Origin of the sequence: Streptomyces sp. NPDC048254 (genome assembly GCF_043201895.1) — a bacterium.
Lineage (GTDB): Bacteria > Actinomycetota > Actinomycetes > Streptomycetales > Streptomycetaceae > Streptomyces.
On record NZ_JBICZJ010000013.1, the window covers coordinates 115343 to 173013 of the forward strand.

The 57671-nt window shown below is 70.1% G+C and carries 46 protein-coding genes and 5 pseudogenes (1 of these 51 cut by a window edge); 25 read left to right on the plus strand and 26 right to left on the minus strand.

Annotation, left to right across the window (positions count from 1 at the left end; genetic code table 11):
• Positions 1-334, plus strand: partial view of an RICIN domain-containing protein gene (locus ACGFZQ_RS32585; RefSeq protein ID WP_393843339.1) — the 3' portion only. Its footprint begins 1853 nt before the window's first position; the window shows 334 of its 2187 coding nt (coding positions 1854-2187); its start codon lies beyond the left edge, outside the window; the stop codon is at positions 332-334.
• Positions 335-396: 62 nt separating this feature from the next.
• Here ACGFZQ_RS32585 and ACGFZQ_RS32590 read toward each other — a convergent pair whose 3' ends face one another.
• The 4 genes from ACGFZQ_RS32590 to ACGFZQ_RS32605 all read right to left on the minus strand — a co-directional run bounded on the left by ACGFZQ_RS32590 (position 397) and on the right by ACGFZQ_RS32605 (position 4574).
• Complete coding sequence (locus ACGFZQ_RS32590) at positions 397-2064, minus strand: MFS transporter (protein WP_393843449.1); 1668 nt, start codon at positions 2062-2064, stop codon at positions 397-399.
• A gap of 116 nt (positions 2065-2180) precedes the next feature.
• Positions 2181-2636: a MarR family winged helix-turn-helix transcriptional regulator gene (locus tag ACGFZQ_RS32595; protein WP_393843340.1), complete on the minus strand. Its 456-nt coding sequence runs from the start codon at positions 2634-2636 to the stop codon at positions 2181-2183.
• 91 nt (positions 2637-2727) lie between these two features.
• A complete protein-coding gene (locus tag ACGFZQ_RS32600) occupies positions 2728-3918 on the minus strand; it encodes a glycoside hydrolase family 3 N-terminal domain-containing protein (protein WP_393843341.1) in 1191 nt (396 codons plus the stop codon).
• Positions 3919-4103: 185 nt separating this feature from the next.
• Complete coding sequence (locus ACGFZQ_RS32605) at positions 4104-4574, minus strand: ATP-binding protein (protein ID WP_351745724.1); 471 nt, start codon at positions 4572-4574, stop codon at positions 4104-4106.
• A gap of 145 nt (positions 4575-4719) precedes the next feature.
• Between ACGFZQ_RS32605 and ACGFZQ_RS32610 the strand changes: the two genes are divergently transcribed.
• From ACGFZQ_RS32610 to ACGFZQ_RS32630, 5 genes are all read left to right on the plus strand, one after another.
• Complete coding sequence (locus ACGFZQ_RS32610; protein ID WP_393843342.1) at positions 4720-5085, plus strand: STAS domain-containing protein; 366 nt, start codon at positions 4720-4722, stop codon at positions 5083-5085.
• Between the two features lie 167 nt (positions 5086-5252).
• Positions 5253-9527 (plus strand): HAMP domain-containing protein, encoded by a 4275-nt coding sequence (locus ACGFZQ_RS32615; protein WP_393843343.1) that lies wholly within the window; start codon positions 5253-5255, stop codon positions 9525-9527.
• A gap of 131 nt (positions 9528-9658) precedes the next feature.
• Entirely contained in the window at positions 9659-12121 is a 2463-nt protein-coding gene (locus ACGFZQ_RS32620) for a SpoIIE family protein phosphatase (protein WP_393843450.1), read from the plus strand.
• An 83-nt stretch (positions 12122-12204) separates the two neighbouring features.
• On the plus strand, positions 12205-12561 hold the full coding sequence (locus ACGFZQ_RS32625) for a PRC-barrel domain-containing protein (RefSeq protein WP_351745716.1): 357 nt from the start codon (positions 12205-12207) through the stop codon (positions 12559-12561).
• 32 nt (positions 12562-12593) lie between these two features.
• The gene (locus ACGFZQ_RS32630; RefSeq protein ID WP_351745713.1) at positions 12594-12764 is read left to right on the plus strand and encodes a hypothetical protein; all 171 of its coding nucleotides are present in this window, start codon (positions 12594-12596) and stop codon (positions 12762-12764) included.
• A 3-nt stretch (positions 12765-12767) separates the two neighbouring features.
• On the opposite strand, the gene ACGFZQ_RS32635 is transcribed toward ACGFZQ_RS32630, so the two are convergent.
• The gene (locus tag ACGFZQ_RS32635; protein ID WP_393843344.1) at positions 12768-13103 is read right to left on the minus strand and encodes an STAS domain-containing protein; all 336 of its coding nucleotides are present in this window, start codon (positions 13101-13103) and stop codon (positions 12768-12770) included.
• 279 nt (positions 13104-13382) lie between these two features.
• Entirely contained in the window at positions 13383-13817 is a 435-nt protein-coding gene (locus ACGFZQ_RS32640; RefSeq protein ID WP_351703529.1) for a MarR family transcriptional regulator, read from the minus strand.
• A 202-nt stretch (positions 13818-14019) separates the two neighbouring features.
• Here ACGFZQ_RS32640 and ACGFZQ_RS32645 point away from each other — a divergent pair, with 202 nt between their 5' ends.
• Positions 14020-15195, plus strand: a complete 1176-nt coding sequence (locus tag ACGFZQ_RS32645; protein ID WP_393843345.1) for a PP2C family protein-serine/threonine phosphatase — start codon at positions 14020-14022, stop codon at positions 15193-15195.
• 351 nt (positions 15196-15546) lie between these two features.
• Here the strand turns inward: ACGFZQ_RS32645 and ACGFZQ_RS32650 are convergent, their stop codons facing one another.
• Entirely contained in the window at positions 15547-16053 is a 507-nt protein-coding gene (locus ACGFZQ_RS32650) for a MarR family winged helix-turn-helix transcriptional regulator (protein ID WP_393843346.1), read from the minus strand.
• Positions 16054-16476: 423 nt separating this feature from the next.
• On the opposite strand from ACGFZQ_RS32650, the gene ACGFZQ_RS32655 reads away from it, so the two are divergent.
• Positions 16477-16860, plus strand: a complete 384-nt coding sequence (locus tag ACGFZQ_RS32655) for a transposase (RefSeq protein WP_393843451.1) — start codon at positions 16477-16479, stop codon at positions 16858-16860.
• Here the strand turns inward: ACGFZQ_RS32655 and ACGFZQ_RS32660 are convergent.
• From ACGFZQ_RS32660 to ACGFZQ_RS32675, 4 genes are all read right to left on the minus strand, one after another.
• Positions 16851-17375, minus strand: a complete 525-nt coding sequence (locus ACGFZQ_RS32660; RefSeq protein ID WP_393843347.1) for a DUF6884 domain-containing protein — start codon at positions 17373-17375, stop codon at positions 16851-16853. The two genes, ACGFZQ_RS32655 and ACGFZQ_RS32660, sit on opposite strands and share 10 nt — an antisense overlap.
• A 632-nt stretch (positions 17376-18007) precedes the next feature.
• A complete protein-coding gene (locus ACGFZQ_RS32665) occupies positions 18008-18757 on the minus strand; it encodes a sulfite exporter TauE/SafE family protein (RefSeq protein WP_393843348.1) in 750 nt (249 codons plus the stop codon).
• Between the two features lie 146 nt (positions 18758-18903).
• Positions 18904-20268 carry a rhodanese-like domain-containing protein gene (locus tag ACGFZQ_RS32670; RefSeq protein WP_393843349.1) on the minus strand — a complete coding sequence of 455 codons (1365 nt, stop codon included), beginning with the start codon at positions 20266-20268 and terminating at the stop codon, positions 18904-18906.
• A gap of 261 nt (positions 20269-20529) precedes the next feature.
• Positions 20530-21168: a rhodanese-like domain-containing protein gene (locus ACGFZQ_RS32675; protein WP_393843350.1), complete on the minus strand. Its 639-nt coding sequence runs from the start codon at positions 21166-21168 to the stop codon at positions 20530-20532.
• 304 nt (positions 21169-21472) lie between these two features.
• Here ACGFZQ_RS32675 and ACGFZQ_RS32680 point away from each other — a divergent pair, with 304 nt between their 5' ends.
• Positions 21473-22525: an NAD(P)/FAD-dependent oxidoreductase gene (locus ACGFZQ_RS32680; RefSeq protein ID WP_393843351.1), complete on the plus strand. Its 1053-nt coding sequence runs from the start codon at positions 21473-21475 to the stop codon at positions 22523-22525.
• 25 nt (positions 22526-22550) lie between these two features.
• On the opposite strand, the gene ACGFZQ_RS32685 is transcribed toward ACGFZQ_RS32680, so the two are convergent.
• A complete protein-coding gene (locus ACGFZQ_RS32685) occupies positions 22551-23123 on the minus strand; it encodes a helix-turn-helix domain-containing protein (protein WP_393843352.1) in 573 nt (190 codons plus the stop codon).
• Between the two features lie 60 nt (positions 23124-23183).
• Here ACGFZQ_RS32685 and ACGFZQ_RS32690 point away from each other — a divergent pair.
• Positions 23184-23330 (plus strand): annotated as a pseudogene (locus tag ACGFZQ_RS32690) (NAD-dependent deacetylase); the annotation flags it as partial.
• Between the two features lie 184 nt (positions 23331-23514).
• Here ACGFZQ_RS32690 and ACGFZQ_RS32695 read toward each other — a convergent pair.
• Both ACGFZQ_RS32695 and ACGFZQ_RS32700 read right to left on the minus strand, forming a co-directional pair.
• Complete coding sequence (locus ACGFZQ_RS32695) at positions 23515-24537, minus strand: hypothetical protein (RefSeq protein WP_393843353.1); 1023 nt, start codon at positions 24535-24537, stop codon at positions 23515-23517.
• 595 nt (positions 24538-25132) lie between these two features.
• Positions 25133-25861: a DNA-3-methyladenine glycosylase gene (locus ACGFZQ_RS32700; RefSeq protein WP_351749249.1), complete on the minus strand. Its 729-nt coding sequence runs from the start codon at positions 25859-25861 to the stop codon at positions 25133-25135.
• 250 nt (positions 25862-26111) lie between these two features.
• Here ACGFZQ_RS32700 and ACGFZQ_RS32705 point away from each other — a divergent pair, with 250 nt between their 5' ends.
• Positions 26112-26459 (plus strand): hypothetical protein, encoded by a 348-nt coding sequence (locus ACGFZQ_RS32705; protein WP_393843354.1) that lies wholly within the window; start codon positions 26112-26114, stop codon positions 26457-26459.
• 163 nt (positions 26460-26622) lie between these two features.
• Here ACGFZQ_RS32705 and ACGFZQ_RS32710 read toward each other — a convergent pair whose 3' ends face one another.
• Positions 26623-26895 (minus strand): hypothetical protein, encoded by a 273-nt coding sequence (locus ACGFZQ_RS32710; protein ID WP_393843355.1) that lies wholly within the window; start codon positions 26893-26895, stop codon positions 26623-26625.
• Between the two features lie 201 nt (positions 26896-27096).
• Here ACGFZQ_RS32710 and ACGFZQ_RS32715 point away from each other — a divergent pair, with 201 nt between their 5' ends.
• Positions 27097-27501, plus strand: a complete 405-nt coding sequence (locus ACGFZQ_RS32715) for a nuclear transport factor 2 family protein (RefSeq protein WP_393843356.1) — start codon at positions 27097-27099, stop codon at positions 27499-27501.
• A 72-nt stretch (positions 27502-27573) separates the two neighbouring features.
• Here the strand turns inward: ACGFZQ_RS32715 and ACGFZQ_RS32720 are convergent, their stop codons facing one another.
• Positions 27574-28578, minus strand: a complete 1005-nt coding sequence (locus ACGFZQ_RS32720; protein WP_393843357.1) for a GlxA family transcriptional regulator — start codon at positions 28576-28578, stop codon at positions 27574-27576.
• A 565-nt stretch (positions 28579-29143) separates the two neighbouring features.
• Here ACGFZQ_RS32720 and ACGFZQ_RS32725 point away from each other — a divergent pair.
• Positions 29144-29620, plus strand: a pseudogene (locus ACGFZQ_RS32725) (C4-dicarboxylate ABC transporter); the annotation flags it as partial.
• A gap of 12 nt (positions 29621-29632) precedes the next feature.
• Here the strand turns inward: ACGFZQ_RS32725 and ACGFZQ_RS32730 are convergent.
• Positions 29633-32437, minus strand: coding sequence for a multifunctional oxoglutarate decarboxylase/oxoglutarate dehydrogenase thiamine pyrophosphate-binding subunit/dihydrolipoyllysine-residue succinyltransferase subunit (locus tag ACGFZQ_RS32730; RefSeq protein WP_393843358.1), 2805 nt, complete (start codon positions 32435-32437; stop codon positions 29633-29635).
• 381 nt (positions 32438-32818) lie between these two features.
• Here ACGFZQ_RS32730 and ACGFZQ_RS32735 point away from each other — a divergent pair, with 381 nt between their 5' ends.
• The 4 genes and pseudogenes from ACGFZQ_RS32735 to ACGFZQ_RS32750 all read left to right on the plus strand — a co-directional run bounded on the left by ACGFZQ_RS32735 (position 32819) and on the right by ACGFZQ_RS32750 (position 36020).
• Positions 32819-33187 carry a winged helix DNA-binding protein gene (locus ACGFZQ_RS32735; protein WP_393843359.1) on the plus strand — a complete coding sequence of 123 codons (369 nt, stop codon included), beginning with the start codon at positions 32819-32821 and terminating at the stop codon, positions 33185-33187.
• A gap of 874 nt (positions 33188-34061) precedes the next feature.
• A pseudogene (locus ACGFZQ_RS32740) lies at positions 34062-34424 on the plus strand (sigma factor); the annotation flags it as partial.
• A gap of 321 nt (positions 34425-34745) precedes the next feature.
• Positions 34746-35117, plus strand: a complete 372-nt coding sequence (locus ACGFZQ_RS32745; RefSeq protein WP_393843360.1) for an SsgA family sporulation/cell division regulator — start codon at positions 34746-34748, stop codon at positions 35115-35117.
• A gap of 54 nt (positions 35118-35171) precedes the next feature.
• The gene (locus tag ACGFZQ_RS32750; RefSeq protein ID WP_393843452.1) at positions 35172-36020 is read left to right on the plus strand and encodes a DMT family transporter; all 849 of its coding nucleotides are present in this window, start codon (positions 35172-35174) and stop codon (positions 36018-36020) included.
• Between the two features lie 168 nt (positions 36021-36188).
• Here the strand turns inward: ACGFZQ_RS32750 and ACGFZQ_RS32755 are convergent, their stop codons facing one another.
• The 5 genes and pseudogenes from ACGFZQ_RS32755 to ACGFZQ_RS32775 form a co-directional block, all read right to left on the minus strand.
• Complete coding sequence (locus ACGFZQ_RS32755; protein WP_393843361.1) at positions 36189-37067, minus strand: ABC transporter substrate-binding protein; 879 nt, start codon at positions 37065-37067, stop codon at positions 36189-36191.
• A 160-nt stretch (positions 37068-37227) separates the two neighbouring features.
• A complete protein-coding gene (locus tag ACGFZQ_RS32760; protein ID WP_393843362.1) occupies positions 37228-37983 on the minus strand; it encodes an SDR family NAD(P)-dependent oxidoreductase in 756 nt (251 codons plus the stop codon).
• Complete coding sequence (locus ACGFZQ_RS32765; protein ID WP_393843363.1) at positions 37980-38666, minus strand: TetR/AcrR family transcriptional regulator; 687 nt, start codon at positions 38664-38666, stop codon at positions 37980-37982. Before ACGFZQ_RS32765 ends, ACGFZQ_RS32760 begins: the two co-directional genes overlap by 4 nt.
• A gap of 48 nt (positions 38667-38714) precedes the next feature.
• Positions 38715-38960 (minus strand): annotated as a pseudogene (locus ACGFZQ_RS32770) (3-oxoadipyl-CoA thiolase); the annotation flags it as partial.
• 62 nt (positions 38961-39022) lie between these two features.
• Positions 39023-39802, minus strand: coding sequence for a CoA transferase subunit A (locus tag ACGFZQ_RS32775; protein ID WP_393843364.1), 780 nt, complete (start codon positions 39800-39802; stop codon positions 39023-39025).
• 355 nt (positions 39803-40157) lie between these two features.
• Between ACGFZQ_RS32775 and ACGFZQ_RS32780 the strand changes: the two genes are divergently transcribed.
• The 4 genes from ACGFZQ_RS32780 (at position 40158) to ACGFZQ_RS32795 (ending at position 45337) form a co-directional block, all read left to right on the plus strand.
• Positions 40158-41213 carry a maleylacetate reductase gene (locus tag ACGFZQ_RS32780; RefSeq protein WP_393843365.1) on the plus strand — a complete coding sequence of 352 codons (1056 nt, stop codon included), beginning with the start codon at positions 40158-40160 and terminating at the stop codon, positions 41211-41213.
• A gap of 70 nt (positions 41214-41283) precedes the next feature.
• The gene (locus ACGFZQ_RS32785) at positions 41284-42153 is read left to right on the plus strand and encodes a dioxygenase (RefSeq protein ID WP_393843366.1); all 870 of its coding nucleotides are present in this window, start codon (positions 41284-41286) and stop codon (positions 42151-42153) included.
• Between the two features lie 343 nt (positions 42154-42496).
• The gene (locus ACGFZQ_RS32790; protein WP_393843367.1) at positions 42497-42985 is read left to right on the plus strand and encodes a flavin reductase family protein; all 489 of its coding nucleotides are present in this window, start codon (positions 42497-42499) and stop codon (positions 42983-42985) included.
• A 132-nt stretch (positions 42986-43117) separates the two neighbouring features.
• Positions 43118-45337, plus strand: a complete 2220-nt coding sequence (locus tag ACGFZQ_RS32795) for a LuxR C-terminal-related transcriptional regulator (RefSeq protein WP_393843368.1) — start codon at positions 43118-43120, stop codon at positions 45335-45337.
• A gap of 37 nt (positions 45338-45374) precedes the next feature.
• Here the strand turns inward: ACGFZQ_RS32795 and ACGFZQ_RS32800 are convergent, their stop codons facing one another.
• On the minus strand, positions 45375-46898 hold the full coding sequence (locus ACGFZQ_RS32800; protein WP_393843369.1) for a 4-hydroxyphenylacetate 3-hydroxylase family protein: 1524 nt from the start codon (positions 46896-46898) through the stop codon (positions 45375-45377).
• 159 nt (positions 46899-47057) lie between these two features.
• On the opposite strand from ACGFZQ_RS32800, the gene ACGFZQ_RS32805 reads away from it, so the two are divergent.
• Entirely contained in the window at positions 47058-49910 is a 2853-nt protein-coding gene (locus ACGFZQ_RS32805) for a helix-turn-helix transcriptional regulator (protein ID WP_393843370.1), read from the plus strand.
• Positions 49911-51059: 1149 nt separating this feature from the next.
• Positions 51060-51464 (plus strand): annotated as a pseudogene (locus ACGFZQ_RS32810) (glutamate synthase-related protein); the annotation flags it as partial.
• Between the two features lie 18 nt (positions 51465-51482).
• On the opposite strand, the gene ACGFZQ_RS32815 reads toward ACGFZQ_RS32810, so the two are convergent.
• The 3 genes from ACGFZQ_RS32815 to ACGFZQ_RS32825 form a co-directional block, all read right to left on the minus strand.
• Positions 51483-52388: an NAD(P)H-binding protein gene (locus ACGFZQ_RS32815; RefSeq protein WP_393843371.1), complete on the minus strand. Its 906-nt coding sequence runs from the start codon at positions 52386-52388 to the stop codon at positions 51483-51485.
• A gap of 233 nt (positions 52389-52621) precedes the next feature.
• A complete protein-coding gene (locus tag ACGFZQ_RS32820) occupies positions 52622-54130 on the minus strand; it encodes a CoA-acylating methylmalonate-semialdehyde dehydrogenase (protein ID WP_393843372.1) in 1509 nt (502 codons plus the stop codon).
• 271 nt (positions 54131-54401) lie between these two features.
• Positions 54402-55817 carry a carboxypeptidase regulatory-like domain-containing protein gene (locus ACGFZQ_RS32825; RefSeq protein WP_393843373.1) on the minus strand — a complete coding sequence of 472 codons (1416 nt, stop codon included), beginning with the start codon at positions 55815-55817 and terminating at the stop codon, positions 54402-54404.
• Positions 55818-56064: 247 nt separating this feature from the next.
• On the opposite strand from ACGFZQ_RS32825, the gene ACGFZQ_RS32830 reads away from it, so the two are divergent.
• Together ACGFZQ_RS32830 and panD are read left to right on the plus strand one after the other, a co-directional pair.
• The gene (locus ACGFZQ_RS32830) at positions 56065-56634 is read left to right on the plus strand and encodes a TetR family transcriptional regulator (RefSeq protein WP_351742732.1); all 570 of its coding nucleotides are present in this window, start codon (positions 56065-56067) and stop codon (positions 56632-56634) included.
• 608 nt (positions 56635-57242) lie between these two features.
• Positions 57243-57662 carry an aspartate 1-decarboxylase gene (panD, locus tag ACGFZQ_RS32835; RefSeq protein WP_393843374.1) on the plus strand — a complete coding sequence of 140 codons (420 nt, stop codon included), beginning with the start codon at positions 57243-57245 and terminating at the stop codon, positions 57660-57662.
• Positions 57663-57671 lie beyond the last annotated feature (9 nt).

A 57671-nucleotide genomic window follows, 5' to 3' on the forward strand; every position in this document is an offset into this window, starting at 1 on the left:
CCGGACGTACTTCTACCAGAACGAGATGCCGTACGACCCGCCCAACCAGGCGGCCTGGATGAACGGCTCGACCCAGGGCTACGCGGCCTACAAGGTCGCCGACTCGGTCACCAGCCACCAGGTGTACGGCCTCGGCAGCTACTGCTACTTCAACGTCAACCCCGCTGTGGTCGCGGCGCACGCCGTCGAGGCACCGAACAACTCGGGCGTCCGCTTCACCAGCATGGTGACGGTCTCCCTCGGTGGCACCGGCACCATCAGCCACGTCATCAACAACACGGGAGGCCCGTCGAACTCCTCGACCAACGTGGCGAACCTCGCCTCGTACCCGTGACCGTCGCTCTCTGAGCGGATCGCGGGTGCCCCGGCGGATCTCCGCCGGGGCACCCGTGTCTTTCAGGACGGAGCGTTGTGCCGGGGCTGTGCCGTCCGCGCCGGGGGCTGGTCCTTCGGCTCCTGAGGGTCCTGGAGGTCCTGGTCGGGCCGGTGGCTGCCGCGCAGGGCGGAGGCCACGGCGGAGACCAGGGCCATGCCCGCGGCCACCCCGAACACGATGGCCAGGCCGTGGTGGAACGGACCGGAGACCAGCTGCGGGAAGAAGGTGTGGCCGGTCAGGGCGGACCGCTGGGCGCTGGTCACATGGTCCAGGACGCCCTCGGAGGAGAGCAGGTGCTCGATCGGGTTGTTGCCGAGGAACGTCGCGAACAGGGTGCTCACCGGCGGCAGTGAGGCGGCGTGCGCGGCGGAGGCGGCCGGCACGCCGTGTGCCATGAGCCCGCTCTTCAGCGTGTCCGGGAGCGAGGAGGCGAGGCCGGAGACCATCAGCGAGAAGAAGACGCCGATGGACAGCGCCGTACCGGAGTTCTGGAAGGTCGAGCGCATGCCCGAGGCGACACCCCGGTACTCGGCCGGGACGCTGCCCATGATGGAGGACGTGTTGGGCGCCGAGAACATGCCCTGGCCCAGCCCGTTGAGCAGCAGCAGCGCCGCGAAGAGCCCGTAGTCGAAGTCGACGGGCAGCGCGAGCAGCCCCAGGAACGACAGCATGACGACGACCAGGCCGGCGGTGGAGAAGAACCGGGCGCCGAACCGGTCCGACAGATAGCCGGAGACCGGGCCCGCGACGAGGAACCCGAGCGTGAGCGGGAGCATGAAGATGCCGGCCCACAGCGGGGTGTCCTCGAAGTCGTAGCCGTGCAGCGGCAGCCAGATGCCCTGGAGCCAGATGATGAGCATGAACTGCAGGCCGCCGCGCGCGATCGCGGTCAGCAGGGCGGCCACGTTGCCCGCCGCGAACGCCCTGTTCTTGAAGAGCGTCAGGTTGAACATGGGCTCGGCGACCCGCGTCTCGATGACGCAGAAGGCCAGCAGCAGACCGACGCCGCCGATCAGGCCGGTCAGCACCCACGGGTTCCCCCAGCCGGTGGCGCTGTCACCGTACGGCTGGATCCCGTACGTGATCCCGGCCAGCAGGATGCCGGCGCCCGTCGCGAAGGTGATGTTGCCCAGCCAGTCGATCCGGCCGGGCCGGCCCGCGGAGGTCTCGCGCAGGCTCAGGTACGACCAGATGGTGCCGGTGATGCTGACCGGGACGCTCACCCAGAACACGGCACGCCAGTCGACGACGGCGAGCAGACCGCCCGCGAGCAGCCCGAGGAACTGGCCCGCCAGCGCGGTGATCTGGTTGATGCCGAGCGCCGTACCGCGCTGCCGGGCGGGGAAGGCGTCGGTGAGGATGGCGGCCGAGTTGGCGGTGAGCATGGACCCGCCGAAGGCCTGCACGATCCGCCACAGGATCAGCCACATCGCGCCCGCCCCCGCACGGAACGGATCGAGCGACAGCGCGACCGAGGCACAGGCGAAGATCAGGAAGCCGAGGTTGTAGATCTTCACCCGCCCGAACATGTCGCCGAGCCGCCCGAGCACGACCACCAGGACCGCGGAGACCAGCAGGTACCCCAGGATCATCCAGAGCAGATAGCCGATGTTGCCCGGCGCGAGCGGGTCGAGGCCGATGCCGCGGAAGATCGCCGGCAGCGAGATGATCACGATCGACGCGTCCATCGTGGCGATCAGCACGCCGAGGGTGGTGTTCGAGAGCGCGACCCATTTGTAGCCGGGCCCCGGAGGGGTGTCCTTGTGGCGGGCCGAGCGCAGGGAGCCGGGCCGCACGCGCGCGCTCACAGGTGTTCCGCCAGCCGGCCGAGGAGCGGTACGGCCGCCCCGAGGGTCGCGCGCTCCTCGGTGGAGAACGTGTCGAGGACGTTCGCGAGCCGCTGCACCGATTCGGAGCGCCGCTCGGCGAGCATGGCCCGCCCCTCCTCGGTGACGGCCGCGATGCTCCGCCGCCCGTCCGCGGCATCGGGGGTGCGGCGGACCAGGCCGCGCTGTTCGAGCTGGGCGAGGGTGGTCGCCATGGCCTGCGGCCGCACCCGCTCCATCTCGGCGAGCGCCGTGGGGGAGTCGGGTCCGTCGGCGGCCAGCCGGGCGAGCACGGACACGCCCGAGAGCGATACGTCGCCCACCGCGTGGGCCTGCCGCAGCCGCCGCGTCATACGGCCCACCGCGAGCCGGAGCTCGTAGGCGAGCTGGGAGGCGTCGCTCGGATCGTGTGTTCCGCCGGCATCGGAGGCCATGTCTGTCTTCACATGTACTAATACTAGGTTTATCAGTCTGGACTGCTCAACCAGCCATAAGTAAATATGTCTGGCCGTGTGGGGGCGGGTCTCAGCTGCAGGTGAGCCGGCCTGCCGTGGCCTTGGCCGTGAGGATGCGGTGCACGGAGGCCGCGACCGTGGCGCGGAAGGAGGCGCTCGTCGCCATCCGGGCCTGCACGCCCTGCACCATCGCCGGCACCGTCGACGCCTTGACCGTGAGGATCATGTCGCCGCCGGCGGTCAGGAAGTTCACCGCCCGCTGGGCCGGGGTGTAGGCGCGTACCGCGACCGCCTGGCCGATGTCGTCGGAGATGACGACTCCCTTGAAGCCGAACTTGGTGCGCAGCAGCGAGTTGATGACGGTCGGGGAGAACACGGCCAGATGCTTCGAGTCGATCTTGGTGTACTTCGCCGAGGAGACCATCACGAACGGCGTGCCGGCCGCGATCCCGCTGCGGAACGGCTGGAGGCTCGCGCTGGAGGCGGTGGTCACCGAGTCGACGACGTTCGCGGTGGTGTCGGTGTTGCCGGTGACCTGGCCCAGCCCGGGGAAGTGCTTGAAGGTGGTCATGACCCCGGCCGCGCGGAAGCCCGCGGCGAAGGCGCCGGTGCCCGAGGTCACCACGGCAGGAGTGTGGCCGTACTCGCGGTAGTAGCGCCCGATGGGAGCGTTGCGGGTGCCGAGGCTCGCGGGCACCACGTCGGCGACCGGGGCGAGATTGAGGTCGAGGCCCGCCGCCTTGAGCTGCTTGGCCCAGGTCCCGGCGCGGGAGCGCAGGGTCGCCGTGCTCCACGAGCCCTGGGTCAGGGCGTTGGGAATCACCGAGAAGCCCGGGCCGCTGAGGACCTGGACCTGTCCGCCTTCCTGGTCGGTGGAGACGAGCAGCCCGACCCGGTGGCCGGCGACCGTGTCCGCCTGTGCCCGCGCCCCGTCGACGACCTTCTTCGTCGCCGTGGTGCCGGCGGTGCTGCGGCCGGTCAGCATGACGGACCCGACATGGTACGTACGCAGGGTACGCAGGTCCGTGGTGCTGGGGCGGGCGGCGGCGATCCCGCCCATGAACAGCTGGCCGACCCGCTGCGCCTGGGTCATTCCCGTGTAGACCTTGTCGGCGCAGGTGGTGGCGGACACGCGGTGGGCTTCCTCCCCCGCGGCCGGGGCGCTGCACGCGCCGACGGCGAGCAGGGTGGTGGCGAGCCCGACGGCGGTGCGCCGGGCAGCGGGGCCGCGGCCCGCGGGCCGGCGGACAGGTGTCGCCATGATGCGCTCCTGACTCGTGAGAGGTGCAGGCCACGGGACCGGCGGGCCGACGCACGGCATCACACCCTGCGTGGCCGGAAGCCGCCCCAGCCGTTCACGTTACGCCGAACGGGTGCGGTGCGCGCTGTGGCCCGTCCGATGGCCGACGACTCCGCCGCCGGGACGATGACAGCGGCCGGTGGCCGTCAGCCGAACAACGCCAGCCGGGCGGTGACGCGCTTGCCCACGGGCTCCCGTCGTGCCTCGAAGCCCACCACCACCGCCAGCACGATCTCCAGGCCGTGCTGGCCCACCCGTCCGGCGTCGGTCGCCCGGGCCAGCGGAAGTGTCGGATCGGTGTCCCACACCTCGATCTCGATCGTGTCGTCGGCGACCCCCAGGCGCAGCAGCACCGGTCCCGGCGCGTACTTCAGCGCGTTGGTGACGAGTTCGCTGACCACCAGTTGCGCCAGCTCCAGGGTGCGGGCCGGCACCGGCAGACCCTGCCCGGACCCGGCGCGCGTCAGGAACCGCGATGTCTGGTTCCGCGCGTCGGCGATACAGCCGTCCGCCCCGTCCAGCGCGATGGCGGCATCGGCGGGTGCGGCGTCCGCCGTCCGGGAACACTCCTCGGGCGGGACGGACTCCCCGCCGGCGAACCGCGATACCCCGTTCATGGGCGCGCGTCTACCCGGCGATCCGCCGGGTTACTCCCGCGCCGCCCGGATTCGGATGCCCGTCCCGTGCATCGCACTCCGCATCCCTGGGCACGTTGGCTGCAGACAGGTGACGCGGCCCGGACCGAGGGTGCGGAGGACGCACGTGGCAGACGAGCGAAGCGCAAGGGATCACGGCGAGCTGTCGGTCACCCGGACCGACGTCGACGGCATCACCGTGCCCGGCCTCCGCGGCGAGATCGACTACGAGAGTGCGGGCGCCCTGACCCGGGCCATGCCGCCGACGGACCCCACCGCCGGCTCCCGGGTCGTCGTCGACCTGAGCGGAGTCACGTTCATGGATTCCAGCGGGATCAACGCCCTGATCGCCGCCCACCAGGCGACTCGGGCCGCGCAGGGATGGCCGCGTCTCGCGGGGGCCCGGGACTCCGTGCTGCGCACCGTACAGCTGGTGGGACTCGACACCCTCGCCACCTGCCACCCGACCGTGCGGGACGCCCTCGCGGCGTGATCGCGCCAGACTTTGGTTGTCGGCCGACAACTGAGTTAATCTGCGACCGATTTCCCATCGGGCGAGGCCGCCGAACGCGGAATCGCCGCTGCTGGGCGGAGCTCCACGGCTCCGGCGAGGTTCCGGGTCCTCGGGCGGGGACCCTGGGGAGCGGAACGAGGGTGTGCATGAGCGGCATGTCGATGGACGCCCAGGTCCAGGGGCCGGGCGAGCAGGAGTTGCGGCAGCTGCTGGCCGGCCTGACGGCCGTACGGGACGGTGACTTCGGCACCCGGCTGCCGTCCGACGGACAGGGCCTGCTCGGCGACATCGCCACGGTCTTCAACGGCATGGTCGACCAGCTGTCCCTGTTCACCTCCGAAGTGACGCGAGTGGCACGCGAGGTGGGCACCGAGGGCACGCTGGGCGGCCAGGCGCAGGTCCCCGGGGTCTCCGGCACCTGGGCGGACCTGACCGATTCGGTCAACGCCATGGCGGGCAACCTGACCACGCAGGTCCGCGACATCGCCCAGGTGGCCACGGCGGTGGCGAGAGGCGATCTGTCCCAGAAGATCGACGTGCCCGCGCGCGGGGAGATCCTTCAGCTGAAGGAGACCGTCAACACCATGGTCGACCAGCTCTCCGCTTTCGCCGACGAGGTCACCCGCGTCGCCCGCGAGGTGGGCAGCGAGGGCCGGCTGGGCGGCCAGGCGCAGGTTCCCGGAGTCGGCGGTGTCTGGCGGGACCTCACCGATTCGGTCAACTTCATGGCCGGCAACCTCACCTCCCAGGTCCGCAACGTCGCCCAGGTGACGACCGCGGTGGCGCAGGGCGATCTTTCACAGAAGATCACCGTCGATGCCCGCGGTGAGATCCTGGAGCTCAAGAACACCATCAACACGATGGTCGACCAGCTCTCCGCCTTCGCCGACGAAGTCACCCGCGTCGCCCGTGAAGTGGGCACCGAAGGCCGTCTCGGCGGCCAGGCGGACGTCAAGGGAGTCAAGGGCACCTGGCGCGACCTGACGGACTCCGTGAACTTCATGGGCGGCAACCTCACCTCCCAGGTCCGCAATGTCGCCCAGGTGGCCACCGCGGTGGCGCAGGGCGATCTTTCGCAGAAGATCACCGTCGATGCCCGCGGTGAGATCCTGGAGCTCAAGAACACCATCAACACGATGGTCGACCAGCTCTCCGCTTTCGCCGACGAAGTCACCCGCGTCGCCCGCGAGGTCGGCACCGAGGGCAACCTCGGCGGGCAGGCGATCGTGCCGGGCGTGTCCGGGACGTGGAAGGACCTCACGGACAACGTCAACGTGATGGCGTCCAATCTGACCGGGCAGGTCCGGTCGATCGCCCAGGTCGCCACGGCCGTCGCGCGCGGCGACCTCTCGCAGAAGATCACCGTGGAGGCCAAGGGCGAGGTCGCCGCGCTGGCGGACGTCATCAACACCATGGTCGACACGCTGTCGGCGTTCGCCGACGAGGTCACCCGGGTGGCGCGCGAGGTGGGCACCGAGGGGCGCCTCGGCGGTCAGGCCCATGTGCCGAACGTGGCCGGGACCTGGAAGGACCTGACGGACAACGTCAACTCCATGGCCAACAACCTCACCGGGCAGGTGCGCAACATCGCCCTGGTGACGACCGCGGTGGCGGGCGGCGACCTGTCGAAGAAGATCGACGTGGACGCCCGGGGCGAGATCCTGGAGCTGAAGACCACCATCAACACGATGGTCGACCAGCTGTCGTCGTTCGCCGCCGAGGTCACCCGCGTCGCCCGCGAGGTCGGCAGCGAGGGCCGGCTGGGCGGCCAGGCCGAGGTGGAGGGCGTCGAGGGCACCTGGAAGCGGCTGACGGAGAACGTCAACGAGCTGGCCGGGAACCTCACCCGGCAGGTGCGGGCGATCGCCGAGGTCACGAGCGCCGTCGCGGAGGGCGACCTGACCCGCTCCATCACCGTGGTGGCGTCGGGCGAGGTCGCCGACCTCAAGGACAACATCAACTCCATGGTGGAGTCCCTGCGCGAGACCACCCGGGCCAACCAGGAACAGGACTGGCTCAAGACCAACCTCGCCCGTATCTCCGGCCTGATGCAGGGCCACCGCGACCTGCCCGTGGTCGCCGAGCTGATCATGGACGAGCTCACCCCGCTGGCGGCCGCCCAGTACGGCGCCTTCTACCTGGCCGAGGACACCGAGCGCGGCCATGAACTGCGCCTGGTGGGCTCGTACGGCTATCCGGACGACACGGAGCGGCCCACCCGGATCCCGGTCGGCCGTTCCCTGGTCGGGCAGGCCGCACGCAACCGGCGTGTCATCACCGTCGAGGAACTGCCCGAGGGCTACGTCACCATCTCCTCCGGACTCGGGCAGGCGGTGCCCACTGCCCTGGTCGTGCTGCCCATCGTGGTCGAGGAGCAGGTCCTCGGCGTGATCGAACTGGCCTCGCTGACCCGCTTCACCCAGATCCACCAGGACTTCCTCACCCAGCTGATGCCGACCATCGGCGTCAACCTCAACACCATCGTGGCCAACGCCCGCACCGACGAGCTGCTCGGAGAGTCCCAGCGGCTGACCTCCGAACTGCAGGCCAGGTCGGAGGAGTTGCAGGTGCAGCAGGACGAACTGCAGCGCTCCAACGCCGAGCTGGAGGAGAAGGCGTCCCTGCTGGCCTCCCAGAACCGTGACATCGAGGCGAAGAACCTCCAGATCGAGCAGGCGCGGCAGGAACTGGAGACCCGGGCGCAGCAGCTGGCGCTGGCCTCCAAGTACAAGTCGGAGTTCCTGGCCAACATGAGCCACGAACTGCGCACCCCGCTCAACAGCCTCCTGATCCTGGCCCAGTTGCTGGCACAGAACCCCTCGCGCAACCTCACCCCGAAGCAGGTCGAGTACGCGGGCATCATCCACTCGGCGGGCTCGGACCTGCTGCAGCTGATCAACGACATCCTCGACCTCTCCAAGGTGGAGGCCGGCAAGATGGACGTGGCTCCCGAGCGGGTCCCGCTGCGCCAGCTCCTGGAGTACGTCGAGGCGACCTTCCGGCCGATGACGACCCAGAAGAGCCTCGAGTTCACGGTGGCCACCGCGCCCGGCACGCCCGCCGATCTGCTCACCGACGACTCCCGGCTGCGCCAGATCCTGCGCAACCTGCTGTCCAACGCGGTGAAGTTCACCGAGCAGGGCGGCGTCCAGCTGCGGATCGAACCGGCCGCCGACCGGGAGGTGCCGCCGGGTGTCCTGCGCGGTGGTCCGGTGGTGGCCTTCCGGGTCGTCGACACCGGCATCGGCATCCCTCACCAGCAGCTGGAGACGATCTTCGGCGCCTTCCAGCAGGCCGACGGGACCACCAGCCGCAAGTACGGCGGCACCGGTCTCGGCCTGTCCATCACCCGGGAGATCGCCCATCTGCTCGGCGGCGCCGTCACCGTCGACAGCACCCCCGGCCAGGGCAGCACGTTCACGCTGTACCTGCCCGTCGCGCGCGCCGACTTCGAGGAGCTGCTGGAAACCGGCGGCCGGCCGGCGGAGCAGCCCCGCGCCGTCGCTCCCTCGGAGCCGGCACCGGCGCCCCGGCCGCCCTCCGCTCCCGTGCCGGTCCCCGAGCACCGCAGGCGCCGTCTCCTGGTGATCGAGGAACGCCCGCGCGGTCTGCTCACCCTGGTCGCCGAGCGGGCCGTGGCGGACCTCGCGCACGACCCAGGCGATCCGCACGGCGCGATCGACCTCATCACCGCTGTAGGGGCGCAGGAGGCGGCCAGCACGCTGGCGGCCGAACCCTGCCACTGCGTCGTCCTGGAACTGGGCATGCCCGGCAAGGAGGGCGCGGACTTCCTGGAGGCCATGCGCGGCGACTCCGCGCTGGCCAGCGTGCCCGTCCTGGTGCACACCGGGCATCGGGTGGATCTGGCGCAGGAGCAGGCGCTGCGTGCCCTCGCGGGCGGCCGGCCGCTCGACTTCCTGTCCAGTCTGGACGAGTTGCGCGAGCGCATCACCCTGCACCTGTCCGCCGAACAGCCCGGTGACGTGCTGCCGCTGGTGCGCGCCGAGGAGCCGCACCGCCCGGCCGCGCAGGTGGTGGACGACTCCTTCCTCGGCCGGACGGTCCTGGTGGTCGACGACGACGCACGCAACCTCTTCGCCCTCAGCGGAGTGCTGGAACTGCACGGCTTCCAGGTCCTGCACGCCGACAACGGCCGCAAGGGCATCGAGATGCTGCTCGCCCACCCGGACGTCTGCCTGGTGCTGATGGACGTGATGATGCCGGAGATGGACGGCTACTCCGCCACCGCGGAGATCCGCGCCATGCCCCAGTACGCGGAGCTGCCCATCATCGCCGTCACCGCCAAGGCGATGCCGGGCGACCAGGAGAAAAGCCTCGCCTCGGGGGCCAACGACTACATCACCAAGCCCGTCGACACGAACGACCTCATCGCCCGCGTCCGTCGCCGGCTGGCCGTGTGACAAACCGCCACCGCCACTGCGTCCACCCGCCGGCCGCGTAGCGCCCCGGGGCGTCCCAGCCGAGAAACAGGCCCACCGTGAGTGATCTCCGTCCATCGCCCGAACCTCCCCGACCCCCCGGATCCGACGACCTGGGGGGCGGACCACGCACGCCGGAAGGCATCGGCCCGGCGGGCATCGAGCCGCCCGGTGCCGTCGGCAGCACACGGGGAGCCGGCACCGGTGAACCGGACGAGCCCGGCCGGCCGTCCCCCCTCGGCAGGCTGGCGGCGACCGTGGAGCGGCTGCGCCGCGAGGTGCGGGCGGCGCATGCCGAGGCCGACGGGCGTGCCCTGATCGAGCTGGCCAAGGGCATCCTGGTCGAACGGCTGGGCTGTGGCCCGGCGCAGGCGGCCCGGCAGCTGGCCCAGCTCGCCGAGCAGGCAGCGGTGACACCGCTGGAGTTCGCGGTCGATGTCATCAACCAGGCCGCACGGGACCGGTTGTCGGAGGTGACCGCCGCCTTCTTCGCGGCCACCGCGGCCCGTACCGAGGACGCCGACTCGGCGGACAGCCACTCCTCCGCCGTACGGCTGCGGGCCGCCGAGAGCGGTGCGCTGGCCGCCCATGACACCCAGGCCGTGGCCGAGTCCCTGCTGGAGCATGCGCTGACTCCCCTGGGCGCGGAGGCGGTCGCCATCTGGGCACTGGGCGCCGACGGCTCGCTCACCCTGGCGGGCCACGCCGGATTCTCCGCCGCCGAGGCCGGGCGCTGGCGGCATGTGCCGCCGGGGGTGGCGACGGTGGGCCGCCGCGGCCTCGCCGAACGCTCGGGGCACTGGATCCGCAGCCTGGCCGAGACCGGGCTGCCCTCCATCGGCCAGCACCACCATTCCGAGGGCGGCCGGGTCGCCGTGGCGGCCGGTACCGGCGGGCGTATCCACGGCGTACTGGAGATCGTCTGGCCCGCGCCGCTGGACACCCCTCCGGCGCCGGTCGTCCGGCAGATCGAGGCGCTGGCCGAACTGTGCGCGCACACCCTGGACACCGGATCCCCGGACCAGGCCCACGGTGACACCGGCCGGCCCGTCCTTCCCGGCGTCACCGAACTGATGGACCTGGCCGACGGACTCCACGATCCCGCCCTGGTGCTCATGCCGTATCTGGACGCCGGCGGGGGCCTCGTCGACTTCCGCATCCACCACGCCAACGCCGGCTTCCTGGACCCCGGCGGCAGGCCTCGGGCCGTCATCAACGGCGCCCTGCTGCTGGAGACCTATCCGATGGCCGCCGGCGACAGCGAGCTCTTCGAGCGGATCGAACGCGTCTACGCCACAGGTGAGCCCTACCGCGCCCACCGCATGCGGCTCACCGCCCTGGTCGACGACGTCCCCCTGGCGGCGGTCGCCGACATCAACATCAGCCGGCACGGCGGCTGCGTCCTGCTCATCTGGCGCATCGAGGACGAGGCGGCCCGCCTGGCGAGCCTGCTCCAGCACGCGCAGCGCCTGGGCCGTATCGGCGGCTTCGAGGAGAACCTCCTCACCGGCGAGATCACCTGGAACGGCCAGCTGTACCACCTCTACGGCAAGCCCGCCGCCGGCGCCGCGGTGCCGCTGGAGGACCTGCCCGCCCATGCCCACCCCGACGACGCCGTCACCATCGGCCGCTTCCTGCGCACCCTGCTGCACCACCGGCGGCCCGCCTCCACGGCCTTCCGCCTCCAGCGCCCCGACGGGGTCACCCGCCATATCCGGGTGGTGGCCGAACCGGTCCTCGACTCCGGCGGGCAGCTGTACGTCGTACGCGGCGCCTACCAGGACATCTCCGCACACCACTGGACCGAGGTCGCTCTCGCCGCGACCCGCGACCAGCTCGCCCACACCGAGCAGCAGGCCAGCGAACGCGACCGGCTCACCCTCCAGCTCCAGCACGCCATCATGCCGCCGGCCCATGCCCCGCTGGAGGTCCCGGGGCTGGACCTGGCGGTGCGGTACCGGCCCGCGGAGACCCAGCACCTGGTCGGCGGCGACTGGTACGACGCGGTCGTGCTGCCGTCCCGGCTGGTGCTGGTGTGCGTGGGCGACGTCGCCGGACACGGCATCGAGGCGGCCACCAGCATGGTCGTCCTGCGCAACGCGCTGCGCGGGCTCGCCGTGACCGGCGCCGGACCGGGGCAGTTGCTGTCCTGGCTGAACATGGTGACCCATCACCTGACCGGTTCCGTCACCGCCACCGCGGTGTGCGGTCTCTACGACCCCGACCGCCACACCCTGCGCTGGGCGCGGGCCGGCCATCTGCCGCCCGTGCTGGTCCGTGCCGGTGAGGCGGAGCCGCTGCCCCTGGTCAAGGGGCTGTTGCTGGGTGCCGTGCCCGAGGCCGAGTACCAGGAGCACGAGGTGCAACTCGCCGTCGACGACACCTTGCTGATGTACACCGACGGCTTGATCGAGCGCCGTGACCGGTCCGTGGAGGAGTCCCTGGCGCAGATGTTGAGGACCGCGCGCACGGTTCCGTCCACCCTGGAGCAGCAGTTGGACCGCCTGCTGACCCACAGCAGATCCGACACCGACGACGACACCTGCCTCGTGGGCATCCGCGTGGCGGCGGGCTGACGACCCGCCGGGCTCGCGGCGGCCAGGTCGGCCGACGGCGTCAACCGTGCGATCAGGGGTACCCGTCCCCACGGAGGTGTCCGATGTTCGAAGCAGGCGATATCCGAGAGTGGCGCGGTCACGACGTGGTCGACGCCTCCGGGCACAAGGTCGGCGTCCTGGAATCGGTCTACGTCGACACCGCGACCGACCAGCCCTGCTACGCCACCGTGACGGTCGGTCTGCCCACCCGCCGCCGTCTGGTGTTCGTTCCGCTCGCGAACGCGACCGTCGGTCCGGGCTATCTGAAGGTCGCCCACGACAAGGACACGGTCAAGAAGGCCCCCGCGATCGACACGGACGGCGAGCTGCCGGCCGCGCAGGAGCCCGCGGTCTTCGCGCACTACGCACTCGACTACGCCCCGGGCGCCGGCGGTGAGCGCCGCCTCGCCCGCCGCTGACCCACCGGAGCCGACGGCCGACAGGAGAGCCGATGAGCCTGTTCCTGCTTCTGATCCTCGTGGCCCTCGTCCTGGGCATCATCGGGTTCGCCGCTCACGGACTGTTCTACCTGCTGGTCATCGGTGCGGTGGTGCTTCTCGCCGACCTCGTCTACGCGGCGGTCAGACTGCGGCACGCGGGACGGCACCGGGTGGCCCGCTGACCGTCACCCGCCGGTCTCGGTGATGGTGAACAGCCGGATGGCGCCGGTGATCGTCAGGAGTCGGCTGACGGCCGGCCGCAGGGGGCCGATCAGCACCAGGTCGCGCCCGGTGGCCCGATGGCGGAGACGGGCCTCGACGAGGGCGTTGAGGAGCATGCTGTCGGCGAAGGTGACCTGCGTCAGGTCGACCGCCGTCACGGGCATGGCCGCACGATCGGCCGCCTCCCAGGCCTGTTCGAAGCCTTCGGCGTCGGCGTAGTCGACCTGGCCGCGCACGGTGATCACGAAGGTCTGCTCGCCGCGGTCGATATGCACTCTCAGTTCGGGAGCCGCGGGCATCGCGCCATCCTCGTGTCAACGTTCAGCCTCGGGATTCACGAGACCTGTCGCACAGTTCGCACAGTTACCGCGCATCGCATCAATACAGGGGTACTCGGACTAGGCGAGAGCGGCACCAAGGACTGTTGTCGTTTGACAATAATAGCCGTGAGGCAACAGAGTAGCCGAGTCGGACGTACACGGGGAAGGACCTGGAATGTTCCGGTGGACAGGGACCGCCCCTGGCGCCGGTCGCCATCGTCACGGAGCGGTGGTGGCCCCGGTGCCGTGAAGGGTTGTTCAGGCGGTCCGGCTGTCGGACTCGGGGGCCTCGTCGGGTATCTGCGTCGCCGCGGTGGCGCAGAACGCCTCGAGCCCCTCCAGGAGGGCGACACGCTTGGCGGCGGGCATGTCCGCCAGCACCTTCTGCAGCTCGCTCTCCCGGCGGGCACGCAGATCGGCCAGGAAGGAGCGGCCCCGCCCGCTGAGATGCAGCCGTACCTCGCGTCGGTCCTCCGCACCCACCATGCGCTCGATGAATCCCGCGGCCTGTAGCCGGTCGCACAGTCGGCTCGTGGACGGAGGGGTGGAGGCCAGGGATTCGGCGAGAGTGCGCAGGTTGATGCCGTCGTGGTGCTCCAGGATGTGCAGCACCCGCAACTGCGAGGCAGAGGTAGGCGCGGTCGAGGCACGGCCCCACACAACTTCCAGCAGCTCAACGGCCTTGGTGGTCACGCGTGCGACCTCGTCGGGCTCTGGGCGGCGGCGGAAGGCAGTCACGATCACACTCTCGCAGGCACTGGGGCACCTTTCAGCCTACTAGGAGCCCCAGCCCCCACGGACCCCCCTCGGAACGACCGACGCGGCTCTTCGCGAAGCCCCGCCCACTCGGCCGGGCCCGCACGTTGCCGGGAGAAATAATGGTGCATTCCTCATCGTGAACAGATTCCAGACCGCTGAGCGCGCCGTGCGCACAGCGGCTCCCCACGAGTTGCTCGACGCCGTCCGCGTCGTGCTGACCGAGCTGTACGGCGCGGAGGCCGTCGAGCTCTTCATGGCCGACTACGGCCTGACAGCACTGCAGCCGGTGTCGGTACGGCCGCACAACCTGGTGCCGGTGCCGGTGCACGGCAGCCCGGCCGGGCGGGCCTTCGGTTCGCAGGAGCCCTACTGCGAAGAGGGCCAGGACCGGCGGATGCGCGTCCACCTGCCGGTCAGTGTGCGCGGCGACCGGCTCGGCGTGCTGTCCGTGACGCTGCCCGGCGGTGACGCGGCCCGCGGGTGTGTGTCCGAACTGGCCGAGATCGCCGAGGTGCTGGCGCATGAGGTGCTCGTGGCCGAGCGCGACACGGACCTGTATCTCCAGGCCCGGCGCAAGGACCGGCTGACCCTGGCGGCCGAGATGCAGTGGCAGTTGCTCCCCGGTCGCTCCTGCACGCGGCCCGAGTACGACCTGGGCGGTCAGCTGGAGCCCGCCTACGCCGTCTTCGGCGACAACTTCGACTGGTCCGCCACCGCCGACCGTCTGATGCTGTACGTCACGAACGGCATGGGCGAGGGCATAGCGGCGGCTCTGCTGACCAGCCTCGCCATCAACGCCCTGCGCAACGCGCGCCGCGCCGGAATCTCCATCGCCGACCAGGCGGCCCTGGCCGACCAGGCCGTCTACGCCCATTACCGAGGACGCCGGTATCTGTCCGTCCTCATGTTCGACTTCGACCTGGACACCGGGCGGGTGAGCGTCGTGGACGCGGGCTCCCCACAGCTCCTGCGGCTGCGTGGCGGCACCGTCGAACGTGTCCCCTTCGAGGCGCAACTGCCCCTGGGCATGTTCGAGGAGACGGACTACGTGGCACAGGAGTTCGAGGTCGAGCCCGGAGACCGGCTCGTCTTCGTCAGCGACGGCGTCCACGCGGTGCACTCCCCGAAGGGCGAGGCATACGGGGATCGGGCGCTCGCCCGGGCCATCCACTCCACCCGGCTGCTGCCCGCCGCCGAGGTACCCCGCGCCATCCTGCGCGAACTGGCAGGTCACCGGGGTGAAGCCGTCATGGCCGAGGACGACGCCCTGGCCGTCTGTCTGGACTGGCGCGGACGCCCCCGCCCGTCCTGACCCGGGACGCGGGTCTCCCTCCGCTCCGCTGCCGCGCGAACGCCCAGGGGGACCGGCCGGTGGCGCACGGCCCGCTGTGCCGAGCGGGGCGGCCGCCCGGCCCTCGGCCGTGCGGTTCGGGCCCCTGGGCCGGACCGTCGCGGTAGCGCCGGCACGACACGTCGAAAAGGCGCTGCCGCGACAGGTGCCGGTGCGCTTCTGCCGACGGGGATCCGGCCGCGTGCGGGCGCGCCCTTCGACCCTCTCGGCAGCGCGCACCCGCCGCCCGACGCGGCCCGCCCGACGCGACCCGTCCGCACGGCCGACGCCACCCGTCCGCTGTCCCGGCCGGGGGCGACGCGCCGGGCCCGGTCAGGGACCGCTGCCGTGACGATCGTGCGCTCCGCGCTCCTGAGCGGCGGCCAGAAAGCCCTGGAGCCCGTGCCCGAGAGCCTCCCGCTCGGCCGGCTCCATGGCCCCGAACACGACGGCCAGGGCGCGCGCTCTGCGTACGGCGACCTCGTCCAGGATCCGGTGGCCCTGCCCTGTCAGGAGCAGCCGTACTTCGCGCCGTTTGTGCGGATGCGGCACGCGCTCCAGCAGACCGGCCGCTTCCAGCCGGTCGCACAAACGGCTGGCGGTCGGCAGCCCGATCTTCATGCCGACCGCCAAGGCGGTGAGGTTGAGGCCTGGCTCATCCTCCAGAATCCGCAGGGCCCGCAGCTGGTGCGGCGACAGGCGCAGGTTCGCGCTCTGTGCGGCCTCCGACCACAGGTGGGTCAGACGGTCCACGGCGTCGGCCAGCGTAGGGGAGAGGGAGACGGGGCCGTCGCGCGGTCCGCCTGGTCGTTCGTCCCTGGAGCCACTCAGACCGGTCACGGAGGCATCGCTTTCAGAATCCCGCTGCCATTGCAGGTATCACCTATGCAAACGCCGTACCCGAAGAGCCGCCGGGCAAGCACCCTCAGCCGGGCCAGTCGGTCCGATGCCGGCCGCTGTAGAGTGAAACCGCCCTTGACCTGCAAAAGCAGGCAGGGAGCCGACCAGCAGGAGCATCCATATGCTGCGTACTCTGTTCAAGTCCAAGATCTAGCGTTTGGGTGTTTTCGCAGGTCAGAGGCGTGATCGCCGCGCCCGGGTCAGCAAGAGGTCAGCATGGGAGCGGACGGTGTCCTGCGTGTGGTTGCTCCAGGTCGACGAGTTGCCCGCACCCGTACACGATTCGGTTCCGGGATGCTCTTGGTAAGCGGCGAGCGCCTCACGCAGATCTGCTTGGAGAAAAAGACACCGGCGCCATCCGCCATGGCACCCTTCCCCGAGAAGGTGCTGACTGGCGCTGGCGTAGGCGTCTCCGCCCCGCGGCGATTTCGACAGAGACCGGGACTCGGCCGCCGGTTACTCCGCACCACCGGCCGAGGTCTCCCGGGCCGTGGTGATCGCCGCTGGGGGAGCATCACCGAGGACGGCGGACGAGAGGTGCTGGGGGTGAGGGTCGGCGACAGCGAGACCGAGGTGTCCTGGACCCAGTTCCTGCGCTCCTCGCGTGAACGCGGCCGAGTCCAGCGACGCCTCATGGTTTTCCTCTCTCCCCGGCCGTGTCAGGAGTCCGTGCCGCGGCGTGCGGCCCGGCCGCTGCCAGGCCGGCCGGCCGAGCGGCCGCCGCACGTGGCGTCATGTCAGATGTAGTCCCGTCCTTCGCGTATTGCTGCAAGCCGGGCCATTTGCTCACCCATGCCGTGGGTTCCGGCCAACGGCGTGTGGATGTGCGGCCAGACGGAGCGCACGAGGCTGATGTGTCGTGCGCCGCCGAGGGCCACCACGGGGTCGAGGCCCACGATGTCCCGCATGGTTGCCTGCTCGAGAAGGACTCGGCCCGTTACTGCGTCGGCTGCGCCATGGGGTGTGTCGTACGGCTCGATGACGTCGTCGAGGTCGAGGAGCCCGTGGCGTGCGGAGAGGATGAGCAGCCGGTCGGGTTGCAGTGCGTCGGCCGCCTTGCGGCATGCCCGGTGGTAGGAGCCGACGTAGATGTCTGCCGCGCGTGCTGGCGAGCCCAGTTTTCGGCTGCCGCACGGGAAGGCACGCAGGTTCCAGGAATCCTGGGTGCCAAACGACAGGAACCCGCACGCGCGCCCCCGGATTGTAGGGCCCCGCGTACGGGTTGGCAGCCGCTTCCGGGACAGCAGTAGGTCACGCGTCACTGAGTCAGTCCCCGACCTCCAGGCCGTGTGCTGCGAGCCAGGCGAGGATCTCGTGCCCCGCCGACTGTGGCGCGTCACCCAGACGCTGTCCCGATGACCGCGGCATCCGTGCCGACGGCGGACATCACCGTCGACGGCACCGGCCTGCGCAGCATCAGCCTCCTGCTCCGTCTGCGCAAACAGATCCACAACGCCGAGCCGGGCGCCGTCGTCCACGTCATCGCCACGACCCGGCCGCCCCGCTCGACCTGCCCGCCTGGTGCCACATGGCCGGCCACACCTACCTCGGCCCCGCCCCCGGAACCGAACAGTCGGTGTACGCGCTACAGCTCACCGCCGGCGCCCTTCGCACGCGGTCCGACGCACCTTGGCACCCAGACGATCCGGGACACGGCCACAGCAAATAGCCTCACGAGCCCAGGCAGAAGGGCTCCCAGGGTTTCAAGATCAACCCATTGCCCCTTTGACCGTATTTCGGCCGCACACTACCGCGGTCCGAACGGCCTGTGGCGGCAAGATCCCGGTGCCGAGAAGCTCGTCACGTAGGAGGCCAACCAGAGAGGAGGGCGGGTTGGCGGCCGGGGATACCGGGCGCATGCGGGCCGTCGAAGGTGTCGCGGGCCGAGCCGCCGTCACGTCACGGCGTCGGCGAGCATGAAGGCGGCCACGGCCAGCAGGACCATTGCGAAGATGCGCTGCAGGTGGGTCGCGGGGACCTTCGCGGCTATGCGCTTGCCGTACCAGGCGCCCAGGATCGCGGTTGCGATGAACGGGCCGATCAGCGCCCAGTCGAGCGAGGCGGCGGTGCCGGAGCGAGTGGCCAGGGAGGCCAGTGAGTTGACCGTGATGACCAGCAGGCTGGTGCCGACCGCGGCGTCCATCTCGAAGGCCAGGACGGTGACCAGGGCGGGGACGGCGAGAAAGCCGCCGCCCACGCCGAGTAGTCCGGTCAGTGTGCCCAGTGCGGCGCCGGCCCCGGCTGCCTTGCCCGGCCGTACACCGCCGTCTTTGGGGCGGGCAGTGGCAGCGGGCCGGAGCATTTTGATGGCGGAGAGGGCGGCTATGGCGGCGAAGGCGACGGTGAGGACGGTTTGGGGCACGTGGGCGGCGGCGGCTCCGGCGGCAGCCGCCGGGAGAATCCCGGCGGCTGCGAACGCCGCTCCGGCCTTCCACCTCACGTGCCCGGCCCGGGCGTGCGCGTAAAGGGCGGTCAGGGATGTGGCGGTGACGATGATCAGGCTGGCGGTGGTGGCGGCGGCGGGGGTGAAGCTGAGCAGGTAGATCAGCGCGGGCACCGCCAGGACGCTGCCGCCGCCGCCGAGGGCGCCGAGCACCAGGCCGACGACGGCTCCTGCGGTCAGGGCCAGGATCAGGGCGGTCATGCTATTCGCCCACTGTGTCCGCTGTCGCCGGCCACCGGCAGCCCGGTCCCGGTGACGTGCGGGTGGCCCTGTTCGGGGCCGCGACGGCCAGGACCGTGGCATGAGAGGAACATCGTGTGCCTTCTGTGCAGGTGGAGCAAGGGGTGTCAGGGCCGGGTGATGCTCAGGCCCGTGTCGGCGGCAGCCTCGAAGCCGTCATCGATGGCGATGACCTTTCGTCCGGTCGCGTCCAGGAGGGAAGCGGCGGTCGCCGCGCGCATTCCGCCGGCGCAGTGCACCCACACCGTGCCGTCCGGCACCTCGCCGGTCCGGCCGTGCAGCTCGTGGAGCGGAATGTGCACGGAGCCCTTGATGAAGCCGTTCGCACGTTCAGAGTCGCGGCGCACATCCAGCACCACCACGTCCTCGCCGCGCTCGTGTGCGTCGGCGAGGTCGGCGAAGTTGGCGCGGGGGAAGGAGGCGAGCTGTTCTCCCTGACGGACCCAGGTGGCTGGATCCCCGGTGGCGGCGGCGGCCGGGCGGTCGATGCCGACCCGGGTCAGCTCCCGTTGCGCGTCGGCGATCTGGGCCGGGGTGTCGCCGAGCAGGGTGACCGGCTTGCCCCACGGGATCAGCCAGGCCAGGTAGGTGGCCAGCTTGCCGGTGCCCTCGAAGTTGAACGATCCGGCCACGTGGCCGTCGGCGAAGGCGACCCGGTTGCGCAGGTCCACCACCCACTCGCCCGCCTCCAGCCGCTCGGCGATCTGTGCGGCGTCGGCGGGCTCGGGCGGGGTCAGGTCGACGGGCGCGGGGCCGGCGGCGTTGGCCGGGCCCATGTGCGTGTAGTAGGCGGGCACGTTCTCCAGCCCGGCCAGGACCTGCTTGACGAAGTCGTCGACATCCAGGGTGAAAGCGTCATTGCCGGCGCGTTCCTGGCCGATCGTGCTCGCATCGCCTTCGGCCTGGGAGGAGGAGCAGAAGCTGCCGAAACCGTGCGTGGGCAGTACCGGCACCTGGTCGTCGAGTGTCGCTGCCAACCGGTGGACGGAGGCGTGCTGCGCACGGGCCAGTTGCTCGGTCAGTCGCGGGTCCACCAGGTCCGGACGTCCCACGGAGCCGATCAGCAGTGAGCCGCCTGTGAAAGCAGCCACGGCGCGTCCCTGCTCCTCCAGGACGTAGGAGGTGTGGTGCGGGGTGTGGCCCGGGGTGGCTATCGCACGCAGCACCAGGTCCTCGTCCACCTCGGACATGTCCCCGTCCGCGACAGGAGTGCGAGGGAAGGAGACCTGGGCGCCGGCCGGGACCAGGTAGCGGGCGCCGGTGAGGCGGGCCAGCTCCAGCCCGCCGGTGACGTAGTCGTTGTGCACGTGCGTCTCCGCCACGCAGACGATGCGCACCCCTCGCCGCGCGGCGAGGGCGATCACCTGATCGACGTCCCGCGGCGGATCGACCACGACCGCCGCTCTCCGCCCCCCAGCCAGATAACTACGGTTGCCCAGCCCCTCGAACTCCAGGGTGTCGACAAAAAACATGATGTGACTCCTCTCCGGGATGACGTACCCGGGTAATTCCGTCTCGGTAAACCGCCGCCACAGCTCCGGGAAATTCGCACCGGCCATTGCACAAACGATCACCGTCTGGAATGGTGGTAGCGAATTTCCCGAAGACTGCGAGCGGACGGGTACCCGGCCGGCCTCATGCCGGCGGACGTATGCGACGGTTATCTGCCGGTTCTGCTTTCGTCAGCCCTCACGCACCGCAGCTGCGACGCGATCGGCATTGTTGACCGCGCCCTATCGGCCGGGAAGGACGACCGGCAACCCGGCCGCTTCCCACGCCTCAAGGCCGCCTGCCACGCTGTAGACGGAGGACCGGCCTGCGCGGATCGCCTGCACGCCGCCCTGCGCGCTGCGGTTGCCCGTGCGGCAGACGAAGGCCAGTGGGCCGTCAGGCAGATCCGACAGCGACGCCGGCAATGTGCCGAGCGCGGCGTGGACAGCGCCGGCCGGGTGACGCGCTCCCCATTCATCGTCTTCACGGACATCGACCAGCGTGAGTTCCCCGTCCTCGGCGCGGCGACGCGCCTCGACAGGAGACAGCTCAGCGGGCATGCGAGCATCGCTGGAACTCAGGCCCTGCGCGGGCAGGACCGTCCGGATCGCCTCGTAGTTCGAGGCATGGACGACGGCTATCTGCTGTCCCATCATCGGGCAGACATTCATCGCCTCTTCCCAGTGACCGGTGGACTCCCATTCCGCCACGTTGACGAGAGAGAATTTGCTCCCCGGAACGATCGTGCGGAACATGTACGTTCGAAGGAAACCGGGCTGGGCCGCCATCACCTCCGCGGCATCCTGCCATGCGGCGAGATAAGAGGCCTCCTTCTCCTCGTCGATCTCGATCGGAATGATCACGACGTGGCGATTTTCCATCTGCTGCTTCCTCAAGTATTTCGACTACCGACATGCCGCGCGAGCCGGAGGAATTCCCAACGAATGCGGGAACATGACCGAGCCCTGGAGATACCGGCTTTCGGTGGTGAGCCAGATCCGACTGGACGCAGCCTGCACATACGTGTCATCAAGCAGCGAATCTTCTTGCTGAACCGGCAAGGTGGTCGGTGTGGTCCGATTGCCGTCGGCCGATCGAGCCACGTCGGCGGTGGGATATCGGGTCGCTCTTGCCAGGACAGCATGAACCTTTGCGGCATCCGTGGCGCCGTCGCACGCTGATGGCATGAGCGAGTTCGAGTTGATACGAGACGGTGAACAGACCTGGGACGTCGTGGTGGTCGGAGGTGGGACCGCCGGCCTGTCCGGGGCTTTGAATCTGGCCCGGGTGCGCCGGTCGGTTCTGGTGATCGATAAGGGTGAGCCCCGCAATGCTCCGGCTGCCGGCGCCCATGGTGTGCTCGGCCGCGAGGGCATCTCTCCCCTGGAGCTGCTGCGGCTCGGGCGCGAGGAGGTCGCTTCGTACGGCGGCCGTGTACTTTCGGGGCAGGTCGCGCGGATCTCCCGGGACGGCGCGGGCTTCCGGGTGGTCACCGAGGACGGGCAGCGTCTGCGGACGCGCAGAGTGCTGGTGACCACTGGTTTGGTCGATGCGCTGCCGGACGTGCCGGGGCTGGCCGAACGGTGGGGGCGGGACGTCCTGCACTGCGTGTACTGCCACGGCTGGGAAGTCCGGGACAAGGTCATCGGGGTGCTCGGCAACTTCCACCAGGCACTGATCTTCCGTCAGATGTCCAAGGACGTCACACTGTTCCTGCACACCGGAACGGAGCTGACCGACGAACAGTGGGAGCAGCTGGCCGCTCTCGGTGTCGGCGTGGTCGACGGCGAGGCAACCGGGCTCGAGGTCGACGGCCAGGACCAGCTGACGGGCGTGCGGCTGGCATCGGGAAAGGTGGTGCCGGTCCAGGAACTGGTGGTCGCCCCCCGGTTCCTCGCACGCGCCGGTTTCCTGCGCGACCTGGGCGTGACGATGCAGGAACACCCCATGGGCTTGGGGGAGCAGCTCCGGGTGGACGCCTCCGGGTTCACCGGAGTGCAGGGCGTGTGGGCAGCGGGGAACGTCAGCGATGTACTGGCCGGGGTTCCGGCCGCGGCAGCAGCCGGAACCACCGCGGCCGCCGCGATCCACATGGACCTGCTGAAGGCCGATGCGGAAGCCGCCGCCCGCGCGGCGAAGGGCGGTGGAGTCTTCAGCGGGGCGATGGAGGCCGAGGTGTCGCGGCGGGTGCTGGGCAACCGTGCGCACGGGCTGGGCCCCCTCCCCGGGGGGAACTGAGCACCGCGCCCTCACCGCAACCGGGTCAGGTGGCGCGGACCCGGAGGTGGGCCCGTTCTCCCTGGCGTCCGAGCAGGATGAGAAGTTCGACGGCCCGGTCGCCGTCGGCGCCAATCCAGTGCGGCACGTGCGTGTCGAACTCCGCGGCCTCGCCCGGATTGAGGCTCAGGCTCTGCTCGCCCAGCAGCAGCCTGAGCCGTCCGGCGAGCACATAGATCCACTCAAAACCCTCGTGGGTCTGCAGCTCCGGCTCGCTGTGGGGCGCGGGTGAAATGAGAAGCTTGTAGGCTTGGGCGCCGCCGGGATCGCTGAGCGGTACCAACGTCATGCCTCCCCGGGTCACCGGGCGCAGGTGAATGCGCGGGTCTCCCGTACGGGGCGCGCCCACGAGGTGGTCGAGGGGCACCGCGTACACCTCGGCGAGTGGCAGCAGCAGCTCCAAAGTCGGCTTGCGACTGCCGCCCTCCAGACGAGACAGCGTGCTCTCGCTGATTCCGGTCCGCTGGCGAAGCTCAGCCAGCGTGATCCCCCGCCGGCGACGCAGCTCCCGCAGACGGGGCCCGACCGCATCCAGAACGTCCTTCTTCGCGCTGTTCACACCCTGATACTGCCCGAAACGACATGGCCCCTTCCAATTCGAGTTCGAGCAGCAACTGAGCAGTCCGCGAGGGTGACGTTCGGCGAGCGGCTCGACCCGGAGGTGCTGGCGCAGGCATTGGAGATCGCCAAGGCCTGCGCGGTGTTCCTCGCGGTGGGGACCACCCTTCAGGTGCAGCCGACACCGATCGCCGCGGACCACGGCTCGGAAGACGGCCGTCCCTGAGCAGTGATCAGTCGCGGGCGAGTTGTCGATGACGGCCGGAACTCGGTCCACGCGTGCGCGGCGTGCAGGGCGAAGACGAAGCGGACTCCGATCACCCAAGCGCAGTCGGCGGCCGAGGGGCTCGAATCCGAAGAGGTGACCTGCCCCCCTGCGCTGTGTGCTCGCCTCACCGTGGGAGCTTCGCGGTGCGTTCAGGGTGGGCTGCGGTGATGTACCGCATTGCGGTTTGAGACGAGATACCGAACAGGCGCATCAGGTGGAGCGGGTCGTCGACCTCGAACGCCTCATCGCGGATCCGGTCCTGCCGCAGCGTCGGCATTGTGAGTCCGGTGGGCCGGAAGATGGCGGTGAATGTGGTGCCGATGGGCGAGTGAGTGGTGTCTACCGCGGTCCATCGGTTGATCAGCAGATGCGGGTTGGTGGTCACCGGCCAGCGGCGGTGACGTTCACGGAGCCACGCGGAGGCGCAGCGGTAGGTGAGTTCGTCCAGGTAGATGATGTGCCGTTTGCCGGGGCGCCGGACGATGAGGCGCTCACGGGACAGGTCGAGGTCGGTGAGCAGTAGGTGGCGCATGTCGGTGCCGCTGAGCGCGTGGACGCAGACCAGCACCATCACGAAGCGCTGAAAGTCGTTCCGCGCGTGGCTGAGGACGCCGGCCAGCCGGTCCGAGGGCACGGAAGGCGGGACCTTGTTGATTCCTGCGAAGACGAGGCCGCGGGTGGGATCGCGGAAGATCACGCCCTCTTGTCGAAGGGCCCGGAAAACGTTCCGCAGGACGATGTGGATCGAGCGGGCCGGCGTCCCCTTGCGGGTGGCGATGGCCCGCTTGATGTCGTCCTGGGTGATCTCGCGCAGGCTCTCGATGCCGTTCGCGAGCCATCCCTTGAGGATCGGGTCGAGCACATGCCAGTAGCGGGCGATGCTCCGGTAGGTGCGGCCGGTGTGCTCCCACTTGCCCTCTCCGCGCACGGCCTTGATCCAGACCGAGAGCTCCTGTGCGATCGTTGCGGGCAGTGCGGCGAGCTCGGCTTCCAAGCGCTTCTGCTGCGAGTCCTGGCGAAACTCGGCATCCGGGACGAGCAGTCCCCGGTTCTCCAGGAACTGCGTGACCCGACGCCCGCTGAACTTTAGGGGACGGTTATCGAGTGAAACGGGCGTCACGCACACCGCTGACCTGCTGATGAGCACCTTCTCCGCTCTCGGAAGCCCTCGGGGAACCTGCACGTCATCCACTAATGACGACGAGTTGTGGCTTGAAGTAGTCGAGATGGTCGTTTGCGGTCATGCCTGTTGTCCTGTCTGTGCGTGTGATGTGAGCAGTACTGGTCGTGTGCGCGTGTGGTGTTTCCGGGTGGTGACCCGCCTGCCGGACGGCAGAGCGGGCGGATGGCCGCGGCGGAGCAGCAGCTCAAGAAGAACGGGGCCATGCTGGGTGGCGGGCCTGAAGCGCCTGTGGCGTCCACGGGAGGGGTATGGCCTGGGCCGTTACCCAGTCCCGCGCGGCGCGCCACCTGCGCGGATCCGGTTCGGGCGTGGGACTGATCGGAGTCATCACTGATCGCCTTCTGTTCGGTCGGGTCGCCGTCGTGCCCCCAGACGCCGCCTTGGGAGGCGAGGGAGCAAGCCGACCCGGCCACGGACTTTCCTGAGGTGTTCAACTCGCAGGCCCCGGGTGTGCGTGGCCGCGGACAAGGACAGCGAAGGTGCACATCAGGTCTTCGCCGCGGGCTCCTGGCCGATCTCCGGTGCCGGCACCCGAACGGGTTTCAGGACGGCGGAGGAGTCAGCCCTGCGCCCTCACCCGTTGGCGGTTCCCCGGGTGCGCCCGATAGGGGCTGACGCTCGACTCGCCCAGCATCCAGAAGCGCCAGGGGTACGAGGCAGCAGGACCGCCCACCCCGGTCCGCGGCCCTCGGCCGACCCGCGCGGACGAGACGCCCCCGGCGGGCTCGGCGAGAAACAACTCCCCCGCCGCGTCGCATGCTGACTGCCCGTCATGACGCAGATCGGCGATGCCCAGAGCCCGGGCGAGGTTGGCCGGGCCACGCGCCAGGTCGCGCGCCCGCACCCCAGGCCCCCGTCGTTCTTGCGCCGCGTCTGCTCCCGCCACGACGGTGCCGGCCCGGAGCAGCACCGAAGCGGGACGCCGCCCTGGTCCGCAGACGGCGTTCAGGCACCGATGCACCGCGTGCGTCCGGTACACATAGAAGGTTCCCGGGGCCCCGAACTCCGCTCGATTGGTCCGGTTCGGGCCCCGGAACGCGTGCGAGGCCGGATCGTCCGGCCCCTCGTATGCCTCCACCTCGGTGATACGCACCGCCGTCACGCCGCGCTGCAAGCGCGAGACCACCAGAGCACCCAGGAGTTCGGGAGCCACTTCCAGGGCGGGCCGGTCGAAGAAGTGCTCGCGCAAGGCGGGCCGCGCTGCCGATGCCGCCTCCGGCTCACCGAACGCCCGCAACTGCTCATGATCGGCCCCGGCCGAGCCCGGGACCGCCCAGTTCTCTGTCAAGTCGCTGTCTCCTGTCGAGGTTCCGGGACGCCGGATGCGGCACCCCACCACCCCAGCGCTCTCCTCGCGTCGCCCCATGGCCCGAGAAGCTGCCACAGGACGCTCGGATACGGACCTCGGAGCCCGACACCGCCGGCACCGTCAGATGAGGACGCCCCGTGCGTGAGATCCACTGGTTCGACGAGACCGGCCCGGCATCATCGGACGCCGGTCGACGGGAGGCCGTCCCCGCCTGCTCAAGCCCGACGACGTGGGCGGCGCCGACGGGGGCCGGGATGGCCACGACGTGCGGGCCCTGGGCGACGAACCGGGTGAGGGTGACGTGCGCAGGAGTGGCGTCGATCCGGTCGGCGACTTCGCGGACCTTGGCCGCGAAGTCGAGGTCGGCCCGCCGGTCGTCCTGCTGGAAGCACGGCAGATGCACCCGCTGGTCGTTCTGCGACAGTTCGTCGAAGGAGGCGAAGCGTCGGCTTCGCCCACGCGACCTCGCTCCTCCGCGCCCTGCTCGTCCTCACGGATCTCGAAGTCGCCCGCCAGCCAGATGATCTACATGCCGGACGCTGCCCACTACCAGCCCGAGCAGCCCCACCGACCATGACGCCAGGGTCCGCGACCAGCCGAAATCAAGATGGCGCAGGCTCAAGGAGCCTGCCGTCCTGAGCCCACCGGACGGCGGTCGGCAACTTGCCGTAGGCCGTCGGCCGTGTCGTCTCGGCGTGCGCGCCACAGCCCGTACTTGGCCTGCAGCCCGTTCGACACCGTCAGGAGCCGTTTGTACGGTGGCGCAGCCAGCCCCTTGGACGTGTGGGGGCATACAGAACGCCTTCGGCGGTCTCGCTCAGCCACCCCGTGAGTGTCCGCATACCCAGCCCGATGCACTGCGGCTCGAAGGCGTGGGCGAGGAACCCGGCTCTGCGGCCGCCGATCGGCAGCAGGTGGCGGGGAGCGTCCAGGTGCAGTCCGGTGTCGTCGTACCCGGTGATCTTCACCGAGAGGATGACGGGGAATCCGTCCGTGCCCCGGTAGGCCAGCACTCGGTGCGGCAGCCGATCGATCCGGCGGGCCGGCGCGGCGACCTCGACACGCGGGCCCGTGCCGTTGTTGTCATCGAGATCAATTCGGGACCGGTAGCTCGCTCGGTTCCGTGAACGGCATCGGTAGGCGGTCCGCAAAGGCGCCCGGGCGGCGGCGGTCGGAGATATCTAGGCTGTCACCACGACGGAAGGGGCGGTGCCATGGACGCCGAGTCCCAGATCAGGGCTGCGATCGAGGAGCATTGGCGGGCTTCGGAACGAGGAGACTTGGAGGCCGAGCATGCGATCTACGCTGCGGACGCGATGCTGGACTATCCGCAGTCGGGCGAACGCTTCCGGGGCCGTGAGACGATCGCGGCGCAACGCGGCGGGCACCCGGCCGACCGGCACTTCACCATCCTGCGCATCACCGGCCACGCGGATGTATGGGTGAGCGAATGTGTCATCACCTACGACGGTGTGCCGTCGTACTCGGTGAGCGTCATGGAGTTCGCCGACCAGCAGGTCGTGCACGAGACACAGTACTTCGCCGGTCCCTTCGGCACGCCCGCGTGGCGGGCCGCGCTCGCAGAGCCCATGCCGGGGCGGACCATCGAGGAGGCCTGATTGGCCGCGTCCGGCACGGCCCGCCTGTCGGAGTTCGGCGATTGCCAGTGTCGGCCGGATACCTCAAGGGCATCAGGCGTGCTTGCCATCGCCTGTCGTGTGCGTGGTACGGAAGCGAGCCCGGTAGGCCCCCGGCGTGATCCCGAGGTTGCGCGTGAAGGCCCGGCGCAGCGACTCGGGTGACCCGAAACCGGTGCGCCGGGCCACCGTGGCCGTGGGGTCGTCGCTGCCTTCCAGCATCGCCTGGGCGGCTTCCATGCGGACCTGCTCGACGTAGCGGGCCGGGGTCGTGGTCATCTCGCCGTGGAACAGGCGTGTCATGTGGCGGGCACTCACACCCGCCCGGCGCGCCATGGCCGCGAGGGTGTGATCGGCGGACGGGTCCTCGGCGACCGCGTCCAGGACCCGGCGCAGCATCTCCTGTCTCGCGCGCGGAGTGTGGGTGCGGACACTGAACTGCGACTGGCCTCCTGGCCGCTGCATGAACACGACCATGTCCTTGGCCACAGCGCGGGCGGCATCGGCGCCGAGGTGCTCCTCGACCAGGGCGAGCGACAGATCGATGCCCGAGCTGACGCCCGCCGACGTCATGATGTGACCGTCGCGCACGAACAGGGCGTCCGCTTCCACGGTCACCCGCGGGTACCGCAGGGCGAGCTGGTCGGCGAAGCGCCAGTGCGTGGTCGCCCTGCGTCCGTCGAGCAGTCCGGCCGCGGCGAGCAGGAAGGCACCGGTGCAGATGGACGCGGTGCGACAGCTGCGCGCGTCGAGCGCCCCTATGGCGTCCAGCAGGGCGTCGTCCTTGATGAGGGAGGGCCACTCCGGGCCGCCGGGAATGACGACCACGTCGCTGGCCTCCTGCACCTGCGCGGCAGCCAGGTCGACGCGTAGTCCGGTGCTGGCTGCGGTGACCACGTCGGCGCCGTCGGGGGAGACCGTGCGCACGCGGTAACGGCCGCCGAATTCGTTGGCCGTCGCGAACACCTCGATCGGGCCGGTGACGTCGAGCAGTCGTACGCCGGGGAAGACCAGCACGGTCACCAGGAGCGGCTTCCCGCCCGACTGCGTGTCCTTCATCGTGCGCCTCCCGGACGGAATGGGGCCTGCAGCGTAAGGCACCATCATCCGCCCGGCGACGCCCCGCCCGCGCCCGTGCCGAGTGTCGTCCGCGTCCCCGCGGGATGATGCTGCGTTCCGTTGTGTGGATCGAGGCGTCGGGTTTCGGCGTCTCACCCGTTGTCAGCGGTCGCCTGCTGTCTCGTCATGCCCGCATATGCGGCCACAACACGCTCCGACAAGGACATCGGGGCATCCGGCCGACACTCGGCAGCGGGCCGCCACGGTGCTTGATGTCCTGGTGTGAGGGTGTCATGGCGCGTGCTGTTCTGCGGCGGGAGCCGTGCTTCGCCATAGCGTCAAAGGCGCCGACGGGACGACGGTCTCGGCCGCGTCCCGTGAGCTGCCGGGTGCGGTCTGGCCGGTCGGCCGGTCACCGTCGCTGATCGTGGGCGGTGACGAATCCGACGCGAGAAGAAGAGGCACTCCGCGCCGTACACCCCACGCCAGTACCAGCCGAGCGGTCCCGTCCCAGGTCGGCCCGTCCCCGAGACCGTCCGTGCATGTCCGCGACCAGCCGGACGAGGTGAACGGCAGGGAGCGGGGCCGACTCGGTCCCGGCTGGTTCGCGGCCGCCATGGGCAGCGGGATCGTCGCCGCGGCGGCCGCCGCCCTGCCGCGCAGCTTCCCCGGGCTCGACGCGGCCGCCACGGTGGTCTGGGCGGGGACCGCGCTGCTGCTGACCGTGCTCGCCGGCAGCTACGTCGGGCAACGGACGCTGCGGGCGCATGCCGGCGATCCGGTACTGGCCCAGTTCTTCGGGGCACCGCCGATGGCGCTGCTCACCGTCGGGGCCGGGACGCTGCTGCTCGGCCGGCGGCTGATCGGGGAGCGTGCGGCGGTGGATGTGGACTGGGTGTTGCGGTCGGCCGGTACGGTGCTGGGTCTCGCCACCGCCTGCACGATTCCGTATCTGATGATCACGCGGCACCGTTTCACGCCGGACGCGGCGTTCGGCGGCTGGCTGCTGCCGGTGGTGCCGCCGCTGGTCTCCGCCGCGACGGGCAGCCGCTGGTCACTGGAAGGCCGACGCCACGAGGGCCTTCTGCTCCACACCGTGCCGGCGGGCCGAGCCGACCGCGGGCGCAGGCGCCTCGGGTCGGCTCACACACTCCACAGCGCGCCGCGCCAGCCGGTGCAGACGCGCCGCGACGAACGACCATGCACCCTGGTTCTCCGGCTCCTCCTGCACCCACCGCACGTCCGCCCCCGAAGGGAAGCGGGCCAGTTCCGCCGCCAGCTCCTCTTCGGGGAACGGGTAGAGACGCTCCACGCGCACGATCGCGGTGTCGGTCGAGCCCGTGGTGTGCCGGTGGGCGTCGAGGTCGTAGTAGACCTTGCCCGAGCACAGCAGCACGCGCGTCACCCGGGCCGGGTCCGCGGTGTCGTCCGGCAGGACCGGGCGGAAGCCGCCCTGGGTGAACTCGGCCGGGGCGGAGGTGGCCGCCTTCGACCGCAGCATCGACTTCGGGGTGAGGACCACCAGCGGCCTGCGGCCGTCCAGTGCCTGCTGCCGGAGCAGATGGAAGTAGTTGCCCGGCAGGGAGGGCATGGCCACGGTCATGTTGTCCTGCGCGCACAGCTGAAGGAAGCGCTCGATCCGGGCGGAGGAGTGGTCCGGGCCCTGGCCCTCCAGACCATGGGGCAGCAGCAGCGTCACTGCGGAGCGCTGGCCCCACTTCTGCTCGGACGAGGCGATGTACTCGTCGACGACCGTCTGCGCGCCGTTGGCGAAGTCCCCGAACTGGGCCTCCCACAGCACGAGGGCTTCGGGGCGGGCCAACGCGTAGCCGTACTCGAAGGCCAGCGCCGCCAGTTCGGACAACATCGAGTCATACGGCGCGAAACCTGCGGCCCGCGGGCCGAGGGAGTGCAACGGCGTGTGCTCGGCACCCGTATGGCGATCGGTCAGGACGGCGTGGCGCTGGCCGAAGGTGCCGCGCCGGGAGTCCTGCCCGGCCAACCGCACCGGGACGCCCTCCAGCAGAAGTGAACCGATCGCCAGCATCTCCGCGGTGGCCCAGTCGACCGCGCCGGTGTCGAGTGTCCGCGTACGCCGGTGGAGCTGCGGCAGGACGCGTGGGTGCACGGCGAAGCCCTGCGGCAGGTCGGCCTGCGAGGCGATCACCTGTCGCATCGTCGCCTCGTCGATCGCGGTCACCGCCCGGCGCGGTGCGCGCGGCGCGGTGCCCTGTCCGGCACCGGTGCCGGAGCCAGGGACATCCTGGGCGGGGTGGGCAGCGGGCAGCATACGAGTCTCGGCGAAGGCCCTCTCAAGGTGGTCCTGGTAGTCGCGGCGGGCACCCTCCACCTGCCGCTCGCTGATGTCGCCGCGTGCCACCAAGGCCTCGGCGTACAGGGTGCGCACCGACGCCCTGGCATCGATGCGGTCGTACATCACCGGCTGTGTGATGGACGGGTCGTCGACCTCGCTGTGACCGTGGCGCCGGTAGCAGACCAGATCGACCACGACGTCCTTGTGGAAGGTCTGGCGGTACTCGAAAGCCAGCCGCGCGACGCGGTCGACGGCCTCCGGGTCGTCGCCGTTGACGTGGAATATCGGGGCCTCCACCATCCGTGCCACATCGGTGGCGTAAGTGCTGGAGCGGCCGCTGGCAGGCGAAGTCGTGAAGCCCACCTGATTGTTGACCACGACGTGAACCGTCCCGCCCGTGCCATAGCCGGGCAGCTGCGACATGTTCAGCGTCTCGGCGACCACCCCTTGGCCGGCGAACGCCGCATCTCCATGGACGACGACCGGCAGGACGCCCGCGGCCCCGCTGTGTTCTGCCGCCAGATCCTGCTTGGCGCGCACCACTCCCTGCGTGACCGGCCCCACGATCTCCAGATGGGAGGGGTTCGCCACGACCGAGACAGCGATCGTTCCGCCCTGCAGAGCGTGGTAAGTGCCCTCCGCGCCGAGGTGGTACTTCACGTCCCCTGAGCCCTGTACGGACTCGAGGTCCACCGCGTCCTCGAACTCGCTGAAGATCTGGGCGTAGGACTTGCCGATGATGTTGGCCAGGACGTTCAGCCGGCCGCGGTGCGCCATGCCGATGACGGCCTCTGCGACACCGTCCTCGATGGCACTGTGCAGCAGGGCGTCCAGCAGCACGACGGCCGACTCGCCCCCTTCCAGCGAGTACCGCTTGTGGCCCACGTACTTGGTCTGCAGGAACGTCTCGAAGGCCTCCGCTGCCCCCAGCCGGTAAAGGATCCGCAGCTGCCGGGCACGGTCCGGTCGCTGCTGCGGGCTCTCGACGCGCTGCTGGATCCAGCGGCGTTCGCGGGAGTCCTGGATGTGCATGTACTCGAACCCGACACTGCCGCAGTAGAACTCCCGCAGAGCGCCCAGCACTTCATCGAGCGTCGTCGCGGCACGCCCGGCGAACCCGTCCACGACGACGTCCTGTGCCGGGTCCACGCCGTGCAGTCCGAACGCGGCGGGGTCCAGTTCCGGATGGGCGGCGGGCTGCGCCGCGAGCGGGTCCGTGCCGGCTGTCAAATGTCCGCGCACGCGATAGGCGTGAATGAGCGCCGCGACCCGGACGGCCCTGAGCGCCGCCTCGTCGGTGTCCTCATGGTCCGGGGCGAAGACGGCGCCCACCGGCCGGGTCGGCGATGTGTCCTGCGCAGCCGCAATGGGCGAGGACACCGCGGCGGCCGGGACTCCCGGGGTCGCGAAGAAGTCCCTCCACGTCTCCTCGACCGAGCCCGGGTCGCGTAGGAAACGTTGCCGCTGCTCCTCCACGACCCATGCGTTGAGTCCGAAATCCAGTCCGTGAAGCACGGTTCGAGCGGTGTCTGATTGCGAGGCCATGGCGTAGAACGCCTTCTTCCCTGTGTGAAGCCCTACGATCGCGACGCAGCCCCGACATCCGTCTGCCCCGCGTGTTCCGTACCCCCGGATCCGGCATCCCGCTTCACAGACCAACCTCTGCGAGCACGTCGCATTGACGACGGTAGATCCCTGAGAGAACGGGGACGGACGGTCCTTCGGGCCACATCAGCCTCATATCGGGACATCGGCCAGACGGCCGGCCGCGGGTGCCGGCGCCGAATGGCGGAGCGGGCGCGGACGACGCGGTGTCCTGATCCGAGGGCTTCACGTCCCACCGGCCCGCAATCGGCCACGCGGGGAACCTGGTTGCGACCATGTGGCCGCGAGCCCGCGGCCGGTAAACCCACCCGGGGAACGAACATGACCGACTTCGATCCGGCGGACACCGCACGGCAGCCTCCACCGATCCTGTGGAGCCTTGGCCTCCTGCACGGCGAGCTGCGGGCACGGCACGGTCTGTCGCTCCACGACTACCTCGTTCTCGGTGCCCTCGCCGGAGCCGACTGTCGGCCTGTGCCCGTGACCCGCTTGACGGCCTTCCTCAAGGAATCAGCGACCCGGATGTCCTACCTCCTGAAGAACCTGCAGGCCGCCGGACTGATAGAACGCAACCGCCGATGCAGAGACCGCAGAACGGTCGAGGTCACACTGACCGAGGCAGGACGTGCCAGGTTCGCCGACGCCGAGAGGACCGCGCACATGCGCCTGCGCCGGCACGTCGTCCTCTGACTGATCCACCCCCAACGGTCGTCAGCCAGCATCCGGTCGTCGTCGGCGCCCAAGGGCTCGGCGGTTCCACTCCCTCCCGCACTCCGGCTCTTCCCGCGCGGACGCCGTCCCCGGACACGAGTCTCCGCCGGTGATGCCATCGGCCCGCCACTGGTGCCCCTGAGGGGCGGTGTGCCGCGTCGACCGGCCTCCGTGGCACTCCGCGCTCCAGGCGTGGGCGACATCCGTGGTGCCCGAGGAGTGCGGGACGGCGGTCTCGGCCCACCACGGACGGTTCAGGGTGACCTTCGGCCTGGCCGCCGCCGTGACCGATCCGGTGACCGTCGCAGTGGTCGTCTCCCGCAGTCGCTTCACCGCCCGCGGCTGGGTCCCTGTCCCTTGATCGAATCTCACGCGAAAGGTCACCTCGGCCTTGCCGACTGCTTATGGGAAAGCCCCGATGCTCGAATGACGGGCACCTCTCTACCGATATCCCCCATACGCGCGATGACGTGACAGGCCAGCTAAATGGATTGTGGAAGTCGGCTGCAGCCGCCGAGGTGTGAATCAGGGGAACATGCCTGTGGCGGGAACGCCCCCGTTTGCTCGTAGACGCTGCAACAAAGACCGGTCGTGATTACGGAAACAATGTTCGGCGGTCCGCGGATGCGAAAAACGGGATTGGGAAAATGGGCAGAGCGGCCACCGAGCGTGGCTCCGCGCAGAGCGGACGTGACGAGCCATCCATCCATGAGCCTTCCGCCGTGACGGGGGGCGAGAGCCGCCGGTACACACCGGATCGACGGCTGAGACCAGGCTGTCGCAACACCCCGAGGAGGAACCATGACCCGTATCGATCCCGTCTCCGAGGCTTCGGCCGAGCAGGCGGCCGTGCCGGCTCTTCACGGCCGAACTGCGCATGACGGGCAGCCCCGTCGACGCCGAAGACCTGCTCCAGGAGACGTACGCGTAGGCCTATGCCTCGTCTCACCAGTTCCGCGGGGGCACGAACCTCAAGGCCTGGCTGTACCGCGTCGTCACCACCACGTTCCTCTACCATCACCGCAGCCAGCGCGACCGACCGCAAGGCGACGACCGCTCCGCCGAAACCGAGGAGTTCGACCACCTGCCCGAAGCGGACGTCAAGGCGGCGCTGCAAGCCGTCCCCGGCACGGTGCTGTCTGGACTGCACCGAGCTCATCGACAACTGCGCTCGCTGCTGACGGGTCACGCCCAGGAGCACCGTCTCGTCCCGGCGGACCGGGTCCGGCAGTGGGCGCAAGCGCCGATGCGCCTGAGGTTCGACCGGGTTCCGCGTGACCGCGCAGGGCGCCCTGACAGGTCCCTGCTCGACAACATCGTCATGACCTCCACGAGTTGTCATCGCCCAGCGCGGTGCAGCACCCACGGACAGCCCTCCGACCCGGTGCCAGGGACAGCCCCGGGCCGGAGGGCGACGCCGGTACCGACCTGGACCAGTCCATGTGCCAACAGCCCTGGAGAGCCGTGGAGAAGAGAGGAAGAGACCTTGAGATCCAGTAGCAGGGTCACCAGCACGGAGCTCCGCGCACTCGCCGTCATGCCGGACGAGTCGGTCGTTCCGGTGCCCACGGAATTGAAGTATCACGCAGGTGATCCATACGCCCTCCGTGCGACCTTCTGCCCGAGCGGCGGTCGGATGGCCGAGTGGCTCTTCGCCCGTGACCTTCTCGCGGAGGGGCTGCGCCGACCCGTGGGTGCCGGCGACGTCCGCCTGAGTCCGACTCGTCGACGTGGACAGGACATGGTACGGATCGGCCTCATGTCGCCGACCGGACAGGCCGAACTCCTGCTTCCACGGCCCGCAGTCGCGCGGTTTCTGCGGCGCGCCGATGCGATGGTGACACCCGGCACGGAAGGCGGCCATCTCGACCTGGACGCCCAGTTGTCGGAATTCCTCGCGGGCCACTGAGCCGGACAGGGAACCGACCGGACCGCTCGCCGACAGGAGGCCATCTTGCTCACCGTGCTGTCACCGGTCCTTGCGCTGCTCGCGGCCGCAACCAACGCTCTGGGAACCGTCATGCAGCGTCGGGCCGCGACGCTCGTCCCCCAGTCGGGCGGTCTGCGTATCGGTCTGATGTGGGACCTGCTGCGCTCGCCGGTCTGGCTGCTGGGCATCGCAGGGGTCGTCCTCTCGGCGACGTTCCAGGCAGCCGCGCTGGCCACGGGTGCGCTGGCGGTCGTACAGCCGCTCTTCATGCTGGAGTTGCCGTTCGCGTTGTTCATCGCGAGCCTCGTCTTCCGGCGCCCCATGACCCGGGCCGGCTGGCTGCCGGTCGCCGGCATGGGGGCCGGCCTGTGCGTGGCGCTGTTCGCGGCCGCGCCGACCGGCGGCACTCTTCAGGTCCCCACATCGCGGTGGACGACGGTGATGACGTGCTGTCTGGTCACGGTCGCGGTGCTGTGCGCTATCGCGGTCAAGCTCCCCACAGGGCGGCCCCGCGCTGCCTGTCTGGGCATGGCTGCGGCCGTGGCCTACTCCCTCACGGCCGCGCTGATGAAGTTCTCGACCGCCGTTCTCGGCCTTCGAGGCATGACCGCCTTCTTCACCGCATGGCAGACGTATGCGTTCGCCGCACTCGGCTTGTGTGCTCTGTTCCTGCTGGAGAACGCCATGCAGTCCGGCCCCCTGGTCGCCTCCCAGCCGGCGCTGACGCTCGGAGACACGTTGGTGAGCCTTACCCTGGGCGTCACCCTCTACGGGGAAAGGCTGCGAGGCGGCTGGTGGCTGGCACTCCAGATCGTCGGGCTCATGCTGGTGGTGCGCGGTGTCGTACGCCTGTCGCGGCTGCGCTTGGTGGCTGTTCCGTAGGGACGGGCGTGCCGAACGAGATGCCCTTTGCGGTGTGCACGCGGCGGGGGAGACACACACGGGACCCCGTCCACACCGATGTCGGGCGGTCTCACGGACAGGGAGGACCGCACCCGCGAAACGGCGTCCATGGCACGGATTCATGGACGCCGTTTCGTGAACCCGCCTCTAGGACGTGGTGGTTGCGGTGCGGTAGAACTCGGCCGCGGTGACGCCGGCAGGGACGCCGAGTTCGGCGGCGACCGCGGTGATCGCCCTGTCGCCGACGGCCGGATCGGCTTGGCCGTCGAGGGTGAAATGCGGTGCGATGTAGGTGCTGTAGTGGGCTCGCGCCTCGTCCGCCGTCTGCCCGCCCAGGAACGTCCGCATGTGCCGGACCGTGGTGTCGGGGTCGTTGTGGATCACTTGCAGGGCGCGCCGGTGCGCGCGGAGGACGGCCTGCACGGCGGGGCCGTCCGGGTCGGTGTAGGTGGGGTCGACGGCCAGGCCCACGGTGGGGATCTGGAAGTGGTCTCCGATCCAGGCCAGTACATTCCAGCCGTGTTCGGCGGCCACGGCCTCCGGTGCCATGGTGCTGCCGACCAGCGCGGCGTCGATCTCGCCGTCGCGCAGCCGGCGTAGGTCCATGCCGTAGTCGCCGGGCGGGCGGACGAGGGTCTTGATGTCACGGTCCGGGTCGAGGCCTGCCTTGCGCAGTACGATCCTGGTGAAGCATCCCGGTGCAGTGTGCGGGGCGTGTACGGCCAGCCGCCGGCCGGCCAGGTCGGACAGTGAGGTCAGGCCGGAGCGGGCGAGGAACCAGAACAGCGGCCGGTGGGTGTTGACGTTGAGCCCGACCCAGGGGGTGCCGTCGGTCAGCCGGGACAGCAGTGCCCGGCCGAGCCCGATGGTGGCGCAGCGGCGCAGCCGCTCCTCGTCCCAGGTGCAGCCGTCGCGCAGTGCCACATGGACGCCCTCGGCGGCGTAGAAGTCCTCCTGGTCGGCGATGTAGGCGGCCAGTTCCTCGTGCAGGCCCCGTCCGACGTAGGCAAGATCGATCGTGTGCATGAGTGCTTGTCCTTGATCGTGTCACCGTCGTGCGGCCGGGCCCGTGGCGGGCGCCGCGGTAGCCGGGCTTCCTGGCTCGGGTGACGGTGTACCGGATACGGTCCGGCCGTCGGCCGGACCGGGACCGAAGGGCCCCGCGTGCCGGGGCGTCGGCGAGGCGTCAGTACATGGCCATTCCGCCGTTGACCGCGGCCGTGGTGCCCGTCATGAACGCGTTGTCCTCGGCGGCGTAGAAGGCGACCGCCTGGGCGACGTCGGCCGGGTGTGCCAGGCGGCCCAGGGGAGTGGCTGCCACCTGCCGCTGTCTTGTCGCGTCGTCCAGCAGGTTTTCGGTGGTACGGGTCTCCACCGGCCCAGGTGCGACGACGTTGACGGTGATGCCCTTCGGGCCCAGTTCCTGGGCGAGGTACCGGGCGAACTGCTCCAGGGCGGCCTTGGACGTGCCCAGCGCGATCATGCCCTCCCGGGGCCGGCGGCTGAGGCCGGTCCCGATGTAGACGATGCGCCCCCAGCCCTGTTCGGTCATGGCGGGCAGGACGGCTTTGGTGACCGCGAAGGCCGCGTGCATCTCGGCGTCGATCTTGCCGCCCAGTTCGTCCCACGTCATGTCCTGGAACGACTTGACCACGTACGGGATCAGCGCGTTGTGCACCAGTACGTCGATGCTGCCCCATGCGGCCCCGACCCGCTCCACCAGGCTCTCGACCGCCGCCACCTCGCGCACGTCGGCCTGCACGGCCATGGCCTGGCCGCCGGCGGCCTCGACATCGGCCACCACTTCCTCGGCCGCCTTGGCGCTGCTGAGGTAGTTGACCACCACGCGCATCCCACGCGCGGCCAGAAGACGTGCGGTGTCCGCACCGATTCCGCTGCTGGCCCCCGTCACCAGTGCCACCCTGCCGGTCGTCCCGGTCATGGGCCCACCTCCTTTTCGTCGTCGCGGGCCGTCGGAATGACCGCCCCGAGTCGTCGTTCGCCGTCGATCGCGGCGCCGGGGGAGCGGATCGCCCCGTACAGCACGGTGTCGACGGTCGCCCGCAGCAGATCCGCCGCGGTCCATTCCAGTTCGTACGGCAGCCGGGAGGTGAACAGCCGCTCCAAGGCGCCGCGCGTGATCTCACCGAGGAGTTCGGGCGGTGCCGACAGCACTCCCTGCCGGTGACCATCCCGGAACAACTCGTCGACACGCCGGTAGATCACCGCGTCCACACGTTGTTCCACGTACCGGCGCAGCATCGCGTCGCCGCCGCGCCCCGTGGCGAGCTGTGCCGCGCCGATCCGCTCAAGCTCGGTGCCCGCCGCTATCAGGAACCGCTGGACCCGCACACTGAACGGCTGCCCTTCCGCGTCCTCGGCCGCCGCCACCAGCGTGCGCTGCACCGCCGCGAACTGCCGGTCGAGCACTGCGGCCAGCAGGCTGCGCTTGTCCGGGAAGCAACGGTAGATCGTCTTCTTGCTCATCCTGAGCTCACGCGCGAGATCGTCCATGCTCACCCGCGCCGAGCCCGGCGCGAAGAACAACCGGCCGGCTGCCTCCACGATCGCCTCGGCGCGCTGCCTGTCGTCTGCGGAAACTCCTGAAACTAGATTAGTTTCCATAGTTTTCATCGTGGGCGCCTCTCTGCGTACTGTCAAGGCATGTCGTCGTCAGCGTTCGAGGACCAGAGCGAAGCCTTGTCCGACGCCGATGCAGAGGGTTGTGATGCCGGTGCAGGAGCCGCGGCGGGCGAGTTGGTGGGCGACGGTGCCGGCGAGGCGGGCGCCGGAGGCGCCGAGGGGATGCCCGAGGGCGATGGCGGCGCCCTGCGGATTGAGGATCGCGGGATCGAATCCGGGCCATTCGACCAGGCACCCCAGGACCTGCGCGGCGAAGGCCTCGTTCAGTTCCAGCACGTAGCTGACGTCCTTCAGCTCGCGTGCAGCCCGGGCGGCCATCTCCTCACGGCTCCAGGCCATCAGTCCGTCACCGGTCTCCGCGCGGCGGACACCGACACCGTGCGCTGCTCGATCTTCTTGTCCGCCGCCTGCTCCGGGGTGAGCGCCACCACCCGCTGCACGAAGATCCCGGGCAGATGTATCGAGTCCGGATCGACCGCGCCGGGTTCCACCAGCTCCTCCACCTCGGCGACCGTCACCCGTCCCGTCATCGCGGCCAACGGGTTGAAGTCGCGGGCCGACCTGCTGAGCACCAGGTTGCCGTGCCGGTCGCCCTTGGTGGCCCTGACCAGCGCGAAGTCGGTACGGATTCCGCGCTTCAGTACATACGCGACGCCGTCGAAGGTCCGTACCTCCTTGGGCGGCGAGGCCGGCGTCACCCCGCCCGAGCCGTCGTACCGCCACGGCAGTCCGCCGTCAGCCACCTGCGTGCCCACCCCGGCCGGGGTGTAGAAGGCGGGAATCCCCGTACCTCCGGCCCGTAGCCGCTCGGCCAGCGTGCCCTGCGGGATCAGCTCCACCTCCAGTTCCCCGGCCAGATACTGCCGCGCGAACTCCTTGTTTGCCCCGACGTACGAGCCCGTCACCCGCCCGATCCGGCCCGCCGCCAGCGGCACCGCCAGCCCCGACCCCAACGCACCGCAGTTGTTGGAGACGACCGAAAGCCCCGACACCCCTCGGTCGAACAGCGCCTGGATCAACACGTTCGGCACACCGCTCCACCCGAACCCGCCCGCTGCCAGCGACGCGCCGTCGGGCACATCCGAACCGCCATCTCCATCACTCTGCCTTTCGCCCATGCGGAGCCGCCGAACGCCGTTTCCGTAAGGGAGTGAACAAGAATTCGCCCGGACCCTGTCACGGCTTTCGGGAATTATGGGAATCGTGGGAGTGAATCCGCCGAAGACGGGCCCGTTTGCCACGCGTCTGCCCCGGCCGACGCATGCGAACACGGTCCAACGCCCCGTCCTGCGCGGGCATCCCGCAGATGAGTGATATCGGAGGCCGCCCCCAGCGAGGTGCAGGGGTGCATGTCGCGTGAACTGGGTATTCCGGCGCCGATCCGCGTTATCCCCCATGGATTCCGTTGACGCACTTCGTCCCGGTGGTGACGCTTCCTTTCATCAAAGGAGCCGCAGGACCGAGGGAATCATCGTGAAGAAATTCGTGCATCGGGGACAGATCACCAAGGTGGTCTTCGGCAGCGGTACCCGCAGCCGTATTCCCGAAGAGGTCGATACTCTCGGATGCCGCCGAGTGCTCGTCCTGTGCACGCCCGACCAGGCGGACCAGGCCGCTCAGACCGGCGGACTGCTGGGTGCGGCAGCCGCGGGAACCTTCGCACAGGCGGCCCCGCACACCCCTGTCGAGGTCACCGAGAAGGCGGTCGCGTACGCCCGGTCCGTGGGAGCCGACGCGGTGCTCGCCATCGGCGGCGGCTCCACCATCGGCCTGGGCAAGGCGATCACCGCACGGACCGGCCTTCCGCAGCTGGCGCTGCCCACCACGTACGCCGGCTCGGAGATGACACCGATCCTCGGAGAGACCGAAAGCCGCAGGAAGACGACCCGGCGGCTACCGGAAGTCCTGCTCAGGACGGTGGTGTATGACGTCGACCTGACGCTCACCCTCCCGCCGGCGATATCGGTGGTCAGCGGCATCAACGCCATGGCGCACGCCGTGGAGGCACTCTACGCACAGGACCGGGACCCGGTCGCCTTCCTGATGGCGGGTGAAGCACTCGACGCCCTCACCCGGTCGCTTCCCCTCGTCGTGCGGCATCCGGACGACAGGGAGGCGCGGGCCGACGCGCTGTACGGAGCGTGGCTGGCGGGCACGTGTCTGGGCACGGTGGGCATGGCCCTGCATCACAAGGTGTGCCACGTGCTGGGCGGCACCTTCGGGCTTCCGCACGCCGAGACCCACGCGGTCGTCCTGCCGCACGTCATCGCCTACAACGCCCCGGCGGCCGGCGAGGCCATGGCACGCATCGCGCAGGCACTGCCGGGGGACGCCCCCGCGACCGCCCTGTACGACCTCGCTGGGCGGCTCGGCGCGCCCAGGGCACTGCGGGACCTCGGCATGCCCGAATCGGGGATCGACCGGGCGGCCGAACTCGTCGTGCGCGACGGCTACTGGAATCCGCGTCCCGTGGACCGGAGCACCGTCCGTGCCTTCCTGACCCGGGCCTGGGCCGGGGAGACGCCGTAGATGCCACCGGGCCGCCCCCACTCCCGGACCGACTCCGTCACCGGACACTCACTCACCACAGGAGGACGCCATGCGTGATCTGACCAGCGACACCATCACCGGAGCCGTGATCTCGACCATGGGGGACACCAAGAACCCCCGGCTCGCGGAGATCCTGGGTTCAATGGTGCGGCACCTCCACGCCTTCGTCCGAGAGGTCGGACTGACGGAGGAGGAGTGGGCCCGGGGAGTGGACTTCCTGACGCGCACCGGGCACACATGCACGCCGACGCGGCAGGAATTCATCCTGCTGTCCGACGTGCTGGGCGTCACGATGCTGGTCGACGCCCTGGGCAGTCAGCGCCCTGCCCAAGCCACTCAGAACAGCGTCCTGGGCCCCTACTTCAGGGAGGACAGGCCGCGGCACACCGACGGCGCCGACATCTCCGAAGGACTGCCCGGCGTCCCGTTGTTCTTCGAGGGACGGGTCGTGAACGGCGGGGGAGCGCCCGTGGCCGCTGCCGCGGTGGACGTCTGGCACAGCGACGCGGACGGCCACTACGACATGGAGGTGCCCGGTCAGGTCGACCCGGCCATGCGCGCGCTGTTCCGAACCGACGAGACGGGACACTTCAGCTTCCGCTCCATCCGCCCGTCCAGTTACCCGATACCCGGGGACGGCCCGGTCGGCGAACTCATGAGCGCGACCAGCAGGTCCCTGATGCGTCCCGCCCATGTGCACCTGCTGATCGAGGCCCCCGGATTCCAGCGGGTGACCACCATGCTGTTCCCGTCCGACGACGCGTACCTGGACACGGATCCGGTGTTCGGGGTCAAGGAGTCGCTGCTGGAGGCCTACGACACGTACGCGCCCGACGAAGGTCCCTGCCGCGGGCTGACCGACGTGCCGTACACCCTGCTGTGCCGCACCTTCGTCCTCGAACCGCTTCCCGCGGTCTGAACTCGTCGACGCGCAGACGCGATCGGCCATGGCATCCGCGGGAGGAACCCGCCCTCTCCGGCGGAGCGGCCGGCGTCGCACACGTCACCCCGGTCGCCGGAACTCCGCTCCGCAGGGCGTGGGCGAGTCCCAGGTGCGGGACTGCCACGGACGAGTGCCGACGACTCGGCGAAGCGCGAGGCGACCTGCCCGCCCGACGACCTCACGTACGTCACGAGGCAGCCGCCTACGTCCTCGGGCCTGTTCGAACGACACGTCCGTCCTCACGCCCATCGCGACCGGGAGCCATTCCCTAACCCCGTGCAACAGACCGACACCCTTCCCGACTCCCACGGAGGTTCCGATGACTGAAATCCTCGACATGACGGTCGATTTCCGAGCCACGATGAGCCGGCTCGCCACGGGTGTCAGCGTGATCACCACACGCTCCGGAAACACGCCCATCGGTATGACCGCGAGCGCCGTGTCCGCCCTCTCGCTGGACCCGGTCCAGCTACTCGTGTGTATCAGCAACCACCTCTACACCAGGACCGCGATCGTCGAGCACGGCCGCTTCGCGGTCAACGTGCTTGGCGAGGAGGGTGAGCCGCTGGCGCGGAACTTCGCCGCCTCCAAACCCGACAAGTTCGCGGGCGTCGAGACCATCGACGACTACGGCGTGCCGGTGCTGAAGGACGCCATCGCGGCCGTCGTGTGCGAAGTCGCCGAGGCGCTTCCCGGCGGTGATCACACCATTTTCGTGGGTGACGTCCGCTATTGCTCACACCGGGCGGACAGTCGGCCGCTGCTCCACTTCGCCGGTGGCTTCGGCGCGCTCAGGGCTGCGCTCTAGCCCTGGCAGGCCTTCGAAGGGAGCCGCTGCGGGCCCCATGACATACCCGCCACCGCCCCCGACATCCGACTCGCGAGGCGAGCCACGGCCGTCGGGGGCTCCGCTCGTCCCGACCACTCCACGGAAAGAGCCATGACCAGCTCCGTGCCAGCCTTCAAGCTCCGCGCTCCGGCCCAGCCCCCGCATCTCCTGTCCCGCCCGCGTCTGCTGCGCCGGCTGGACGTGGCGACCGAGCCCGTGGTGGTCGTCTCCGCGCCGGCCGGTGCCGGAAAGACAGTACTGCTGACCGAGTGGTCGCGTGGCTCGGCGGCTCACGGCCAGTTCGCCTGGCTCAGCCTGGACGCCCATGACAACGCCCCGGACCGGCTCTGGGCGGGCATCCTGGGGGCCTTGCGCCACGCACGGCCCGAACTGCCCGCTCACCTCGATGACGGTGAGTGGAGGGTCGACGCATGGTTTGAGGAGATCCTGCCGAATCTGGTGACCGGGCTGGGCGCGGCGGGGCCGCTCACGCTGATCCTCGACGGACTGGAATCCATCACGGACACCGACGCGATGCGTACCCTGGCCGACTTCCTGACCAGACTTCCGCACGGCTTCCGCATCGTGCTGTCGACGCGGCACATCCCCGGAAGCCCTCTTCCGACGCTGCGCGCCCGGGGCCTGACCGCCGAACTCGACCAGCGCGACCTGGCCTTCACCCCCGAGGAGGCCCGGGCAGTGCTCACCGAACTGCTCGGATCCGCCCCGACCCCGGAGATCTCCGCCGCCCTGTACGAAGCCACCGAGGGATGGGCGGCGGGGCTCTGCCTCGTGGGACGCACGCTCGCCCGTTCGGCGGACGAGGCCGACACCAAGGGGGCCATGGCCCGGGGCAGGCGAGCGGTCACGGAGTACGTGGCCGCCGAGGTCCTCCACCGGCTCACCACCGAACAGCGCCGGTTCCTCCTGCGCACCAGCGTGCTCGACCAGTTGAGCGTCGGGCCGTGCCAGGCCCTCGTCGGGGAGCGGGCCGGCGTCCTGCTGCACGAGCTCGCACGGACCGTGCAACTGCTCGTGCCCGTCGCCGCCGAGCCGTCGGCATACCGGCATCACCGGGCACTGTCGTTGCTGCTGGCCGAGGTCCTCGAGGCCGAAGCGACGCACACCATCGTGTCCTTGCACCGGTCCGTGGCCCAGTGGTACTCCCGGCAGGGGCACACGACCGCGGCCGTACGGCACTGGATGCTGGGCGGCGACGAGTCCGCGGCCGTCGCGTCCGTCCTCGAAGGCTGGGAGAAGGCGCTCTCGGCGGGCCGCGGTGCGCAGGTCTCGCAGTGGCTGGACCTGCTGCCGCCGCGCACGGTGGCCGCCGACGCGAGACTGTGCGTCGTGGCGGCGATGGCGGCGCTCTCGGCGGGCACCCCGGAAACGGCCCGGCGCTGGCTGGACGTGGCCCGGCTGAGGCAGACGGGGCGGCAGACGGTCGGCGAAGGCAGCACGGTGTCCGATGCGGCAGCCGTTGCTCAGGCCGTGGCGTGCTGTCTGCTGGGGGAGGTCCTGACGGCCGACCGTCTCGGCGAGTCCGCCGTCGCCGGCACCCTTCCGCTGACTTCCTGGCGGGCGCTGGCCGGTACGGCCCGTGGCGCCGCTCTCCTGTGGACCCGCAGATACGAGGAGGCGGAGGCGCTGCTGGGGGAGGCGACCCGCGACGCGCAGGCCGCCGGGCACGGCTTGGCGCTCGTCCGCACGCTGGGTCTGCGCACCGTGTGCGCGCTCCTGGCCGGACGGCACGAACGGGCACGCATCCTGAGCGACGAGGCCCTCGGAGAGGTCGCGACGCTCGGCCTGGACCGCCACTTCGTCTCTGTTCCCGCGTACATCGGCCGGGCCGGGCTCCTCCTCGAAGAAGGGTTCGTCGATGAGGCGGAAGCGGTACTCGCCGACGCGGAAGCAGCGCTGGCGGGCTCGCCCCGGACGGAGGGCGAACCCCATGTGCGTGCGTTGTGGCACTTCATGCGATCACGGCTCGAGAGCGCACGGCGCGCACCCGACGCGGCACGAGAGTCCCGGCAGGCCGCCGAACGAGCGGTGGCCCGGTGCGAGTCGCCCGGACTGCTGACGGACCTGCTCGGCCGGGCCGGCGAGGACACCGTGGTGCCCGCCGCTGCGCCCCGCCCCCAGGACCTGTCGCTCGGTGAGCGCCGGGTGCTGCGTGCGCTCTGCGGCACGCTGACACTGCGTGAGATCGCCTCCGAGCTCTATGTGTCCCACAACACCGTCAAGACACAGGTACGCGCGATCTTCCGCAAGCTCGACGCACACGACAGAAGCGAGGCGGTCGCCAGGGCCCGGCAGTGCGGTGTGCTGTGACACGGGCCCCGGCGTCCTGCCCCCGGACGCCCTGCCCCTAGGCGTCCTGGCGTGAGGCGTCCTGGCGCCGGGCGTAGTTCGCCTGGGCCTGGTACGCGGACTCCTCCTCGCTCACGTTCTCGATGCCGCACACCTTGCGGGCGAGGTCGGCCATGGCACCGTTCGGGGACATCTCGGCGCGCTTCATGGTGAGGGTGCGGATGGCCAGCAGGGGCGTGCCGTTGAAGTTCTCGAAGACGCTGATGCGGTCGCCCCAGTCGGACAGGAACATGTCGCGGATCACCCGGCTGATCTTCAGCCGGTCATGAGGCCTGCCGACCGGTCCGGTCTGCAGCGCCTCCAGCCACGGGCGCAGTTCGGGCCGCTGCCACTGCCCCTCGGTGGGGTAGATGAGCGCGGCCCGGCCGGCCAGGTCGATGAGCTCGTGGACCATCTCGCCGATGTGCTCGATGTAGTACGCCCGCCCGAAGTCGAACATCAGGACGTTCGGCTTGTGGATGCCGCCGGGGGTGAAGAACCCTTCGTCCTCGGAAGCGATCACATGCGCCTTGAGTGTCTGCAGGAAGCCGGCGAACCGGGCGATCCGTGCCTGGACCGGCGGCAATTGGTAGGTGCCGATGTGCTCGGTGATCAGCAGCGCCAGACCGAGCATCAGTTCGGCCTTCACCATTGCACGCACCAGCGAGTGGTAGTGCAGCCAGTCGAAGACGCGCTGCGGATACAGCGACGCGTGCTGCGGGTTGCCGATGTGGAAGACGCGGTTCCAGGGGATGAGGACGTCCTCGAAGACGATGATGCTGTCCAGCTCGTCACCCTGCGAGGCGAGCGGGTGCTCCACCTCCTCACCGTCGCGGACGTTGCTCTCGCGGCAGATGACGGTGACCCCGGGGGTGTTCGGCTTCACCGCCCCGTAGATGATCTGTTCGGCGACGATGCCGGGGCGGTAGAAGACGCCGATGTGGATCACGTCCCCGAAGGCCGCGCCGGTGCTGATGGCCTTCACGCCCCGTACGGTGATGCCCTCGTCGGAGGTGCCCACCACCCGCAGGGCGGGGGATTCGGCCTGTGCGGAATCGCGCGAGCGGTCCGCCTGCGGGTCGACGAAGGCCGGCGTCGCGTTCAGGTCACCGTTCCGTACCTCGTTCCAGAAATCGAGGATGCCCTCGGTGAGGTCCCTCCCGTCAGCCCCGACGGACTGGCTGCTCCACGGCTCCGGGTCGTCGACGTAGGTCAGCAGGACGTAGTTGTTGACATCCGGTGTGCGCGGGACCGCCCCGCCGCCCAGTTCCCGCTGCACCGTCTCCAGGTAGATCCGCTTGCGCCGCAGGTCGTCCTTGGAACGGTGCTGGAACCAGGTCATGGACCGCCGCACACCGTCCTCGTCCACGAACGTCATGACGTCCTGGAGCTCCGGCCGGTGGTGAAGGTCGTAGAAGGCCGCGATGCTCCGGGCGTACGCCCGGGTCTTCGGGTGCGTGGCCACGTTGTCGACGAGGTCGTCTCCCACCCACACCTTGCGACCGTCGTTCAGCGCCGCAAGGTACTCCTTGCCGGTACGCATGTCGTGCTCCTCTCCGGGGGACAGCGATCTGGATGGCACGGAGCATGCGTCGCGACAGGGTGAGCCGACGGCGCCGGCGCCGCTTTCACCCGGGTGAAAGCGGCGGTCACGGCTGAACTGACGTTGAGGGCGGATGAGCCCTGCGCCATGCTGGGCCCCATGCACAGCACAGACCCCACCGGCGACGGGGCCGAGGGGCGCGGGAACCAGGACAGGACGGGACTGCGCCTGCGGGGACGGGACCGCGAGGTCACGGCTGCCCGTGAGGCGCTGGACGTGGTGCGTGGCGGACGCGGCGCCTGTGTTGTCGTGGAGGGCGCCGCCGGCGCCGGCAAGACCCGGTTCCTCGCGGAGCTGGACCGGATGGCGCGGCGGTCCGGGTTCGACGTGGTCTCGGTACGGGCCGACGAGCTCGACCAGTACGCGGCAGGAGCAGCCCTGCAGGCCGCCCTGCAATCCTCCGACGGTTCCCACCGGGCCGTCGCGGAAGCCGGCGACCAGCGGCTCTGGCTGCTGGACAGCATCACGGACGCTCTGGAGGACCGAGCCCAGCGCGCTCCGGTGGCCGTGCTGGTGGACGACGCGCAGTGGGCGGATCCCGCCACGCTCTTCGTGCTGCGCACCCTGCCCGGACGACTGGCCGCCTCGCGGATCCTGTGGGTGCTGGCGGTGCGGTCGGACACCGAGCGGCTGATCGTGTCCAGAGTGCGGGAGGACCTGGAGCGCCTGGGAGCCCGATGGCTGACCCTCGGCCCCCTGCCGCAGCAGGATCTGGAGCGCATTGCGGCCGATGTCCTCGGGGTTACGCCGTCACCCGGACTGGCCAGACTGCTGCGGGGCGTCGCGGGCAATCCCTTTCTCGCCATCGAACTGGTACGCGCCTTCGGCGACACGGATGCCGGCAGGATGGAGGCGGGTGAGGCGAGCCTTCTGCATGACGGCATCCCGGTCAGCTTCCGGCGCAGTGTCGCCGCGCGCGTGGACCGGCTCCCCGAGGACGCCGTGCGCCTGCTCCAGATCGGATCCGTCCTCGGCCGCGAATTCGACCTCGGCACGGCAGCCCGGATGCTGGGCAGGCAGGTCGGCAGCCTGCTGTCGGGTGTCGAAGCCGCGCTGAACGCCGGTCTGCTCTCGGGCGACGGCCCACGGCTGGCCTTCCGCCACGACCTCGCACGGCAGGCGGTCCACGACGACCTGCCCCTGGCCGTGCGGACCGCCCTGCACCGGGAAGCGGCCGAGAGCCTGCGCGGCACGGGAGCACGGCCGGCGGAGGTGGCATGGCACGTCGTCATGTCGGGCGGCCCGGTCGACGACGATGCCGTGACCACCATGACCACCGCCGTGCGGGACATGTCGTCGTCGGCTCCCGACGCGGCGGCGGATCTGGCCCAGCGGGTGGCCGGCCTGCTGTCCCCGCACGACGGGCGCCGTATCGCCCTGCTGACCGACGCCGCCGAGTACCTCGGCCGCACCCGCCGGGTGCACGAGGCGCTCGATCTGGTCGACGCCACGTTGCCGGAAGGCCTCGAACCCCTGCAGGAGGCCCGTCTGCGCCTGGTGGCCGCCGAGATCCACCAGGCCTCGGGTGACGACGCCGCCGCGATGACGCACCTCCAGAAGGCCCTCGGCCTTCCCGGGCTGCCGTCCGACCTGCGGGTCCGGCTGCTGAAGACCAAGGCCACGGGCCATGTCTACCTGGGGGACGTCACCGCCGCCGAGCAGACCGGGACCGGGCTGGTCGAGGCCTCCTACCGCAGTGACGACCCGGCCGTCATCGTCAGCGCCATGGTGTTCCAGTCACAGGCGGACTTCTACCGCGGGCACCTGGACAGCGCCCTTGAACTCGCCGAGGAGGCAACCCGCCGCGCCGCCACCCAGCCCGCCGCGCTCTACCTGCGTCCCCCGCGGATTCCGGCACTGTGGCTGGCCACCGTGCTGACGGTCACCGACCGGCTCGCCGACACCGAGCGGATCCTGCGGGAGGGACAGCGCGAAGCGGAGGCGCTGGGCCTCGGCTGGTCACTGTCCCACTGGCACGCCGCACGGGCCTGCGCACTCCTCGAACAGGGAGCCCTGGACGACGCGGCCGTGGAGGCCGAGGCCAGTCTCATGGTGGCGGACGAACTCGAGGTCACACCGGTGAATCCGCAGGCCCGTTCCGTACTGGCGCTGGTGGAGATCAGACGCGGTGACCTCGCCAAGGCCGCGGACCACCTCCGCGCCGCCGAAACCGGTTCCGGCACTAACGTCCAGCGGTACGGTCCCTGGGTGGCCCTCTCGCGCGCCTGTCTGGCGGATGCCGAGGGCGAGGGCGGCAAGGCGGCGGCGGCACTCGAGGCGAGCTTCGCACGGAATGAGCCGACCCGGCTGCTCGCGCTCGCCCCGTCCCACTGGCCGACGATCGTGCGTATCGCCCTCAGTGGAGAGGACCGTTCGCTCGGCCAGGCCGTGTCCGGCGCACTGCGCAGCCTGACCGTGCAGAACGAGACCCGGCGGATCATCGGAGCGGTCCGCGCCCACGTGGACGGCCTGCTCGACCGCGACCCCCGTGCACTGGAGACCGCCGTAACCGGCTACCGGAGCAGTGGCAGGCCGCTGGCCCTGGCAGGGGCCTGCGAGGACCTCGGCGAGCTCATGGCGGCATCGGCCGATACGACACAGGCGATCCCGTGCCTCGAAGAGGCGGGCCGGCTGGCGTCGGCCTCGGGAGCCGGCCGTGATCAGGAACGGATCAGGCGGCGTCTTCGCCGACTCGGCGTGCGTACCGCCCCCGTGCGGAGCTCCTCGGTCGGACCCCAAGGGCGGGGGGATCTCACCGAATCCGAGCAGAAACTGATTCCGCTCGTCGTCGAGGGGCTCACCAACCGGGCCATCGCCGACCGGCTCTATGTGTCCGTGCACACCGTCAACACCCATATGAAGCACATCTTCGCCAAGCTCGGTATCAACTCGCGGGTCGAGCTGACCCGGCTGTCGATCGAGCGAGGCATCGGCGCCGACGAGGACGGCTGAACCGTGCACGAGCCGGCCGGCCGAATCTTCTCGTGCCTACCGCGGGCCGAGATCATGCGCAAGGTCCGCGACGCTGAGTCCCATCGCGTCATCGAGCGACAGGTGCGACCTGCGGACGCGGATGGACATCTTCGGGTGATCACGTGATGACCATCGGCCACTGGCCGACACGCAATGAGGTCGGCGAGTCCTTCATCAATCACTAGATTGCGCGATGCCCCGGGCGCGTCTCATTCCAAGACTTGTGGTGTCAGCGTATCGCTACCGCGGCATCCCTACCCCTGTCGGCGCGGCCGTCTCCGGCAAGGGCGGGTGTCGGTGCGGATGAGCACTGACAGTCGCCTGAGTCACCAGATCGCGCGATGCGTACAGTTCCTTTCGGCCTGCTCAGCCCAGAGGGCTGATATCGCTGCTTTGCCTTGCCTCGGGGCGTGGAGGGCCGGGATGTCCAGGCGAAGGAGAAAAATCGAGTTCGTAGGCTCGCGGTTGGCGGTCGCTCGGATCTGCCGGGAGTCGGCCGGACACGGAATCGCGGTCCTGATCGGGCATTCGCTGGGGGCGCAGCCGTGCTGGCCGCCCGCACCGGATACCCGAGACAACGGCGGTGGCCACCATCGGTGCGCCTGCGGACCCGGAGCACGTCGTGCACACCTTTGGTGGCAGGCGGGAGGAGATCGAGCGGCACGGGAGACGGGGGTGAGTCTTGGGGCCGCGTGTTCCACCTCCGTCGGGAGTTCCTCGACGACGTCGCCGCGCAGCCTCAGGCCGAGCGTTCCGTCGGCTGCGTCACGCGCTCCTGGTACTGCACTCGCCGATCGACGAGACGGTGGGTGTGGAGAACGCCCAGCAGGTCCTCGACGCGGCACGGCCCCCCAGGTCCTTCGCCGCGTGTGATGCCGCGGGGACAGCTGTGCGTTTCGCGCGCGACCGGAATTGCAGAGATCGCATTTGTCGGAGCCGTGGCACTCGCATTCGGGTCCTTCGCGTCGACCGGTTCTCCCTGGTGAGAGTCGGCCGCCATGCTGTGCGCGGCGTTGGCGGGGTGGGCACCCTTTCATCGAGCACAATGACGACGGCCGTCCGTACGGCAGCTGTGGGTCCGCACCGGTGCTCCGGACTGCGCCAAGCCCTACGGCACGGCCCTGTTCAATCAGGATCGGCGCCAGCGGCAAGGTGGCCACTGGAGCCGACATCGTCAAACGCTTGGTGAAAGGCGCCGATTTCACCCACGCGGCACGCGCCATGATGTTCGCGATCGGATGCATCCAGGCGCGGAGGTGTCACATCAACACCTGCCCCGCCGGAGTCGTGACACAAGGGCCCCGCCGTATCGGCGCGTTGCGCGTCGAAGACAAATCGGTTCCGGTCCCTCGCTGGGCGTGAGCGGACCGGCCGAGCTCCGCCCGCACATGCTGCGTCGGCGAGTGGATCCCGTCACGGTCCGCCCCTACGCGGAGCTATGAGCGGCTGGCCTCCGGGCAGTTGCCGATCGGGCCGTCCGCGTCCTGGGCGGCGGATCGGCAGGGCGCCGCCCCCGACCGATTCGCCGCCTGACAGCGATGGCGCTCAGCTTCAGCCCCGCCTGGGCGCGTCGGTGCCGCGCGCGGTGTTCGGTGCGGGCCACCAGGCTGCGTCCGAGATCGGGGTCGCCGGTGAGCCGGTGAGCCGCGGGACGATGTCGGTCACTGTGGAGACCTCACCCTTCTCCATCGCCTGGTACCACGAGATCCAGGTTTCGATCTGGGTCCCGCTCATGCCCCGTCGCCATCGTCGTGCGAAGGCTTGCTCGGGGGTCTCGGGTTCGTAGCGGTAGGACCGGCCGGTGGCTGCGGCGATCCGGGTGACCGCTTCGTCGAGGGTCAGGGCCTCGGGCCCGGTGATCTCAAGGGTCGCGCCGTCGTGCTCGGAGCGGGGACCCTCGTCGAGGACGACGGCGGTGATCACGTCTGCGATGTCCTCATGGGTGACGAAGGCGGCCCGGCCGGTCGGTGCGGGGCCGCTGACGACGAATTCCTCGTCGGCGAGGGCGGCCGGTGTCGACGTGTAGAAGCCGGCCCGGAGCACCGTGTGGCGGATCCTGGCCTCTGCCAGGAACTGTTCGGTCAGCCACTGGTCGCGGGCGTTGAGGTACGTGGCGGTGGGCGCCGCGCCGACGAGGGACACATACAGGACCCGGTCCACGCCGACCGCGATCGCGGCCTCGACCGCAGTGGCGTGCTCCTCCAGTCGGCGGCCCGTGCGGTGTGCTGAGACCAGGATGAGGGTCGACGCGCCCTCGAGCGCCTCGCGCATGGCGTAGGCGTCGGCGTAGGCGGCCGGACCGCGTCGCTGGGCGCCAGGCAGTTCGGGCATGCGGTCGGGGTTGCGCCCGACGAGGAGTTGCGGGACGCCGCGGTCGGCGAGGCGGGCCGCGATCCGGCTGCCCAGCGCCCCGGTCACCCCGGTGACCGCCACCGTGGCGTGGTTCTTCTCGGACATACGTCTGCCTCCATCCGGGCCCGCGGTGATCGCGTACCCCTCTTCCCATTGCGTCTGGCGAAAGAGATCTTGCCTCCGGCTGCCTTCCCCGGTTGGGCGATGGCGTGGTGCCTCGCCGCCACGTGAGCGTCACTGTTCCCGGTAATCCGACCGCCCGGCCGCCGGGTCGCCCCGGGGCCAGGCTTGTGGCCGCACCGGCAACCTGGGGGGCCGAGCAACTGCTTGAGCGGGCGTCAGCGGGACGCGGGGAAGCCCAGGTCCGGACCGGAGGCCGTCTCGGCAGCATCAGGCCAGCGACTCGTGATGACCTTGCCGCGCGTGTAGAAGTGCACGGCTTCGCTGCCGTACATGCGGTGGTCGCCGAAGGCCGAATCCTTCCAGCCACCGAAGGAGTGGTAGCCCACCGGCACCGGCATCGGCACGTTCACGCCGACCATGCCGGCCTCGACCTCCAGCTGGAAGCGGCGGGCCGCGCCGCCGTCACGGGTGAAGATCGAGCTGGCGTTGCCGTACGGGGAGCCGTTGATGATGGTCATGGCCTCCTCGTAGGTCTCCGCGCGGAGCACGCACAGGACCGGACCGAAGATCTCGTTCCGGTAGGCGTCCGAGTCCGTGCTGACCTTGTCGAGGAGCGAGACACTCATCCAGTGCCCGTTCTCCAGGCCCTCGACGGTGAAGCCTCTGCCGTCGAGCACCACGTCGGCTCCCTGGGCGGCCGCGCCCGCGACGTAGTCCGCGACCTGGTCGCGGTGCGCCTTGGTGATGAGCGGGCCCATCTCGGATGTCGGGTCGTCGCCGGGTCCGATCTTGACCTTCTTGGCCCGCTCGGCGATCCGGGACACCAGCGCGTCGCCCGCCGAGCCGACCGCGACCACCACGGAGACCGCCATGCAGCGCTGGCCCGCGGAGCCGTAGGCGGCGGTCACGGCGGCTTCGGCGGCCGCGTCGAGGTCGGCGTCGGGCAGCACCAGCATGTGGTTCTTCGCTTCGCCGAGGGCCTGGACACGCTTGCCGCCGGCGGACGCCCTGGTGTAGACGTGGCGGGCGACCGGCGTGGAGCCCACGAACGACACGGCCGCCACGTCCGGGTGGTCGAGCAGTGCGTTCACCGCGACCTCGTCGCCCTGCACGATGTTGAGCACACCGTCAGGCACGCCGGCCTCGGCCGCGAGCTCCGCGAGGAGTATGGACGCGGACGGGGCCTTGCTGCTCGGCTTGTGCACGAAGGTGTTCCCGCAGGCGATCGCCATGGGGAACATCCACATGCTGATCATCGCGGGGAAGTTGAACGGTGAGATGCCGACGATGACACCGAGCGGCTGGCGGACCGACGCCACGTCGATCCGGCTCGACACTTCCGTGGACATGTCGCCCTTGAGTGCCATGCCGAGCCCGCAGGCCAGTTCGACGATCTCCAGGCCGCGGGCCACCTCGCCCAGCGCGTCCGCGTGGGTCTTGCCCTGCTCGGCGGTGATCAGCGCGGCGAGGTCGTCGCGGCGCGCGTTCAGCAGCTCGCGGTAGCGGAAGAGGATCGCGATCCGCTGCGCGAGCGAGGACGTGCGCCAGTCGGCGTAGGCCTCCTTCGCCGCGGCGACCGCGGCGTCGACCTCGTCGGCGCCGGCCATGGCCACCCGCGTGGTGACCTCTCCGGTCGCGGGGTCGGTCACGGGGCCCCAGGTGGCTGAGGCACCCGAGACGTCTCCGTAGGGTTTGCCTGCGATCCAATGGGTGACGGTCTTCATCGGCGGAACTCCTTCGAGGATGACGGCGCCGGGCCGCGAGGTTCCTGTCGCTGCACCTCAGGGGCCTTGGCTGTGTCCGGACCGGGCCGCGTTCTCGGTCAGTGGCACGTGCCACTGCGGCCACGCGGGCGGGACTGCTGCTGATATGGAATCTATTGCTCCGCGTGCCGTGTTGCGGTGGATCCGAGGGCCGGGGCGTGAAGTGCCTCCCTCGTGTCCCGCGCTGTGGTGGCCCGGGTCACCAGATGCCGAGCGGCAGTCGGTCAGCTCTTCAGGATCCGCGTCCCGTGGGTTCGAGATCGAGGGGTTGAGCCGCCGCGCGAGTCGTTCCGTCGCGCCGGTCGTGCAGGGTGAAGTCGGCCCGGACGGCCACACCGGACTGCAGGAGCTTCTGGTGCACCAGCGGGTTGCGGCCGGGGTACGAGACCACCACGTTGATGTATCCCTCGGGCAGACCGGTCACGGCGTACTCGCCCCGCGCGTTCGTCGCGGTTCGCACGACCTGCCGGCCGCTGGTGTCCATGACGGTCACTGCGGCATGGCGGACGGGCTGCTGTTCGCCGTCGTGGACGGTGCCCTCCAGCATCGGCAGCAGCTCGCCGAAGTGATGGGGGCGTACCGGAAGCGCCGTGGGCACCGGGGCCTCCATGGAGGGGTCCTCTACCGGCGGTTCCGGAATGTCCTCCTGCTCGTCCTCGGCTCCCTGCCGTGCGGTCGTGCGGTGGTGCCGCCACGCGTCAAGAGCCAGCAAGGTCATACCTGCCGCGATCCATGCGCACAGCACGAGGGCCGGCTGGAGCACGCCCGCATTGTCGAAGTACAGGACCCCTCTCAGGCCGTCGACCGCGTTGCCCAGCGGCATGACGGTGTGCAGGCCCTGGAAGAACCTCGGCAGCAGCTGGACGGGGACCAGGCCGCTGGAGGGAACGCTCAGCACGATGTACAGGCCCAGACCCGCGAGCGGGAAGAAGTGCTTGACGAAAGGCGCCATGCCGAGGGAGAACGTGCCCACCGCCGTGGTGAGCAGGAAGGCGATCGCCAGGGCGGCGGGGGAGTCGGGCAGATAGCCCAGCCCCACGCCCACGAAGAAGCCCACAGCGCTGAAGATCGCGGCGAAGCACGCGACCGTCAGCAGTTTCTTGCGGCGGTTCAGGGTCACCGCCCGCAGCAGGGACGTCGCGAGGATATAGCCGGGTATGTTCCAGGCGATCGCGAAGTACACCGGGGTCGTGCCGAGTCCGTCCTTGCTCACGGTGGGCGCCACGTCCGTGATCGTCAGCTTCTGGTGGTTGTGCGCCGCAAGTTGGCTGAAGCCCTTGGCCAGGGCCTGCTCGAGGCTCACCCCGTTGGCTCCGGCCACGTAGAGCACGGCGTGTTTGCCCTGCGCGGCGAAGCCGGCCACGGCGTCCCGGTCCAGTACCGCCCGGCGGGCTTCCCGGGCGTCTGTCACGGCGGTGACGTCGAACGCGCCGGGATGCTGCCGCTGCAGAGCGGTGTCGACCTTGCGCGTCACCGGGGCACCGGCGATCACGAGTTTCGCGTGGACGGGCTGAGGCTGGTGGAAGGCCATGGGGAAGGAGAACAGCAGGCCGAGGAAGAGCAGGGCCGGGATCATCAGGGTCTCGGCCAGGACTTTGACCAAGGTGACACCGGGGGGACGCTCGGTCCGGTGCTTCACATGCTTCACAGAACCACCTCCCGGGCGCCCGGGCGAGCCATGTCGCCGAGCATCCGGCCGGCCGGATGCCCGGCGATCCGACGGCCGCTTCTTCGGTGCCGGTGGTCCTGTACCACCCGCGGTCCCACCAGTTTCACGGCGTTCCTCTCGGTCGCCCGCGCCCGACCATCGCCATGGCGCGCCCTTCGATAGATGTACCGATCGGCACATCTACGTCGGTTGGACGGTACGCGTACCGATCGGTACAGTCAAAGCCGTGCCTCGTCCCGTCAATGCCGAAAAGCGTGCCGAGCTGCTGAAACAGGTGGTGCACCACCTCCAGCACCACGGCGTCGCGCAGATGTCACTGAGTTCGCTCGCCGAGTCGATCGGCACCACCAAGCGCATGCTTCTGTACTACTTCGGCAGCCGCGAGAACCTGCTGGCCCAGGCCTTGGCCGCCAGTCGCCCCGACGTCCACGCGATGTTCGACGACGTCAGCGACACCGCGGGACTGCGCAAGGCGGCCCATGCCCTGTGGGAAGCGATGACCGTCGGTGAGCAGTCCGGGCCGATCCGCATGCTGCTGCAGCTGCTCAGCCTGGCCGCCACCGATCCCGAGCAGTACGGCAGCATCGCGGCCGAGACCGTCGAGGTCATGGCCGGCCCCATCGCCGCGGCGTACGTCCGGCTGGGGCACTCGCCGCAGCAGGCGCGAACCGGGGCCACGCTCCTCGTCTCCGGCCTGCGCGGTCTGTGCCAGGACCGCCTGGTGACCCATGACGTCGCCCGTACCGACATGGCCGCTCGCCGCCTCATCAGGGACGCGGTCGCGGTGGCCGACTGAGCTTGTGCCCCCGTCCGGGCACTGATCGCGGAACTCACCCCGAAGGCGGTGTCCGGTCCGGGTTTCCGGCGCATCGCATCCAGGGCCGAGTGAGCATGCGGCCGTACTCGTCTTCGAGGGCGCCGACGTCGAGGCGGCCGTCGACGTCGAGGCGGCCGTCGACGGCCCTGAGTGCGACGGTAACCGCCGGCCCGGCTCCGGGGGTCCTGGTCGAGGTCGACGTACCGGCCGTACGCCCGTTGTCGGCTTCGCGGCCAGGAGGCGCGGTGTCGTCCCGGCCGATACGGACAAGGCGCGGCGTCCACGCTCGACTTAATGGGAAGCTGAGGGCGAAGACGCTGGCCAGGTGGCAGTGGGCCGGGGAGTCGTGAGTTCTGTCCCAACGCGACGTGACCAGGGTCTCGATGCGGCTTCTCGGCTCCGGTCCATACCCTGACTGCCAAAAGTCTGCGAAATCCTGACCGGCGACCTGTCAGAAAACTCGGCAAGCGGTCAGTGAAAGTCCACCCTCGGCGGCGGCCGTCAGGTGGAGAACGGCCCGTTATAAGCTGAGCGAACAGCCCTTGACCTGTACAAAGCAGGCAGGGAGCGAATTCCGGGAGTTCCGAATGCTTCGTACTCTGTTCAAGTCCAAGATCCACCGGGCCACCGTCACCCAGGCCGACCTGCACTACGTGGGATCGGTGACCATCGACGCCGACCTCCTCGACGCCGCCGACCTGTTCCCCGGCGAGCTCGTCCACATCGTCGACATCACCAACGGCGCCCGGCTGGAGACGTACGTCATCGAGGGCCGGCGGGGCTCCGGGGTCGTCGGGATCAACGGGGCGGCCGCCCATCTCGTCCACCCCGGCGACCTGGTGATCATCATCAGCTACGCTCAGGTCACCGACGCCGAGGCGCGTACGCTTCGGCCGCGGGTCGTGCACGTCGACCACGACAACCGCGTCGTGGCCCTCGGCGCCGACCCGTCCGAGCCGGTACCGGGCTCGGACCAGGAGCGCAGCCCGCAGGCCGTGGAGGCCTGACCGGCGGAC

Bases quoted from the DNA above. Each gene is read 5' to 3' on its own strand.
- ACGFZQ_RS32590 (WP_393843449.1), bottom strand. From the start codon at position 2,064: ATGGACGCGTCGATCGTGATCATCTCGCTGCCGGCGATCTTCCGCGGC.
- ACGFZQ_RS32595 (WP_393843340.1), bottom strand. From the start codon at position 2,636: ATGGCCTCCGATGCCGGCGGAACACACGATCCGAGCGACGCCTCCCAG.
- ACGFZQ_RS32600 (WP_393843341.1), bottom strand. From the start codon at position 3,918: ATGGCGACACCTGTCCGCCGGCCCGCGGGCCGCGGCCCCGCTGCCCGG.
- ACGFZQ_RS32605 (WP_351745724.1), bottom strand. From the start codon at position 4,574: ATGAACGGGGTATCGCGGTTCGCCGGCGGGGAGTCCGTCCCGCCCGAG.
- ACGFZQ_RS32615 (WP_393843343.1), top strand. From the start codon at position 5,253: ATGAGCGGCATGTCGATGGACGCCCAGGTCCAGGGGCCGGGCGAGCAG.
- ACGFZQ_RS32625 (WP_351745716.1), top strand. From the start codon at position 12,205: ATGTTCGAAGCAGGCGATATCCGAGAGTGGCGCGGTCACGACGTGGTC.
- ACGFZQ_RS32630 (WP_351745713.1), top strand. From the start codon at position 12,594: ATGAGCCTGTTCCTGCTTCTGATCCTCGTGGCCCTCGTCCTGGGCATC.
- ACGFZQ_RS32635 (WP_393843344.1), bottom strand. From the start codon at position 13,103: ATGCCCGCGGCTCCCGAACTGAGAGTGCATATCGACCGCGGCGAGCAG.
- ACGFZQ_RS32655 (WP_393843451.1), top strand. From the start codon at position 16,477: ATGGCACCCTTCCCCGAGAAGGTGCTGACTGGCGCTGGCGTAGGCGTC.
- ACGFZQ_RS32665 (WP_393843348.1), bottom strand. From the start codon at position 18,757: ATGACCGCCCTGATCCTGGCCCTGACCGCAGGAGCCGTCGTCGGCCTG.
- ACGFZQ_RS32670 (WP_393843349.1), bottom strand. From the start codon at position 20,268: ATGTTTTTTGTCGACACCCTGGAGTTCGAGGGGCTGGGCAACCGTAGT.
- ACGFZQ_RS32675 (WP_393843350.1), bottom strand. From the start codon at position 21,168: ATGGAAAATCGCCACGTCGTGATCATTCCGATCGAGATCGACGAGGAG.
- ACGFZQ_RS32680 (WP_393843351.1), top strand. From the start codon at position 21,473: ATGAGCGAGTTCGAGTTGATACGAGACGGTGAACAGACCTGGGACGTC.
- ACGFZQ_RS32715 (WP_393843356.1), top strand. From the start codon at position 27,097: ATGGACGCCGAGTCCCAGATCAGGGCTGCGATCGAGGAGCATTGGCGG.
- ACGFZQ_RS32720 (WP_393843357.1), bottom strand. From the start codon at position 28,578: ATGAAGGACACGCAGTCGGGCGGGAAGCCGCTCCTGGTGACCGTGCTG.
- ACGFZQ_RS32730 (WP_393843358.1), bottom strand. From the start codon at position 32,437: ATGGCCTCGCAATCAGACACCGCTCGAACCGTGCTTCACGGACTGGAT.
- ACGFZQ_RS32735 (WP_393843359.1), top strand. From the start codon at position 32,819: ATGACCGACTTCGATCCGGCGGACACCGCACGGCAGCCTCCACCGATC.
- ACGFZQ_RS32745 (WP_393843360.1), top strand. From the start codon at position 34,746: ATGCCGGACGAGTCGGTCGTTCCGGTGCCCACGGAATTGAAGTATCAC.
- ACGFZQ_RS32755 (WP_393843361.1), bottom strand. From the start codon at position 37,067: ATGCACACGATCGATCTTGCCTACGTCGGACGGGGCCTGCACGAGGAA.
- ACGFZQ_RS32760 (WP_393843362.1), bottom strand. From the start codon at position 37,983: ATGACCGGGACGACCGGCAGGGTGGCACTGGTGACGGGGGCCAGCAGC.
- ACGFZQ_RS32765 (WP_393843363.1), bottom strand. From the start codon at position 38,666: ATGGAAACTAATCTAGTTTCAGGAGTTTCCGCAGACGACAGGCAGCGC.
- ACGFZQ_RS32775 (WP_393843364.1), bottom strand. From the start codon at position 39,802: ATGGGCGAAAGGCAGAGTGATGGAGATGGCGGTTCGGATGTGCCCGAC.
- ACGFZQ_RS32785 (WP_393843366.1), top strand. From the start codon at position 41,284: ATGCGTGATCTGACCAGCGACACCATCACCGGAGCCGTGATCTCGACC.
- ACGFZQ_RS32790 (WP_393843367.1), top strand. From the start codon at position 42,497: ATGACTGAAATCCTCGACATGACGGTCGATTTCCGAGCCACGATGAGC.
- ACGFZQ_RS32795 (WP_393843368.1), top strand. From the start codon at position 43,118: ATGACCAGCTCCGTGCCAGCCTTCAAGCTCCGCGCTCCGGCCCAGCCC.
- ACGFZQ_RS32800 (WP_393843369.1), bottom strand. From the start codon at position 46,898: ATGCGTACCGGCAAGGAGTACCTTGCGGCGCTGAACGACGGTCGCAAG.
- ACGFZQ_RS32805 (WP_393843370.1), top strand. From the start codon at position 47,058: ATGCACAGCACAGACCCCACCGGCGACGGGGCCGAGGGGCGCGGGAAC.
- ACGFZQ_RS32815 (WP_393843371.1), bottom strand. From the start codon at position 52,388: ATGTCCGAGAAGAACCACGCCACGGTGGCGGTCACCGGGGTGACCGGG.
- ACGFZQ_RS32820 (WP_393843372.1), bottom strand. From the start codon at position 54,130: ATGAAGACCGTCACCCATTGGATCGCAGGCAAACCCTACGGAGACGTC.
- panD (WP_393843374.1), top strand. From the start codon at position 57,243: ATGCTTCGTACTCTGTTCAAGTCCAAGATCCACCGGGCCACCGTCACC.